This is a genomic window from Arcobacter sp. (genome assembly GCF_050300555.1).
Taxonomy (GTDB): domain Bacteria; phylum Campylobacterota; class Campylobacteria; order Campylobacterales; family Arcobacteraceae; genus Arcobacter.
Window position 1 is genome coordinate 1 of the sequence record NZ_JBNKXY010000003.1, and the last position, 57,671, is coordinate 57,671.

At 28.3% G+C, this 57,671-nt stretch carries 56 protein-coding genes and 5 tRNA genes (1 of these 61 running past the window's edge); 33 read left to right on the forward strand and 28 right to left on the reverse strand.

Annotation, left to right across the window (positions count from 1 at the left end):
- Positions 1-388, forward strand: a 388-nt coding sequence (locus tag ACQY5W_RS02855; RefSeq protein WP_428023436.1) for a transposase, incomplete at its 5' end; no start/stop codon positions are given.
- Positions 389-630: 242 nt separating this feature from the next.
- Here ACQY5W_RS02855 and ACQY5W_RS02860 read toward each other — a convergent pair.
- Positions 631-3,435 (reverse strand): NB-ARC domain-containing protein, encoded by a 2,805-nt coding sequence (locus ACQY5W_RS02860; RefSeq protein ID WP_428023437.1) that lies wholly within the window; start codon positions 3,433-3,435, stop codon positions 631-633.
- Positions 3,436-3,581: 146 nt separating this feature from the next.
- On the opposite strand from ACQY5W_RS02860, the gene recQ reads away from it, so the two are divergent.
- From recQ to ACQY5W_RS02875, 3 genes are read left to right on the forward strand one after another with little or no spacing between them, the layout of a single operon-like run.
- Positions 3,582-5,684, forward strand: a complete 2,103-nt coding sequence (gene recQ, locus ACQY5W_RS02865) for a DNA helicase RecQ (RefSeq protein WP_428023438.1) — start codon at positions 3,582-3,584, stop codon at positions 5,682-5,684.
- A gap of 2 nt (positions 5,685-5,686) precedes the next feature.
- A complete protein-coding gene (locus ACQY5W_RS02870; protein WP_428023439.1) occupies positions 5,687-6,550 on the forward strand; it encodes a thymidylate synthase in 864 nt (287 codons plus the stop codon).
- Positions 6,547-7,050 (forward strand): dihydrofolate reductase, encoded by a 504-nt coding sequence (locus tag ACQY5W_RS02875; protein ID WP_428023440.1) that lies wholly within the window; start codon positions 6,547-6,549, stop codon positions 7,048-7,050. The genes ACQY5W_RS02870 and ACQY5W_RS02875 overlap by 4 nt, the downstream gene beginning before the upstream one ends.
- A gap of 27 nt (positions 7,051-7,077) precedes the next feature.
- On the opposite strand, the gene ACQY5W_RS02880 is transcribed toward ACQY5W_RS02875, so the two are convergent.
- Genes ACQY5W_RS02880 through ACQY5W_RS02890 form a run of 3 tightly spaced genes read right to left on the reverse strand, consistent with a single transcriptional unit; the run spans position 7,078 to position 9,298 of the window.
- The gene (locus ACQY5W_RS02880; protein ID WP_428023441.1) at positions 7,078-7,869 is read right to left on the reverse strand and encodes a PhzF family phenazine biosynthesis protein; all 792 of its coding nucleotides are present in this window, start codon (positions 7,867-7,869) and stop codon (positions 7,078-7,080) included.
- Between the two features lie 36 nt (positions 7,870-7,905).
- Positions 7,906-8,112 carry a tautomerase family protein gene (locus ACQY5W_RS02885; RefSeq protein ID WP_428023442.1) on the reverse strand — a complete coding sequence of 69 codons (207 nt, stop codon included), beginning with the start codon at positions 8,110-8,112 and terminating at the stop codon, positions 7,906-7,908.
- Position 8,113: 1 nt separating this feature from the next.
- The gene (locus ACQY5W_RS02890) at positions 8,114-9,298 is read right to left on the reverse strand and encodes a YbfB/YjiJ family MFS transporter (protein WP_428023443.1); all 1,185 of its coding nucleotides are present in this window, start codon (positions 9,296-9,298) and stop codon (positions 8,114-8,116) included.
- 92 nt (positions 9,299-9,390) lie between these two features.
- On the opposite strand from ACQY5W_RS02890, the gene ACQY5W_RS02895 reads away from it, so the two are divergent.
- Positions 9,391-10,218, forward strand: coding sequence for a LysR family transcriptional regulator (locus ACQY5W_RS02895; RefSeq protein WP_428023444.1), 828 nt, complete (start codon positions 9,391-9,393; stop codon positions 10,216-10,218).
- Positions 10,219-10,238: 20 nt separating this feature from the next.
- On the opposite strand, the gene ACQY5W_RS02900 is transcribed toward ACQY5W_RS02895, so the two are convergent.
- Positions 10,239-11,351, reverse strand: a complete 1,113-nt coding sequence (locus ACQY5W_RS02900; protein WP_428023445.1) for a glycosyltransferase — start codon at positions 11,349-11,351, stop codon at positions 10,239-10,241.
- Positions 11,352-11,488: 137 nt separating this feature from the next.
- On the opposite strand from ACQY5W_RS02900, the gene ACQY5W_RS02905 reads away from it, so the two are divergent.
- Together ACQY5W_RS02905 and ACQY5W_RS02910 are read left to right on the forward strand one after the other, a co-directional pair.
- Positions 11,489-11,863 (forward strand): acyl-CoA thioesterase, encoded by a 375-nt coding sequence (locus ACQY5W_RS02905; protein ID WP_428023446.1) that lies wholly within the window; start codon positions 11,489-11,491, stop codon positions 11,861-11,863.
- Positions 11,864-12,219: 356 nt separating this feature from the next.
- Positions 12,220-12,531 (forward strand): hypothetical protein, encoded by a 312-nt coding sequence (locus ACQY5W_RS02910; protein ID WP_428023447.1) that lies wholly within the window; start codon positions 12,220-12,222, stop codon positions 12,529-12,531.
- On the opposite strand, the gene ACQY5W_RS02915 is transcribed toward ACQY5W_RS02910, so the two are convergent.
- From ACQY5W_RS02915 to ACQY5W_RS02970, 12 genes are all read right to left on the reverse strand, one after another.
- Positions 12,532-14,640 carry a helix-hairpin-helix domain-containing protein gene (locus tag ACQY5W_RS02915; protein ID WP_428023448.1) on the reverse strand — a complete coding sequence of 703 codons (2,109 nt, stop codon included), beginning with the start codon at positions 14,638-14,640 and terminating at the stop codon, positions 12,532-12,534. It abuts the gene before it with no gap.
- Positions 14,633-15,367, reverse strand: coding sequence for a phytanoyl-CoA dioxygenase family protein (locus tag ACQY5W_RS02920; protein WP_428023449.1), 735 nt, complete (start codon positions 15,365-15,367; stop codon positions 14,633-14,635). The genes ACQY5W_RS02915 and ACQY5W_RS02920 overlap by 8 nt, the downstream gene beginning before the upstream one ends.
- Before the next feature lie 9 nt (positions 15,368-15,376).
- Entirely contained in the window at positions 15,377-16,249 is an 873-nt protein-coding gene (gene sucD / locus ACQY5W_RS02925) for a succinate--CoA ligase subunit alpha (protein ID WP_428023450.1), read from the reverse strand.
- A complete protein-coding gene (sucC, locus tag ACQY5W_RS02930; RefSeq protein ID WP_428023451.1) occupies positions 16,249-17,421 on the reverse strand; it encodes an ADP-forming succinate--CoA ligase subunit beta in 1,173 nt (390 codons plus the stop codon). The genes sucD and sucC overlap by 1 nt, the downstream gene beginning before the upstream one ends.
- 100 nt (positions 17,422-17,521) lie before the next feature.
- Complete coding sequence (locus tag ACQY5W_RS02935; protein WP_428023452.1) at positions 17,522-19,441, reverse strand: sensor histidine kinase; 1,920 nt, start codon at positions 19,439-19,441, stop codon at positions 17,522-17,524.
- Positions 19,442-19,519: 78 nt separating this feature from the next.
- Positions 19,520-19,608: transfer RNA gene (locus ACQY5W_RS02940), tRNA-Ser, on the reverse strand.
- Positions 19,609-19,641: 33 nt separating this feature from the next.
- Positions 19,642-19,718 (reverse strand) — tRNA-Thr (locus ACQY5W_RS02945).
- Between the two features lie 12 nt (positions 19,719-19,730).
- Positions 19,731-19,807: transfer RNA gene (locus tag ACQY5W_RS02950), tRNA-Met, on the reverse strand.
- Between the two features lie 17 nt (positions 19,808-19,824).
- Positions 19,825-19,901: transfer RNA gene (locus ACQY5W_RS02955), tRNA-Met, on the reverse strand.
- A gap of 18 nt (positions 19,902-19,919) precedes the next feature.
- Positions 19,920-19,995 (reverse strand) — tRNA-Lys (locus ACQY5W_RS02960).
- Between the two features lie 40 nt (positions 19,996-20,035).
- The gene (locus ACQY5W_RS02965; protein ID WP_428023453.1) at positions 20,036-20,542 is read right to left on the reverse strand and encodes a CinA family protein; all 507 of its coding nucleotides are present in this window, start codon (positions 20,540-20,542) and stop codon (positions 20,036-20,038) included.
- Positions 20,543-20,616: 74 nt separating this feature from the next.
- Entirely contained in the window at positions 20,617-21,969 is a 1,353-nt protein-coding gene (locus tag ACQY5W_RS02970; RefSeq protein ID WP_428023610.1) for an FAD-dependent oxidoreductase, read from the reverse strand.
- A 330-nt stretch (positions 21,970-22,299) separates the two neighbouring features.
- Between ACQY5W_RS02970 and ileS the strand changes: the two genes are divergently transcribed.
- From ileS to ACQY5W_RS02990, 4 genes are all read left to right on the forward strand, one after another.
- The gene (ileS, locus tag ACQY5W_RS02975; protein WP_428023454.1) at positions 22,300-25,026 is read left to right on the forward strand and encodes an isoleucine--tRNA ligase; all 2,727 of its coding nucleotides are present in this window, start codon (positions 22,300-22,302) and stop codon (positions 25,024-25,026) included.
- 123 nt (positions 25,027-25,149) lie between these two features.
- Positions 25,150-25,428: a NifU family protein gene (locus ACQY5W_RS02980; protein WP_428023455.1), complete on the forward strand. Its 279-nt coding sequence runs from the start codon at positions 25,150-25,152 to the stop codon at positions 25,426-25,428.
- Entirely contained in the window at positions 25,428-26,024 is a 597-nt protein-coding gene (locus ACQY5W_RS02985) for a hypothetical protein (protein WP_428023456.1), read from the forward strand. The genes ACQY5W_RS02980 and ACQY5W_RS02985 overlap by 1 nt, the downstream gene beginning before the upstream one ends.
- The gene (locus tag ACQY5W_RS02990) at positions 26,002-27,279 is read left to right on the forward strand and encodes a UDP-N-acetylmuramoyl-L-alanyl-D-glutamate--2,6-diaminopimelate ligase (RefSeq protein WP_428023457.1); all 1,278 of its coding nucleotides are present in this window, start codon (positions 26,002-26,004) and stop codon (positions 27,277-27,279) included. The genes ACQY5W_RS02985 and ACQY5W_RS02990 overlap by 23 nt, the downstream gene beginning before the upstream one ends.
- Here the strand turns inward: ACQY5W_RS02990 and ACQY5W_RS02995 are convergent.
- Genes ACQY5W_RS02995 through ACQY5W_RS03015 form a run of 5 tightly spaced genes read right to left on the reverse strand, consistent with a single transcriptional unit; the run spans position 27,270 to position 31,203 of the window.
- Positions 27,270-28,076, reverse strand: coding sequence for a hypothetical protein (locus ACQY5W_RS02995; protein WP_428023458.1), 807 nt, complete (start codon positions 28,074-28,076; stop codon positions 27,270-27,272). The genes ACQY5W_RS02990 and ACQY5W_RS02995 overlap by 10 nt on opposite strands.
- Positions 28,077-28,131: 55 nt before the next feature.
- Positions 28,132-29,037, reverse strand: a complete 906-nt coding sequence (locus ACQY5W_RS03000) for a VWA domain-containing protein (protein ID WP_428023459.1) — start codon at positions 29,035-29,037, stop codon at positions 28,132-28,134.
- Positions 29,030-29,413, reverse strand: coding sequence for a hypothetical protein (locus ACQY5W_RS03005; protein WP_428023460.1), 384 nt, complete (start codon positions 29,411-29,413; stop codon positions 29,030-29,032). The genes ACQY5W_RS03000 and ACQY5W_RS03005 overlap by 8 nt, the downstream gene beginning before the upstream one ends.
- Positions 29,410-30,246, reverse strand: coding sequence for a DUF58 domain-containing protein (locus tag ACQY5W_RS03010; RefSeq protein ID WP_428023461.1), 837 nt, complete (start codon positions 30,244-30,246; stop codon positions 29,410-29,412). Before ACQY5W_RS03010 ends, ACQY5W_RS03005 begins: the two co-directional genes overlap by 4 nt.
- Positions 30,247-30,249: 3 nt before the next feature.
- Positions 30,250-31,203: an AAA family ATPase gene (locus tag ACQY5W_RS03015; protein WP_428023462.1), complete on the reverse strand. Its 954-nt coding sequence runs from the start codon at positions 31,201-31,203 to the stop codon at positions 30,250-30,252.
- Between the two features lie 281 nt (positions 31,204-31,484).
- Between ACQY5W_RS03015 and rpsB the strand changes: the two genes are divergently transcribed.
- From rpsB to gmk, 5 genes are all read left to right on the forward strand, one after another.
- Positions 31,485-32,279: a 30S ribosomal protein S2 gene (gene rpsB, locus ACQY5W_RS03020; protein ID WP_428023463.1), complete on the forward strand. Its 795-nt coding sequence runs from the start codon at positions 31,485-31,487 to the stop codon at positions 32,277-32,279.
- A 1-nt stretch (position 32,280) separates the two neighbouring features.
- Positions 32,281-33,330: a translation elongation factor Ts gene (gene tsf, locus ACQY5W_RS03025; protein WP_428023464.1), complete on the forward strand. Its 1,050-nt coding sequence runs from the start codon at positions 32,281-32,283 to the stop codon at positions 33,328-33,330.
- Positions 33,331-33,394: 64 nt separating this feature from the next.
- Positions 33,395-34,048: an ABC transporter ATP-binding protein gene (locus ACQY5W_RS03030; protein ID WP_428023465.1), complete on the forward strand. Its 654-nt coding sequence runs from the start codon at positions 33,395-33,397 to the stop codon at positions 34,046-34,048.
- Entirely contained in the window at positions 34,045-34,836 is a 792-nt protein-coding gene (locus ACQY5W_RS03035; RefSeq protein WP_428023466.1) for a hypothetical protein, read from the forward strand. The genes ACQY5W_RS03030 and ACQY5W_RS03035 overlap by 4 nt, the downstream gene beginning before the upstream one ends.
- 3 nt (positions 34,837-34,839) lie before the next feature.
- A complete protein-coding gene (gmk, locus tag ACQY5W_RS03040) occupies positions 34,840-35,460 on the forward strand; it encodes a guanylate kinase (protein WP_428023467.1) in 621 nt (206 codons plus the stop codon).
- Here the strand turns inward: gmk and ACQY5W_RS03045 are convergent.
- Positions 35,457-37,076 (reverse strand): EAL domain-containing response regulator, encoded by a 1,620-nt coding sequence (locus ACQY5W_RS03045; protein ID WP_428023468.1) that lies wholly within the window; start codon positions 37,074-37,076, stop codon positions 35,457-35,459. The two genes, gmk and ACQY5W_RS03045, sit on opposite strands and share 4 nt — an antisense overlap.
- A 78-nt stretch (positions 37,077-37,154) precedes the next feature.
- On the opposite strand from ACQY5W_RS03045, the gene ACQY5W_RS03050 reads away from it, so the two are divergent.
- Together ACQY5W_RS03050 and ccoS are read left to right on the forward strand one after the other, a co-directional pair.
- Positions 37,155-39,593 (forward strand): heavy metal translocating P-type ATPase, encoded by a 2,439-nt coding sequence (locus tag ACQY5W_RS03050; RefSeq protein ID WP_428023469.1) that lies wholly within the window; start codon positions 37,155-37,157, stop codon positions 39,591-39,593.
- On the forward strand, positions 39,594-39,818 hold the full coding sequence (gene ccoS / locus ACQY5W_RS03055; protein WP_428023470.1) for a cbb3-type cytochrome oxidase assembly protein CcoS: 225 nt from the start codon (positions 39,594-39,596) through the stop codon (positions 39,816-39,818).
- A gap of 29 nt (positions 39,819-39,847) precedes the next feature.
- On the opposite strand, the gene ACQY5W_RS03060 is transcribed toward ccoS, so the two are convergent.
- Positions 39,848-40,126 carry a c-type cytochrome gene (locus ACQY5W_RS03060; protein WP_428023471.1) on the reverse strand — a complete coding sequence of 93 codons (279 nt, stop codon included), beginning with the start codon at positions 40,124-40,126 and terminating at the stop codon, positions 39,848-39,850.
- A 144-nt stretch (positions 40,127-40,270) separates the two neighbouring features.
- Here ACQY5W_RS03060 and ACQY5W_RS03065 point away from each other — a divergent pair, with 144 nt between their 5' ends.
- From ACQY5W_RS03065 to ACQY5W_RS03115, 11 genes are all read left to right on the forward strand, one after another.
- Positions 40,271-40,870, forward strand: coding sequence for an ATP-binding cassette domain-containing protein (locus tag ACQY5W_RS03065; RefSeq protein ID WP_428023472.1), 600 nt, complete (start codon positions 40,271-40,273; stop codon positions 40,868-40,870).
- Positions 40,863-41,792 carry a ferrochelatase gene (gene hemH, locus ACQY5W_RS03070; RefSeq protein ID WP_428023473.1) on the forward strand — a complete coding sequence of 310 codons (930 nt, stop codon included), beginning with the start codon at positions 40,863-40,865 and terminating at the stop codon, positions 41,790-41,792. Before ACQY5W_RS03065 ends, hemH begins: the two co-directional genes overlap by 8 nt.
- A gap of 12 nt (positions 41,793-41,804) precedes the next feature.
- Positions 41,805-42,350 carry an AmmeMemoRadiSam system protein A gene (amrA, locus tag ACQY5W_RS03075; RefSeq protein WP_428023474.1) on the forward strand — a complete coding sequence of 182 codons (546 nt, stop codon included), beginning with the start codon at positions 41,805-41,807 and terminating at the stop codon, positions 42,348-42,350.
- Positions 42,347-43,144, forward strand: a complete 798-nt coding sequence (gene amrB, locus ACQY5W_RS03080) for an AmmeMemoRadiSam system protein B (protein ID WP_428023475.1) — start codon at positions 42,347-42,349, stop codon at positions 43,142-43,144. The genes amrA and amrB overlap by 4 nt, the downstream gene beginning before the upstream one ends.
- A complete protein-coding gene (locus tag ACQY5W_RS03085) occupies positions 43,134-43,838 on the forward strand; it encodes a YdcF family protein (protein ID WP_428023476.1) in 705 nt (234 codons plus the stop codon). The genes amrB and ACQY5W_RS03085 overlap by 11 nt, the downstream gene beginning before the upstream one ends.
- A gap of 50 nt (positions 43,839-43,888) precedes the next feature.
- A complete protein-coding gene (locus ACQY5W_RS03090; RefSeq protein ID WP_428023477.1) occupies positions 43,889-44,728 on the forward strand; it encodes a CvfB family protein in 840 nt (279 codons plus the stop codon).
- 54 nt (positions 44,729-44,782) lie between these two features.
- Entirely contained in the window at positions 44,783-45,286 is a 504-nt protein-coding gene (tpx, locus tag ACQY5W_RS03095) for a thiol peroxidase (RefSeq protein WP_428023478.1), read from the forward strand.
- Between the two features lie 177 nt (positions 45,287-45,463).
- On the forward strand, positions 45,464-46,402 hold the full coding sequence (msrP, locus tag ACQY5W_RS03100) for a protein-methionine-sulfoxide reductase catalytic subunit MsrP (protein WP_428023479.1): 939 nt from the start codon (positions 45,464-45,466) through the stop codon (positions 46,400-46,402).
- Positions 46,402-46,953: a sulfite oxidase heme-binding subunit YedZ gene (locus tag ACQY5W_RS03105; protein WP_428023480.1), complete on the forward strand. Its 552-nt coding sequence runs from the start codon at positions 46,402-46,404 to the stop codon at positions 46,951-46,953. Before msrP ends, ACQY5W_RS03105 begins: the two co-directional genes overlap by 1 nt.
- A gap of 112 nt (positions 46,954-47,065) precedes the next feature.
- Positions 47,066-47,752, forward strand: coding sequence for a hypothetical protein (locus tag ACQY5W_RS03110; RefSeq protein WP_428023481.1), 687 nt, complete (start codon positions 47,066-47,068; stop codon positions 47,750-47,752).
- Positions 47,753-47,761: 9 nt separating this feature from the next.
- Positions 47,762-48,451: a hypothetical protein gene (locus ACQY5W_RS03115; protein WP_428023482.1), complete on the forward strand. Its 690-nt coding sequence runs from the start codon at positions 47,762-47,764 to the stop codon at positions 48,449-48,451.
- A 24-nt stretch (positions 48,452-48,475) separates the two neighbouring features.
- On the opposite strand, the gene ACQY5W_RS03120 is transcribed toward ACQY5W_RS03115, so the two are convergent.
- Together ACQY5W_RS03120 and ACQY5W_RS03125 are read right to left on the reverse strand one after the other, a co-directional pair.
- Positions 48,476-50,137 (reverse strand): GMC family oxidoreductase, encoded by a 1,662-nt coding sequence (locus ACQY5W_RS03120; protein ID WP_428023483.1) that lies wholly within the window; start codon positions 50,135-50,137, stop codon positions 48,476-48,478.
- On the reverse strand, positions 50,115-50,609 hold the full coding sequence (locus ACQY5W_RS03125) for a hypothetical protein (RefSeq protein WP_428023484.1): 495 nt from the start codon (positions 50,607-50,609) through the stop codon (positions 50,115-50,117). Before ACQY5W_RS03125 ends, ACQY5W_RS03120 begins: the two co-directional genes overlap by 23 nt.
- 120 nt (positions 50,610-50,729) lie before the next feature.
- Here ACQY5W_RS03125 and ACQY5W_RS03130 point away from each other — a divergent pair, with 120 nt between their 5' ends.
- On the forward strand, positions 50,730-52,769 hold the full coding sequence (locus tag ACQY5W_RS03130) for an ATP-dependent helicase (RefSeq protein ID WP_428023485.1): 2,040 nt from the start codon (positions 50,730-50,732) through the stop codon (positions 52,767-52,769).
- Here ACQY5W_RS03130 and ACQY5W_RS03135 read toward each other — a convergent pair.
- Complete coding sequence (locus tag ACQY5W_RS03135; RefSeq protein WP_428023486.1) at positions 52,766-53,842, reverse strand: GGDEF domain-containing protein; 1,077 nt, start codon at positions 53,840-53,842, stop codon at positions 52,766-52,768. The genes ACQY5W_RS03130 and ACQY5W_RS03135 overlap by 4 nt on opposite strands.
- 126 nt (positions 53,843-53,968) lie before the next feature.
- Between ACQY5W_RS03135 and ACQY5W_RS03140 the strand changes: the two genes are divergently transcribed.
- Genes ACQY5W_RS03140 through ACQY5W_RS03150 form a run of 3 tightly spaced genes read left to right on the forward strand, consistent with a single transcriptional unit; the run spans position 53,969 to position 57,146 of the window.
- Entirely contained in the window at positions 53,969-56,617 is a 2,649-nt protein-coding gene (locus ACQY5W_RS03140) for a valine--tRNA ligase (protein WP_428023487.1), read from the forward strand.
- Between the two features lie 9 nt (positions 56,618-56,626).
- Entirely contained in the window at positions 56,627-56,932 is a 306-nt protein-coding gene (locus ACQY5W_RS03145) for an NIPSNAP family protein (RefSeq protein ID WP_428023488.1), read from the forward strand.
- Positions 56,933-56,945: 13 nt separating this feature from the next.
- On the forward strand, positions 56,946-57,146 hold the full coding sequence (locus ACQY5W_RS03150) for a DUF1737 domain-containing protein (RefSeq protein WP_428023489.1): 201 nt from the start codon (positions 56,946-56,948) through the stop codon (positions 57,144-57,146).
- Positions 57,147-57,181: 35 nt separating this feature from the next.
- On the opposite strand, the gene metA is transcribed toward ACQY5W_RS03150, so the two are convergent.
- Positions 57,182-57,671: the 3' portion of a homoserine O-acetyltransferase MetA gene (metA, locus tag ACQY5W_RS03155; protein ID WP_428023490.1), read on the reverse strand. It continues 419 nt past the right edge of the window; only the last 490 of its 909 coding nucleotides appear in the window; its start codon lies beyond the right edge, outside the window; it ends in the stop codon at positions 57,182-57,184.

The following is a 57,671-nucleotide window of genomic DNA, read 5'->3' on the forward strand; positions in this document are numbered from 1 at the left end:
ACAAACAATAAAAAGAGTTGGAGAAAAAATAGCAATAGAATTATTGTTGCATTTTATTAAATATTCTGATGCTAATAAAAAACAAATTGTTTCATTGGCAGGACTAGAACCAGTTCATAGAGAGTCAGGAAGTTCATATAAAACAAAATCAAGAATATCAAAGAGTGGTTCTGTAAGTTGCCGTTCAGCATTGTTTATGGCAGTATTCTCATATAAACAATTAAATTTACAATTTGTAGAGTTTTACGAAAGATTAGAGAAACAAGGTAAACCAACTAATGTAATAAAAGTGGCTTTAATGAGAAAGTTATTAGTTGTAGCTCATTCATTGTACAAAAATAACGAAATTTATGATGAGTCAAAATATAGTAATGAAAATACTATATAATTATATCTTTTATGACTTTTTAAGGTGGCAACTGTTTGAATAAAAAAGAGTGATAAACTCACTCTTTTTTATGAGTTCCGCAAGCTAGAAATTAAAAATAATAAGTGAGGGAAGTCGAAGACCTTTGAAGCCGTTGGTGGTTTTGCTTACTTTGTCCATACAAAGTAAGAAGAGCGGAGAGGTTTACCTCTTCAAGAAAATATTATTAAATAAGCATCCTATCCTCAGAGATTCTCAAATTATTAGTTTAAAAAAGTTATTGAGTATGCAAATTTTTTTCCATCAGGTTGTAGAGACTCTTTAAAATTAACTTTTTTTTCTTCTAACATGTATAAATCTTTTTCTTCATAAAAACTTTTGATATGTTTTCTAAGAAAAGTATATTTATTCCCCCTATCACATATAATTACACCAAATCCTTTTTCTATATTAAAAAATTCTACAATTCCTTTTTTTAAGTCTTCTTCCAATACTGTTCTTTTTAATGAATTGATTTCATATTTGAATTTTTCATCTATATTTAACGATTCAGCCTCTTGAATATATTCAAGTATTTCTTCTTTCTTTCCTTTAGATTTTGTATGCATATATCGAGCTAAAGTTAAGAAACAATATACTGCTATTCTTTTAGTTTCTCCTTTTCGGTCTTGTTCTATAGGAATATATTTTGAAGCTTCAAGTAAATATTTTTTTCCTATTTCAAAATTATGTGTTTTAAGTAATATGTCTCCTGCTTCTTTTTGAATTTTCTTTTCCAAAATTTGATTTTTAATATCATAACTGATATTAGGATTAGCATTAGCTTTTTTTATAGTTTCTAGTGATTTAAGTAGAATTCTTTTTCCATTTGGAATATCTCGTGCATCAAAAAATTTTTCTGCCCATCTTTTATAATTGTCTGATTGATAATATAGTGAAATATTTATATGCTTATAATTAACATATTGACTTTCTAAATTTAATGAAATTTCAAATTTTTTATTTGCTTCTTCATATTCTCCTTTGAAAGAAAGAGTTCTACCTAGTTCATTATATAATGATGGGAATTCAGGATTTAGTAACTCAACTTTTTTTAAATGTTTAATTGCATCATCTATTCTATTTTCTTTTCTTAGAAATACACCATATGCAAAATGATTTCTATAGTTATTGTCATCTAAATGGCAAGCTTTAAGATAATATTTTTCAGCTTTTTCTCTATGTCCTCTTGTATATTCAAATCTAGCATATTCAACATAGGCATATGAAAAGTTTGGTGAAATTGATAATGCTGATTCAAAAGATATTGTAGCTTGTTTATCATCTCTAACTTTTAAATAGTTTTTTGCAATTTTGATATGGTTGAATGCAATCTTATCTTCTTCTGTTTCTATACCAAACATAGACAAAGTATGATGGAATTCAGATTGAGATTTCTCTGCATTTTCTATTTGAAAACTTAATTCTTTGTATTTTGTTTCTATTTCTAGTCTTAATACTTTTTCACTATCTAATTTATTTTGAATAAATCCTCTTGTTAATAACAGCATTTGATAATGTGTATTTGTAGTTCCTTTTTCTTCTTTTACATCTTGATAAATAAAAGATGTAATAATTAATTCTTTTAAGGAATCATCTACTGTTTCTAATGATAGACTTGTTAAGTGATGAATCAAATGTCTTGAGATGCCTTTATTACCAAATATAACCATACTATATAAACATTTTTTTGAAGATTTGTGTAATAAATTAAAAATATCATTAAATACAAATTGAGAAATTTCACTATCACCTTTATAAATTTCATTAAATGCTTTGTTAATATCCATACCAATACAAACTTTCCCAATAGACCACTTAATTAATAAAGGATAAGAACTTACACTTTTTACATATTTTTCAATTGTTTTTTGTTGTAATTTCTGTAAATCTTGCCTATTCCTTTCTTTACTGATAATTCTAAATAATGTTACTGCATCAGACAATAAGAAATCAGGAAGAGGATATCTTCTCTCTATTTCTCCTAATCCTTTTCTACTTGTTATAAGTACTTGTGAAGGACGAGGAACATCTTTTATAAAATCGATAATTTCTTCTTCTGATATAGTTTCAAGATTATCAATTATAAGCAAAATTCTATTTGTTTCAAAGATTTTATATATAGCATCTCTATATTGTATTTCATTAAAAAAATTTTCTTTAAATAATAAAAATTTTCCATTATCTAATACTTTTAAAATATCCTGTAAAATAGTAAAATAGTCTGATATCCCACTTTCAATAGTAACAATTCCATTATCTGAAGTGAGTTGATTTTCTTTTGCACTAAACCATACAATACTTGAATATGGATTAATATTTTCAGATAAAATACTATAGGCTGTTTTTAAAGCTAACGCGGTTTTTCCTAGTCCTCCTGCACCAGTAATACTTATAATTCTATCTTGACTTGTGTATAGAAGTTTTTTAATTTTTTGAATTTCATTTCTACGACCAACAAACCCACCATCTAAATCATAATCTTCTACTGGTAAATTATTTGTACATTTATTTATTCCATTAATAAAGTTTGGTATTTCAAAATCACATTTATAACTACCTCTTTGAATATATTCAATTAATTTTGTAGATTCCTTTCCTTTACAAAGGATAGTTATTAATTCTAATAATATTTCGAAATCATATTTTGTATAATTTGATTTTGCATGAGCTATTTTCCTTCTATGTTCATTTATTTCATCCATAATTGATATAAATTTTTCTTTTTCTAAGTCTTTACCAAAAAAATCTTCACTAAGTGTATATATATTTCGTTGTATAATTATTTCTTTAAGGCACCAAAGATATAATTCATCAAAGAAAACTTCAATATTATCATCACTATTTTCTTTAGCTTCTTCCTTCATTACCTCAATTACGCCATTAGGAATATTGTCTCGCCAGTTTTTTAATCCATATATTGGCAAAAATATTTTATTAATTAGAAAATCTCTAATCATTGGTTCAAAATTATTTATTAATATGTCATATCCATATTTTCTTATTTTCTTAGTATTATTATCATACATTACATAACTTTCAAATAGTGATTTTTAAGTAGTATATAATATAAAAATAAAATTGTTTATAAAATAGTTCATTTAAGGTATATATTAAATATTATTCATTTTATTGTTAAATACACTCCTAACTCAAACTATGCTACCATCACAAAATGAATAATAAACAAAAAATACTAAAAGATATTTTCGGACATGAGCACTTTCGAAGTTTCCAAGAGGAAGTAGTAGATAGTATCATTAGTAAACAAGATGTATTGACTATCTTACCAACTGGTGGTGGTAAATCACTTTGTTATCAACTCCCAACACTCCTTATGAATGGAACGACAGTCGTAATCTCTCCACTAATTGCACTTATGCAAGACCAAATAAAAGCACTCAATGATTTGGATATAAAAGCTGATATGATAAGTTCATCACAATCAAATGATGAAAATAGTTTTACCATGCAAAAGCTTTTAAGGGGTGAGTTGAAGTTTATCTATGTGGCACCTGAGCGATTTACTTCCAATGAGTTTGTGGGAGTGTTACAACGAATCAATATCAACTATTTTGTTATCGATGAAGCCCATTGTGTATCTGCTTGGGGACATGAGTTTAGAGCTGAATATCGAAACCTTGATAAACTTAAAAGATTTTTCCCTGATACTCCAATCGCAGCTTTTACTGCAACTGCTACAAAGAAAGTAGAAGCTGATATTGCTTCAAGTTTGAAGTTACAAAATGCTAAACATTTTAGAGCAAAAACTCTTAGGGATAATCTTGATATAAAAGTTGAACCTCGTATATCAAACGGTAAAAAACAGATACTGAGTTTCCTAAAAGCACATAAAGGCTTATGTGGGATTATCTATACTTTTACCCGAAAAGAAGCTGAAAGTATGGCACAGTTTTTATGTGAAAGTGGCTATACCGCTATGGCTTATCATGCAGGATTAAGTCCAAGTGTTAAAGATGAAGTTTATGATGCTTTTGTTTATGAAAAGATTGATATTGTTGTGGCAACCATTGCTTTTGGTATGGGGATAGATAAATCAAATATACGATTTGTCATACATATAAGTTTGCCTAAAACACTTGAAAACTATTATCAAGAGATTGGTCGAGCAGGGCGAGATGGGGATATGTCTTATGTATATTTGCTCTACTCTAAAAGTGATGAAGTAAAAAGAAAAATACAAATAGAAGAAGCTATAGATACAGGATATAAACAAACAGGACTTGATAAACTTGAAGCCATGTATCGCTATTGTGTATCAAATAATTGTCGGCATAAAATTATCGCAAACTATTTTGAAGATGAGTGTGAAGATTGTAAAACCTTATGTGATAACTGTACAAAGGGTGATATTGAGCAAGTTGATGTAAGTATTGATGCCCAAAAGTTTTTAAGTGCTGTATATAGAACTGGTCAAAGGTTTGGAACAAATCATATCATCGATATATTAAGGGGCTCAAAAAATCAAAAGCTTTTGGAATGTGGACATGATAAGCTTAGTGTTTATGGATTGGGAACTGAGAAAAGTAAAAATGAGTGGATGGCTATTGCTGATAAATTAATTGACATGGAAGCTTTGAGTTTAGGTGAATTTAGAGCTTTAAAGATAAGTAATCTAGGTATGCAAATACTTAAAGGAAATGAAAAACTTTTAATTGATAGTGATAAACTTGGAATTGCTCAAAAGCTAGAAGAGGAAGTTACAGAACTTAGCTTTGATGAAGAGTTGTATGAGAAATTTAGAACTTTAAGAAGAGAGATTGCTTTGGAGCATGAGGTACCAGCTTATGTTATATTTGGAGATAAGACTCTAAAAGAGTTGGCTTCAAAACTTCCAATTACAAAAGAAGATATGCTTGATATAAATGGAGTAGGGCTTGTAAAGTTTGAGAAGTATGGGGAGATATTTTTAGATTTGTGTAAAAGTATAAAAGAAGAGTTTAGTGAAAAGTTAGAAAATAAAGCACCTCTTAAAAAACTTACAAAAACTTATTTGGAAACTTTTGAGTTAATACAAGAGGGTAAAACGCTAGAAGAGATCTCTCAAATCCGTGATTTAGGGATAACTTCTATTCTTAGCCATCTCTCACTTTTATTTGAATATAATAAAATTTCAAAAGAGAAAAAAGAAGAACTTTTAAAACCCCTTGAGATTTCACAAGAGATAAAATCTTGGATAGAAGAGGGGTTGAAGCTTGATAGTTTAAAAGAACTCAGAAAACAGTTATATTTGTATGAGTATTTAAATAAGGAATAAGAGTGAAGCAATATTTAGATTTATTACAGCATATTTTAGACAATGGTGTTAAAAAAGAAGATAGAACAGGAACAGGAACTATGTCTGTTTTTGGTTATCAAATGAGATTTGATTTGAGTGAAGGGTTTCCATTAGTTACTACAAAAAAGACATTCTTAAAAGGTATTATAAGTGAGCTTTTGTGGTTTATAGAAGGTAGTACAGATGAAAGAAGACTTGCCGAGATTCATTATGGTGATGTGGCTTCTAATTTAGTGGGTAAAAATACTGTATGGACTGCAAATGCAGATGCCCAAGGAAAAGCCTTAGGATATACAAATACAGATACAGTAAAAGAACTTGGACCTGTTTATGGAGCTCAATGGCGTTCTTGGATGGGACATGATGGAAAAGCTATTGACCAATTAGCTGATTTAATAAATCAAATCAAAACTAATCCAGACTCTAGAAGAATGATTTTATCAGCATGGAATGTAGGTGAAATAGAAAAAATGGCATTGCCACCTTGTCATACATTTTTCCAGTTTTATGTGGCAAATGGAAAATTATCTTGTCAGTTATATCAAAGAAGTGCGGATGTATTTTTAGGAGTTCCTTTTAACATAGCCTCTTATGCACTTTTAACTATGATGATTGCACAAGTTTGTGATTTAGAAGTGGGGGATTTTGTACATACATTTGGAGATGCACATATCTATTCAAATCATATGGAACAAGTGAATTTACAACTAACAAGAACACCACATAAAAAACCAACTATGAAAATTAATCCAAATATAAAAGATATCAATGATTTTAAAATGGAAGATTTTGAATTGGTTGATTATATATGTGATGAACCAATAAAAGGAGAAATGGCTGTATGATAGTATCAATGATAGTAGCCTATGGAAAAAACTGGGAAATAGGTTTAAACAATCAAATGCTTTGGCATATTTCTGAAGATTTTAAAAAGTTTAAAGCTATAACTTCAGGGCATCATCTTTTGATGGGAAGAAAAACTTTTGAAAGTATTGGTAAACCTCTTCCAAATAGAACTTCATTGGTTTTATCTAAAGGTGGCTTTGAACATGAAGGTGTACATACTTTTGATGAGGTTCAAGAAGCTTTTAATTTTGCACGACAAAATGGAGAAGAAGAACTTTTTATAATTGGTGGTGCAAATATCTATAAAACACTTTTTCCTTATGTTGATAAAATGTATTTAAGTGAAGTTGATTTTGAAGGTGTTGCTGATGCTTTTTTAGAGTCAATAGATTTTTCTACTTGGGATTTAGCTGAACAAATAGATTATGATGCAATAATTGAAGATGGAGTTACTAAAACTCCTGCTTGGAAATTTAAGGTTTGGGTTAAAAAAGATTAATCTTTTTTTATTTGAAAAAATCTTTATTTAAATAAAGATTTTTCCCTTTAGATAAAGTACAGCATCTCCTGAAACTAATACTTTATCTTCTTTTATACTACATTCTAATATACCACCTCTAGTGGAAGCTTGATATGCTATAAGATTTTGTTTTGATAATTTATCTGCCCAATATGGTGCAAGACATGAGTGAATAGATCCTGTTACAGGATCCTCAATTCCGCCATTTGATGGCCAGAAATATCTTGATATAAAATCATATTCTTTTCCTTTTGCAGTTACTACCACATCATAAGGGGCAAGTTTTTTTAACTCTTGTGTATTATAAGATATTGATTTTACTTCATCTTCACTATTTAGAATTATTACATATGCTTGTCTATTTATTAGGACTTTTTCAGGCTTTATTGAAAGACCTTTTGTTAGTGCCTCTGGTATTTTATCTACTGGCTTTGGAGCTTGATTTGGAAAGCTCATTTGTATTTTTTTATTATCTAATTGTATTACTGAAATTGAGCCAACTTTTTGTGTTAAAAATATTATTTCCTCTTTACAATCAAAATAGTTAAATAATACAAATGATGACGCTAAAGTAGCATGACCACAAAAATCTACCTCACTTAAAGGTGAAAACCATCGTATCTCATAACTATTCTTTTTGATTTCTTTTATGAAAGCTGTTTCTGAAAGATTGTTTTCAAATGCAATTTTTTGCATAAGATCAATTTCTATCCACTCTTTTAGAGGTACAACTGCAGCAGAATTACCTTTAAATTGTTTACTTGTAAAAGCATCTATAATAAAAATTTTTAATTGCATATAAACTCCATTTGTTTTAATATTGAGAATAAATAATTATTGTTTTTCTCTTATTTTTGAAACAGTTTTTCCACCAATAGCATAGTTATCCATAGAAACTTCCTCTATAATAACAACAGCACTAGATGCTCCTCTTCCAAAAATATCAGCAAAAAGTTCAGTGATACCTTTTGCTAATCTCTCTTTTTGCTCTTTTGTAGCTCCACCATCTTCGTGGGTCATCTTTACATTTATAACAGGCATTTTAGTCCTTTACTATTTTTAAAATTTTTGAGATAAGAAGTAAAACTACTCCACTAGAAACTATAAATGCTGTAAGAAATAAAGCATAATCATAGTTTCCAAATTTTTCAATTAAAGCAACACTATAAAGTGGTGCTAAAACTTGTCCAACCCCATAGGCAGTTGTTAAAGCTCCCATAAGAATCACAGGATTAGAACCTGCAAGTTTTCCACCCAAACTCATAAAAAGCGCAACAAGTCCTATAAAAGTACCTCCATAAAGCACTCCTGATAATAAGTTTAGATACATATTATTTGTAAGAACAGAGATTAAGATACCAACAACTTGAAGTGACATAGAGATAATGATAATATTTACACTTCCAAATTTATGGGCTAAATTCATCCAAATAATGCAAGATGGAATACCTGCAAGTCCAACTATTGTCCAAGTAAGGTTTCCATATCCTTCTAAACCTTCAAGTGAGTTGATAATATCTGGTATAAAAGTTGATTGTACAACCATACCAACACCTTCACAAAAATAAGCTAAAATAAGTAATATAACAAAAGGTGTAAATAGTTTTATATCAAAGTGATGTTTTACAACATTTGTATTTACCTTTTTACCAAAAGATAATACATAAATAGGATAAATAGAAGCAACAGCTGCAAAGATAGTAAGTACTAGCCAAGCATCTTCCCAAGTACCATCAAAACTAAATACTCCTCTTACAATTAGGTCACTAACAAGTATAGAAAAACCAATACCAGAAAAATGTATTCCCATGGCTTTTGTTTTATTATCTATTTTTAGCTTACTCATCACAATAGCTGAACCAACAACTAAAGCCATAGCTGCTCCAAATCCTGCAATTACTCTTGATATTAGCCATAAAATTTCATTATGAGTTGTAGCTAAAACAAATGTTGTAGCAATAGAAATAACCATCCCAAGTCTAAAAAACTTTACTTTTGTATAAACATCTTTTATAAATACTGCAAAAATAGAACCAGCTAAGTACCCCATATAATTAACAGAAGCTAAAATACCTGCAAAACTAACAGTTAAATAGTTTTCTAACATTGGAGGTAAAAGAGAAGTGAAAACAAATCTAGCAACCCCAACTCCAATGATAAGTGCAATAATTCCAGCTAAAATGATAGCTGAATTTGAGTTTTTATCTAGTAAATTTATATTTTTCAAAAGCTTATCCAAGTTTTTTTATGACATAATATCACTAAAGATGATGTTATGTCAAATATCTAATCATGATTTGTGATATAAGGAAAAGTGATATGGATTCAAATTTATTAAAAGTATTTGTTAATGTCGCAAATAAAAAATCTATCTCAAAAGCTGCAAATAGTTTAAAGTATGCCCAGTCAAATGTCACTTCAAGAATTAAACAGCTAGAAAAAAATTTGGGATGTAAATTATTTCATAGAGTTCCTTCTGGGGTTATTTTAACCCATGAAGGAGAAAGACTTTATCCCCATGCTGTAGAGATTATATCAAAAATAGAACTTGCAATTTTAGATATGAAAGATATGTTGAAACAAGAGCAATTAGTTGTTGCATCAACTGAATCAAATGCAGTTACACGAATCGTAAATTTTTTATTAAACTTACATAATGACTTTCCAAATACACAATTGGAACTTATCACAAATACAACAACAGAAATAAAAAAAATGATAATGGATTATAAGGTTGATATTGCTTTTATAAGTGGTGTTCCAAAGGAAGAAGAACTTATGGTATTAAACAGAATTGATGAAGAGTTGGTTTTAGTTGAACCATTTGATGAAATGGCTCCAAATGTTTTTTTGAGTTTTAAAAAGGGATGTGCATACAGTGGTTTTGCACAAGATTATATTTTTGAAATGACACAAATAGAACACAAAAAGTTGGAGTTTGGAAGTTATGAAACTATATTGGGATGTGTAAAAGCTGGGATGGGTAAGTCAATATTGCCAATGAGTATTGTGGAAAAATTAAGATTTGAAAATGAAGTTAAAATTTCCAAATTAAATAAAAATGCTTTGGATATGCCCACATGTTTGGTTTGTCGAAAAGATAATATTCCTAAAATTGTTGAGTATTTAAAGAGTGTAAAATTATAAAAATATGCAAAAGCATATTTTTATAAGATGTTTAATTGATGGGCTAAATCATCTGCGATTCGTTCATAGTTTCTTATATCTAAAAGTCTATGTTGTCCTTCAACTCCTACAAGAGCAACTTCTTCTTTAGAGAGTCTAATTATCTCTTCAAGTTTCGTTTTAATCGAGTCTTTATCAAAATCACATAACCAAGCTGTTTTATTATCATCAAAAATTGATAAGTTGTTATCATTTTTTGACATAATACAAGGAACAGCAGATGAGTAATAATCCATGATTTTAACAGGAGTTGAAGTATTAAATAGTGGAATATCAGGCAAAATAGATAAACCAATATCTGCTTTTGCAATAAGATCCAACAACTCATCTTTTGTTGTAGCATTATATATTTCAATATTTGCTTTTAAATTAGGGTACTTTTCCAATAAATTTTGAGCATATTCAGGGTCTTTTGTTGAAATCATTATTTTAAAGCTTCCACTTGCAAGTAGTGAAAAAGCATCTAATACTGTTTCAAATTCTCTTAATTTGTCCAATGTCCCTGCATAAAAAAATCTTTTTTCTTCACCTTCGTGTTGTATATTTTCATGTAAAACTTCAGGGTCAATTGCTGATGGGATTACAAAAGTTCTTGTTTTTACATCTTTTAAATAATTATCTCTCATTTTTCTAGTTGTTGGAAGAAAAATATCACAGTCATTGATTAAAGATGTTTCTTGATGAAGTTGAATTTTATTTGAAATGATATCAAAATAGCTTTTTTTGTTGTTTGCTTCATCCCTTTGAAGTTTGGCAATTCTTTTAGGGAAAGATAGTCTAAATGCAACTTTAAATCCATATGCACCTCTTCTTTTTAGCACCTCTTTTAAAATTTTAGTATCATTTCTTACAGCAACATACGTGTACTCTTTTAAATCAATACCGTTATTATTTAAAACTTCTAAAACACTTAATTTTTCAGAAACAGGTATAATGATTTTGTTGTTATCTTTTTTCTCAAATGAGGTTTTAAATTTAGAAAAGTAAATAATATCTATATTAAAATGTTTTGTTAAATATTTTTCAAATAAAGGGCCAATAAAACTGTTATCACTATATTCATTTTGATCAGTAATATATAAAAATTTTTGCATAGTTAACTCCTTTTTGCTATAGAGTATACTAATTTAGCATAGCATTAAAAAAGCATTTTGAAATACCACTGTTTTTTACTCATGGTTTAATCAAGATTTTATAAAAAATAGTTGAAAATAAGAAAAAAGGTTTTGATTTGGAATATACTACTCAAAGAATGGTAATGTACCCACACTTAAGTTCTGCTGGGATTTTAAGTGGAGGGATGGCTCTTTCATGGATTGATGCAGATGCTACTGTTTTTGCAGCAAATTTACTTGACACAAGTAGAATTGCCACAGCTAAAGTATCTGAAGTTGTTTTTAACAGTGCTGCTAATATTGGTGATATTCTTATTACTGGTTTAGAATTGGTACGTGTTGGTAAAACATCAATAACTGTAAAATGTGAACTTAGAAATAAAACTACAAATAAAGTAATTGTTCAAGTTGAAGAGGTGGTTTTAGTAACAATTGATTTCAATAAAAAACCAACGCCACATAAACTTTATTTAGAAAAAAAGGCTCAATAAGTTCTTTTTTATAAAGAAAAGAAACAAAAGAAAAGCGTTCACAGGTTCCAAAATAGCTAGAAAATAAAATAAAATCTTAAAATTTAATAACTCGATAACTCGCTAAAACAGTTTAAATTTATTAACAGATTTTATTTGATTTTTCTTAACGCTATTTTGAAAATACTCACAATTCATCTAGGCGAAAGTTTTTTACTTGCTTAAATATAACTTTTTTTAATTAAAGTTCTCTATATGATATAAAAATACCAAAAAATAATCTTTTTTGATAATTGGGTATTAATAAACGCAGAGTTATTTTTTATATAAATTTAAAATACATTATTGTAAAAGTTTATTAATAATAAGGAGTTAAAATGATTGCACGAGAATGGAAAGCAAAATTTCCTCACAAACATAAAGAGGGTTTTACTAAATATTTATATGAAACAGGAATAAAAGACACCTCTATAGTAAAAGGATATCTTGGTAGCCAAATTTTTACAAGAGATTTAGAAGAATCAGTAGAAATTACATTAATAACTTATTGGGATTGTATAGATTCAATAAAAGCTTTTTCTGGTGAAAATATTAACATTGCTAAACTATATCCTGAAGATGATAAATATGAGTTGAATCCTGATACTTTTGTATTGCATTATGAAGTAATTGAAAACAGTTGGAATTAGTTATTTTAAACTAAGTCCTACTTTATTTTTTTCTAAATCAATAGATATTACTTTTATCTTTTTTAGTTGTTGGTTTATGCTTAGTATTTCGCTTGGGTGAGAGATTCTTTTTTCGCTCATTTGTGAGATGTGTATCATACCATCATTTTTAAGTCCAATATCAACAAAAGCTCCAAAGTCTGTGATATTTCGTACAATTCCTGAAACATAAAATCCCTCTTTTAAGTCTTCAATACTTTTGATATCATCTGAAAATTCTATTTCATCAAATTCACTTCTTACATCATAACCTGGTTTTCGTAACTCATTTATAATATCTTCTAAAAGAAGTTTTGAAGTGTTTAACTCTTTTGCTATATTTACAATATCACTTGTTTTTATATCTTCAATTTTGTATTTTTTTTGTAAAGCATTTACTAAGCAATAGTTTTCTGGGTGAATTGCTGTGTTATCTAATATAGAATCTCCATCTTTTATTCTTAAAAATCCTACTCCTTGTTCATAAGCTTTTGAGCCTATTCCTTTTACATCAAGTAACTCTTTTTTTGATTTGAACTTTTTGATTTTTTCTCTGTGGGCTATAATATTTTTTGCCATGGTTTCACTAAAACCAGAGACAAAAGATAGAAGTTTATATGAAGCGGAGTTTATATCAACTCCTACTTTATTTACTAAGTCAATTGTTACATTTTCTAGTTTTGAAGCTAAATCTTTTTGATTTACATCGTGTTGATATTGTCCGATACCAAGTGATTTTGGGTCGATTTTAACTAAGGCTGCCATTGGGTCTCGAAGTCTTTGTGCAATAGAAATTGCACCTCTAATTGTAACATCAAGTTGGGGATACTCTTGAGCAGCTATTTTTGAAGCAGAATAAACACTTGCTCCTATTTCACTAACTACTGCAAATTTCACATCTAAAGAGTTCTCTTTTATAAAGTTTGATACAAAAGAGGCAGTTTCATTTGATGCAGTTCCATTTCCTATGGCTATTGAGTTTACATTGTATTTTTTTATTAAAGCTAATAAAGTTTTAGCAGAGTTTTCAAAATCTTCTTTAGGTTTTGTTGGATAAATTACAGCACTATCTAAAAAAAGTCCATCATCACTTATAACTGCCACTTTACAACCAGTTCTAAAACCTGGGTCTATTCCTAAAATTGTTTGATTTACAAGTGGAGGAGTAAGAAGTAGTTCTTTTAGATTTTTACCAAAAAGATTTATGGCTTCATATGAAGCTTTTTCTTTTAGGATTGTTATGGCTTCTCTTTTTAAACTTGGAAGAAGAAGTCTTTTAAGTCCATCTTTGTAGGCGTCAAAGACAAGTTCACTTGAACTATTTGCCCAAGTTGGGATTTTGTATTTTTTTATATTTTCACAAATAAAATCTTCATCAACTTCTATTTTAAAAGTTAGTTCTTTTTCATTTGTGGCTCTATTTATAGCTAAAAATCTATATGATTTTATATATTTTATTTTTTCATTTACATCTGATAAATTTTTATATAGACCATTATTATCAAATGTTTTTGTAGGTTTTGTTTGTATAGTTCCATAATTTAGAATACTATTTCTAACGATTTCTTTAGACTTAAAATCATCTGCATATCTTTGAGAAATAATATCTTTTGCTCCATTTAGCGCATCAGTTATAGTTGAGATTTCTTTATTTAAAAAAGCTTTTGCTTTCTCTTCACACTCTTTTTTAGAGTATTTTAAAGAGTGTATAAAGTTTGCTAGAGGTTCTAACCCATTTTCTATAGCAATTGTAGTTCTAGATGATTTTTTATCTTTAAAAGGGGTATATATATCTTCTAAAGCTTGAAGTGTTGTGGCACTATTTATATTTGATTGGATTTTTTCATCTAAGAAGTTTTTTTCTTGTAGAAGATTTAAAATCTCCTCTTTTCTTTTTAAAAGTTTTAATGAGTAGTTATAAATCTCTTCAAAAACTCTTAGCTCTTCATCACTTGCATTTGAAGTTTGCTCTTTTCTATATCTTGCTATAAAAGGAATAGTACAACCCTCATCAAGAAGTTGTAAAATATTTTGAATAACACTTTTAGAAAAAGAAGTCTTCTTTTCTAAAAGTGTTATTAGGTTATCCAAGAACTACCTCTGCTACGTCACTTCTTGTATTTTTTAGAGGTTTATTGCTAGATGCTCTTGTTGTATAAACAAAAGAGATTTTTGGTTTGTCTGTTATATTTTTACCTGCATGGTGCAGAGTTTTACAATGAAATAGAACTATATCACCTCTTTTTAGGTTTGTATGAACTCTATTTTTGATTATCTCTATATTTTTTGGGTGTTCATCTAAGAAGTTTGATTTTTCATCAAATTGGTCTTTATCCAATGATAGTTTGTGACTTCCTGGAATAAATTCTAAAAGACCATTTTCTATAAATTCATCATCAAGACTTAACCAAATAGAGATTAGGTCGTTGTTTTCAAAATGCCAATATCTTCTATCTTGGTGCCATGAAGTTCTTGATGAGTCCTTTGGCATTTTTGTCATTATAGAGTTATGATGAGCCAAAGTTAAAACTACCTCTTCACCAAATAGTTGTTGAAGCATTGGTAGGGTCTCTTTGTATGTCATCCACTGTTTAAACACATCTTCTCTTTGGTAAACTTGTCTTAGACGTCTTACTGTATTTGTTTCATCATTTGCTTCAAGATATTCAGATTCTGTCTCTATTGGTTTAATCTTATTTTCTAAATGATATTTTGCTTTTTCTAGGATTTTTTCACATAAATCATGTGGTGCAAAATCTTTAATAACCAAAAAACCATTTTGGTTAAATTGTTCGATTTGTTCTTGTGTTAATTTCATTTATTCTTCTTATTTAGGATGAACTTCTTTTAATGCTGCACCAATAGCAGTAATTGTTCTAACTGTTCTAACACCAGCTCTCTCTAAGGCTAAGTATTTCTCTTCAGCAGTTCCTTTACTTCCATCAATAATTGCCCCAGCATGTCCCATTCTTTTACCCTTAGGAGCTGTTACTCCTGCGATATAAGAAACAACTGGTTTAGTAATATGTGATTTTATGTATTCTGCTGCTGCTTCTTCTTTTGCTCCACCAATTTCACCAATCATTACGATTGCTTTTGTATCCGGATCTTCTTCAAACATTTTTAAAATATCTATAAAATCACTTCCTGGAACTGGATCTCCACCAATACCCACACAAGTACTTTGACCAAAACCAGCAAGAGTTGATTGATTTACAGCTTCATATGTAAGTGTTCCAGAACGAGATACAATACCAACACTTCCAGCCATGTGAATATTTTCAGGCATAATTCCCATTTTACATTGATCAGGAGTTATAATTCCTGGACAATTTGGACCAATTAGTCTTGACCCATTTAAATCAATAGCCGCTTTTACATCAAGCATATCAAGTGTAGGAATACCCTCTGTTATACAAACAATAGTCTCTATTCCATTTTCACTAGCTTCGATAATGGCATCTTTACAAAAAGGAGCTGGAACATAGATAATAGAGGCATTTGCTCCTGTTAATCTTTTTGCACACTCAACAGTGTTATAAATAGGAAGATCTAGATGTCTTTGTCCTCGTTTCCCAGGTACTACTCCTGAAACTACATTTGTACCATAGGCAATAGCTCTTTGTGTATGGAAACTTGCTTGTGCTCCTGTTAAACCTTGAACCAATACTTTTGTATTTTTATCAATTAAAATAGCCATTATTTAGCTCCTTTATTTGATAGTTCAATAATTTTTTGTGCAGCTTTGTCTAAATCTGCCTCTTCATAAACAGTAACAGTTGAATTTTTTATCAATTCAAGTCCTTCTTTTGCATTTGTTCCTTCAAGTCTTACTACTATTGGGATGTTTATATTCATCTTTTGGGCAGCACCAATAATACCAGCTGCAATGATGTCACATCTAACTATTCCACCAAAAATATTTACTAAAATACCATTTACTTTTTCATCAGAAAGAATAATTTCAAAGGCTTCTATAACTCTTTTTTCATTTACACTTCCACCCACATCAAGGAAGTTTGCTGGCTCTCCTCCATGGGTTTTGATTAAGTCCATAGTTGCCATTGCTAAACCTGCACCATTTACCATACAAGCGATATTCCCATCTAAGCTTACATAGTTTAGGTCAAGTTTTTCTGCTTTTAATTCTCTCTCATCTTCTTGCGAAGCATCTCTTATTTCATTTAGTTTTGGTTGTCTATAAAGTGCAGAATTATCAACAACAACTTTACCATCTAAGCAGATTAGTTGATTATCTTTTGTTACAACTAAAGGATTTATTTCAACTAAAGATAAATCTTTTTGTTCAAACATTTTATAAATATTTTGCATCAAAGATATCATTTGAGCGCTTAGATTTTTATCAAAACCTAGGTCATCACAGATTTGTCTACATTGTGCAGGCATAATTCCCACAACTGGATTAATGGGGTTTCGTAGGATTTTATGAGGAAATTTTTCTGCAACTTCTTCTATATCCATACCACCTTCACTTGATGTAATTATCATAATTCTTTGGGTTGTTCTATCTACGATAAATGCTAAGTATATCTCATCTTTTATATCGCAAGGCTCTTCAATATAAATAGAGTTTACTGGTTGACCTTGTGCATTTGTTTGATAAGTTACTAAATTACTTCCAAGTAATCTTCTTACTTCATCGTTAGCTTCTTGTTTTGAATTAACTAAAACAACTCCACCAGCTTTTCCTCTTCCACCAGCATGTACTTGTGCTTTGATTACCCATTTATCTTTTCCAACACTTCTTAGGATTTCATCAAGTTGTGAAGGATGAGTTAAAAGTTTCCCTTTAGTAGTTGGGATATCATATTTTCTGTACAAATTTTTGGCTTGATATTCATGTAAATTCATAATTTCTCCGAATTTTACTCACAGTAAATTTCATTAGTTTTAATTTCACATTTATATCCAAATTGAGATAGAAAGTCGCTTAATAATAAAATAGTAAAAACTATGAAATTGTAAGAGGTAGGGTGATTTTAAATAGGGCACCTTTATACTCTTTTGAATCGTAAGTATAAATAGTGTTATCACAAGAAATTGTACCTTTCATATGATTTTTAATAATCTCTTCACTCATATAAAGACCGATACCTGTTCCTTGGTTTTTATGTTTTGTTGTAAAATATGGTTCAAAAATTCTATTAATGATATTATTAGGTATGCCTCCTGCATTATCTTTTATTTCAATTACTAAGTTTTCTTTATTTATTTTAGTTGAAATAAAAATAAATCTTTTGATATTGGTATCTTTTTTTATTAGTTCATCTTTTGCGTTGTTTAATAGATTTATTAAAACTTGGATTAGTTCATTGTGATAATTTGTAATTTCTACATCCTCAATATTTTCAATAATTTGAATATCAAGGTTTTTATATTGAGCAAATACAAGTGAAATAGCTTTATTTAAGGGACTTTTGATATAAAATGTAGATTTTTCTTTATTTACTTTAAAAAAGTTTCTAAAGTCATCTATTGTTGCAGACAAATACTGTACTGATGTATTTATTTCCCCTAGGGACTTTACTAGAAAATCATCTTCCAACATATCAAGCTCTTTTTGAAGTTTTAATCCTGTAGCTGTAGTGGAAATAGTAGATAAAGGTTGTCTCCATTGGTGTGCAATATTTCCAATCATTTCACCCATTGCAGCCATTTTTGCTTGATATGCTAATAGTTTTTGTTGTTTGTTATTTGTTTCAATATGATTATTTATGTCTTTTCTATATTTTTTAAATATATTTTGTAAGATTCTAGAAAAATATATTGAAAGAAGAAGTAAAATAAATATTAATAATAGTTCGATTTGAATTGTTTTTAATAGACGTTCTTCAAATTCTTGGTCTAAATCTATTTTTCTACTTTGTATTGATTTTTCCATATCATCTTGATAAAAACCAGTTCCAATTACCCACGACCACTCATTTATTCCTTTTACATAAGCAGTTTTATAAACAGCTTGTTCTACTCCTGGTTTTTTATTTTGTGTATAAGAATAATAACCCTCACCATTTTTTGATATTTCAATTAGTTTATTTATAACTTTTTCAATATCTTGAGTATCATTATTTACAATAGCGCTTTTCCCTATGTATTCTTCTCTTATATGGCTAAGATATATGGAATCGTAATTTATTATAAAAATATATCCATCATTTCCATATCTCATATTACGAATAGTGTTTAGAATTTTATTTTGAACTCCTTTTTCAAAGTCTTCAATATATTCTCCTGTTCCTATGAACCAATCAAAAGGTTCAAATTTTTTAACAAAACCAATTTTCTTTTTTTGAATATCTGGGTTTGTAGGATTGAACCAGTACCATTGTAAAAAACTACTATCAACTTTTTTCAAAATTTGAATCATCTCTTGAACTATTAGGGTACCTTTTGAATCTTTATGATTCCAAAAGTTTTTACCTTCTAGTTCTTTATTGTGTGGTAGAAGATAATTAATACCTTTCTTATCATAAATAAAATAATAGCCTCTTCCATCATTAAATCTTATATTTCTAAGTGCATCAATAATTAATTTTTTTACTACTTTTGGATTTTTGTCTTTGTTCTCTTCATAAATTGTTTTGGCAATGGCATTGGCATTTTCTATAGCTAGTTTTAAAGAGTCCTTTAACGCTTTTTCAGTAGATTTTTTTTCATTTTGTATAAATTTATACACTTCTTCTACTCTATTTTTTATTATTTCTTTATTTTTTTGTAAGTACTCATTTTGGATTTTTATTTTTTCTTTTTTAAAAGTGTTATTTTTTTCAATAAATTGAATTGTAAAAATTATAATAGAAATTAGTAGTATAAAAATTGAAGGGACATATTTTATTATTTTTAAGATTTTTTTTTCGTTTTCAAATATCATTTCTGCTCTTTATATGGTTGGAGATTATATCAAAAATTTTATAAATGTAAAAGAAATTATATTTTTGATTAAAAATAGTGGCAGAGAGCAAGGGATTCGAACCCTCGGAGGCGTGAACCTCGCCGGTTTTCAAAACCGGTCCATTCGACCAACTCTGGCAACTCTCTATATTTTGTTATAAGTTTGTAATTTGTATTTAATGGAGCTGGTGAAGGGAGTTGAACCCCCGACCTGCTGATTACAAATCAGCTGCTCTAGCCAACTGAGCTACACCAGCGTGTGTTAGAAATGGTGTCAAGAGAGAGACTTGAACTCTCGACCTCCGGCTTATGAGACCAGCGCTCTAGCCAGCTGAGCTACCTTGACACTATGGCTAAATTTTTTGGTTGCGGAAGCAGGATTTGAACCTACGACCTTCGGGTTATGAGCCCGACGAGCTACCGGGCTGCTCTATTCCGCGGTATGTAAATAATAGTAGTGGTGACCCGTAATGGATTCGAACCATTGGCCCCCTCATTAAAAGTGAGATGCTCTACCAGCTGAGCTAACGGGTCGTCTTAATCAAAATGGAGTGGAATTATAAGAAATTTTTTTTTATTTGTCAAGGGTTTTTTCAAAAAATTTCGAAATTTTTTTTAATGAACTTTTTGCTGCTTGAATTTGTATTTCTTCTCTTGTACCAAAAAACTGAAAAATATCTATTTCATTATTGCCTAAAGAGTCCATAACACCGATAACTACATGACCTACTGGTTTATTTTTTGAACCTCCTGTTGGTCCTGCTACTCCAGAGATTGCAATTGAATAATCAGCATCAAATTTCTTTAGAACTCCACTTAACATTTCCTTAACCGTTTCTTTTGATACAGCTCCAAAATTTTCTAAAGTTTCATTTGATACATTTAATTCTTGATTTTTTATTTTATTTGAGTAAGAGACTATACTTCCATTAAAAATATTTGATGAACCAGATATCTTTGTTATTAAAGAAGCAACTAATCCTCCTGTACAAGATTCAGCACAAGTTATAGTTTTATTGTGTTTATATAATAAATTTTGCATATTTATCATATCTTCATCATTAAATATGTCATTAAACATGTTATTCCTTTTTATGGATAAAAAAAAAGAGCATGAGAGAACTCATACTCTTTTAATATACATTAATAATGTTGTTATTCAGTTAAATCTGCTAAGAATTGTTTTTCATCAAATTCTAAGCCTAAGAAATCAACAACATATCTTAAGTCTCTCTCTGCATTACCTAAACAAGATGTTGCCCCTGGACTTGGAGTCATATTAAATATAATTCCATTACCTGGGTTAATTGAAGCTTCACCAAGCATAAGTTTCTTTTCTGTTTTATTTAATACTTGAGGTCTAACTCCTCCAAATCCTTTTGCATATTCTATATCATCAGGAGTTAATGAAGGTACGATTTTTCTAGCATCTTTTACAAATAAACCTTTATTGATACCAGGAATTTCAAATAAGAAGTTTTTGAATACATAGTTTCTAATTTCACTATCTTTAATTAAATCCCAGAATATTTTTAGGATATTCCCATCAAAATTTAGAGTTTTTAAACATTGTAAGAATGTTTTTAAACCTTTATATCTTTCTAAAACAAGTAAAGATAAAGCAGTTGGTCCAAATCTTGTTTTTCCATCACATAAAATATCAGGATCACCATGAAGTGCAGCAAATGGAAGTTTTGGATTTTGTACCATATAAACTTTTCCATTTAAGTATTTATTATTTGTAATATAGAAGCTTCCAGCCATTGATAATGACCCCATATCTTTACCATATCCCATTTTATGAGCTAAATAAAGTGAATGTGCTCCAGCATTTACTACAACAAAATTAGCAGTATAAACTGAACCATTTATTGTAGATACTTTAAATTTATCACCAATTTTTTCAATAAATTCTACTTCTGAATTATAATAGATATCTGTAATTTTTTCAGGATCAGCTTTTTGTCCAGCTTTTGCTAACTCTTCAGTCATAGCTCCAAAGTCAACAGTTGTATATTCATTTTTTGCACCCATTGCAATAATTGGTTCAGGTCTCTCAACTTTTTTCTCTTTGTCTGCATATACTAATAAAGGCTCTAACTCTTTTAGTTTTTCTTTGTCCCAAAGTTCTAAATATGGGAAAAGTTCTTTAAATTCGTTATATCTATTTTTAATAAATTCAACTTCTTTATCACCAACACCTAATGCCATTTTTTGGTGTTTAAACATAACTTTGTCTTGTAAATTATACTGAAGACAAAATTTTTCAATCATTTTTGCTGTTCTTTTAGTGATTTTTGCTTTATCTAATGTATAGTTAGTTTCAATATCACCTACGTGGATAGTTTGAGAGTTACTAGTACCTTTTGAGTTAAGGGTTGCTAAATTCTCATATTTTTCAAGCATACAAATACTTTTAATATTTGTATATTTTGCAAATTCGTAAAAAAGTGCAGCACCTGAAATACCACCACCTACAACTAAAATGTCATAATGCTTATTATTCATCATCAAATTCCCCATAGTAAAATATAGCAAAATCATAGCATAGTTAATAATAAGATTATCTATAAAATTAAGCAAATTTAATCTTATTGTAAAAAATATTCTATTTAGTAACATTATCATATATAACAACTTGTCTATATTGTGTACATTAGAAACAAAAAGAGTATAAAATGCTTAAATATTTAGTCAAATTGTACAAAAAATGTACATTGATATTTTTTTAAATTTTGTTAAAAATTAATTTAATTTGATACATTTTTAGATGATAACTTTAGATTAAATTATCTTTAGATATAATCACCCAATTTTAAGAATAAGGTAATTATAGATATGGATTACAAAGAGAGTATATTACTTCCAAAAACAGATTTTCCAATGAGAGGAAATCTTCCTCAAAATGAACCAATAAAATATAAAAAATGGGATCAAGAAAAAGTTTATGACAGAATGAAGCAAAATAGAAAAAATGCTGATTCTTTTACTTTACATGATGGACCTCCATATGCAAATGGGAATATTCACATTGGTCATGCTTTAAACAAAGTATTAAAAGATATTATTGTTAAATATCATTATTTTGATGGTAAATCTGTTAGATACGTTCCAGGATGGGATTGTCATGGTTTACCAATTGAGCAAAAAGTTGAAGAGAAAATTGGTGGTGAGAAGAAAAAGCTTCTTCCTAAATCAAAAATTAGAGAGTTATGCCGAGAACATGCTAGTAAATTTATTAATATCCAAAGGGAAGAGTTTAAACAACTTGGGGTAATTGGTGATTGGGATAAACCTTATTTAACTATGGATTTCAAATTTGAAGCAAATATCTATAGGGAACTTTGTGCCATAGCAAAACAAGGATTACTTGTGCAAAGAAGTAAACCTGTTTATTGGTCATGGGCTGCTCAAACAGCATTAGCAGAAGCAGAAGTGGAATATGAAGATAAAATTTCTCCTTCAATTTATGTCGCTTTTAAACATGAAAAACTTGATGCAAGTGTAGTTATTTGGACAACTACACCATGGACTTTACCTGCAAACACTGGTATTTCATTAAATGGTGAAGAAGAGTATGTATTAACAAGTGATAAATTTATTGTTGCAAAAAAATTATATAACTCATTAATTGAATCAGAAGTAATAAAAGGTGAAGTTGTTGATACAATCAATCCAAATGATTTAGAAAATACATTTGCTATAAATCCATTAAATGGCAGACAATCAAAGATTGTTTTAGGTGAACATGTAATGATGGATAGTGGAACAGGGGCAGTTCATACAGCTCCTGGACATGGTGAAGATGACTATAAAGTAGGTCTTAAATATGACCTTGATGTTATTATGCCAGTTGATGCTTATGGTAAGTATGACGAAACAATTGTAAGAGAAAAACTATTTAAAGATACAGATAAATATTTAGGTGTTAATGTATTTAGTGCAAATGAGTCAATTTTAGAAGAATTGGGTGATGCCTTACTAAAAAGAGTTGATATAAAACACTCTTATCCACACTGTTGGAGAACACATAAACCAATTATTTTTAGAGCAACTAAACAATGGTTTATTTCTATTGATGATAAGTATGGAAAAGAGAATAAAACATTAAGAGAAAATGCACTAAATGTTGTTGAAAATCTTAAATTTTACCCTGAGTGGGGAAGAAATAGACTTAAAGCGATGCTTGATGGAAGACCTGATTGGTGTATCTCTAGACAAAGAGATTGGGGTGTTCCAATTGCATTTTTTGTGAGTAAAAAAACAGGTGAAATAATTTTTGATGAAAAGGTATTAAATTATACAGCAATGATTTTTGAACAAAAAGGTTGTGATGCTTGGTATGATTTAGAAATTTCTGAATTATTATATCCAGGAAGTGGACTTAATCCTGAAGATTTAGAGAAAACTATGGATATTTTAGATGTTTGGTTTGATTCTGGTTCTACACAAAATGCTGTTTTAAGAAGTAGAAATTATGATGCAGGAACTTTCCCAGCTGATATGTATTTAGAAGGGAGTGACCAACATAGAGGTTGGTTCCAATCTTCACTTTTAACTACACTTGCTTCTAGTGAGTGTGCACCTTATAAATCTATTTTAACGCATGGTTTCACCGTAGATGAAAAGGGTGAAAAAATGTCTAAATCAAAAGGTAATGTTGTTGCTCCTGATAAAGTTTTAAAAGAGTATGGAAGCGAAATTTTAAGACTTTGGGTTGCTATGAGTGATTATCAAAGTGATTTAAAGATTTCTGATAATATTTTAAAACAAATGGGTGAACAATATAGAAAAATAAGAAATACTGCAAGATTTTTATTGGCAAATATTAATGACTTAGAATCTTTAGTTGATGTAAAAGATTTTGGTATTTTAGATAAATGGATTTTAAATAAAGCAAAAAAAGTTTTTGATGAAATTGATGCAGCATTTAGAATTTATGAATTTTCAAAAGGTTTAAATAAATTAAATAACTTTTTAGTTGTTGATTTATCAGGTATATATTTAGATATTTGTAAAGATAGATTATATTGTGATGGTAAAAATGATATTCATAGAACTGGTGCACAAACTGCTATGGCTTTAATTGCTAAAAAACTTTTAGTAATCTTAGCACCAATATTGACATATACTGTTGACGAGTTATTAGAATATTCACCAAAAATTTTAAAAGAAGATGTAAAAGATGTTTTTGATTTAGTTACATTTGATTTACCTGAAGTTGAAAGTAACCTTAATGAAGAAAATTTAATAAAAGTTAAAGAGAAGTTTTCTGAATCAGTTGATAAACTAAAAAAAGATAAAATAATAAAATCTACATTAGAATTAGATATCTATACAAATTCTAATGATGTTCTTTCATTACCAGCTATTGAAGCTGAAGATTGGTTCTTAGTTAGTGCTATTTTAAGTTCTAAACAAAATGAAGCAATAATTAGTTTTGAAATAGATGGAATAGTTTTTGAAGCATATAAAGCAAAAGATGCTAAATGTCCAAGATGTTGGAAATTTAAATCACAAAGTGAAGATAAACTTTGCTCAAGATGTGATGAAGTTTTAAGTTAGTATCTTATGTTTGAACAAGAAGTTACACTCTCTACAATTTTTATTACAATAGGAATAATTGTTGTATTAACTGCTATTGGAATATTTTTTGTAAAGAGTAAAAAATAATAAAAAAGGGTTTAAATGTTGCCATTTAGTGATGAGGATTTACTTCCTGTAGTTAAAAATATTATAGATAATAAAATAGCACCTATGCTTGCACAAGATGGTGGTGCTATGTCATTATTAAATATTATTAATGGGAAAGTTTATGTTCAACTTCAAGGTGCTTGTGTTGGTTGTAGTGCCAGTGGAAGTACATTGAAATATGTGGTTGAAAAAGAATTAAAAGCTGCAATTCATCCTGATTTGATTATAATTAATGTAGAAGCTGGGATGGAGAACCGACTAGAGGAACTATAATGATAAATGAAAAAAAATTATTAAATGATGCAAATAGCTATTTCTTAAATAAAGAATTTGATAAAGCTATGTTTATTTATGCTCAATTATCATCAGTTTTTAAATACAATAAAGAGTATCCGATCTATGCACTTTTTTGTGATATAGCCAATGAAGATGTAAATAAAGCTTTATCTTTGTTTGACTATTTTACAGTTGCAAAAGAGAAAGATATTGATGAGGCCATTGAGTACGTACATAATGTTGTAGATGCTTATGATGGTGATATTGATAAAATGATGGGATTATTAAAAGATTTAACAAACTCTACAGTTGATTCTTTGGATGCCATTAAATATGAAGATTTTAAAACATTGATTCAAACAAGGGGTTCTTTTAGAGTAGCCTTTGAAGATATTATGTTTTCTACAAAAGTTGCAATTGATTCAAAAGATGATTTTTTTGATTTTGTAACAAAGTTAATAGAAAATGATTTTAGTACAACAGCTTACTCTTACCTTGAAGGTTTTAATGAATATTTTGCTTACGATTCAAAAATCGAAGAGCTATATAAAAAATTAGAAGAAAAAAAACTTGCAACTACACATAAACAATAAAATATACACAGATAATTCTAAACAGGCAGATGGAAATTCTGCCTTTGTTTATTCAAAACAAAATGAGAAATTTATTGAAGATGCCAAAAAAAATGGTTGTAAAGAGTTTATAAAATCAGAAGATTTAAAAAAATATTGTGATTTTTCATCCATTAAAGTTATTGGAATAACTGGTACAAATGGTAAAACTACAACAGCTGCGGCGATATACTCAATTTTATTAGATTTGGGTTATAAAGTCGCTTTACAAGGTACAAGAGGATTTTTTATAAATGAAGAGAAAATTGAAGATTACTCTTTAACAACTCCTGTACAACTTGGGAATTTTGCACATGTTCAAAAAGCTATAGAAAATAATTGTAATTTTTTTGTTATGGAAGTGAGTTCCCATGCAATAGAACAAAAAAGAATTGAGGGTTTAGATTTTGAACTTAAAATTCTTACAAATATTACAAGAGATCATCTTGATTATCATAAAAGTATTGAAGAATATATAAATGTTAAAAATTCATTTTTTAGTGATGAGAGTAAAAAACTTATAAATAAAGATGATAAAAAAGTTAAGTTTAATCCAAAAAATTGTTTGACTTATGGGTTAGAACAACCATCTACATATAAAGTTCAAGCTTATTCATTTAAAGATGGTATGCACGTTGCATTACAGCATTTTGAAAAAGTTGAGAGTTTTACTTCTGTGATGATGGGCTTATTTAATGTATATAATTTAACGGCTGCTATTGCAGCTGTTCATATGACTACAGACAAATCTTTAAATGAAATTTGTGAAGCTGTAGAAAATTTTGCTGGAGTCTCTGGTAGAATGGAGACATTATCTTTAAATCCATATATTATAGTTGATTTTGCTCATACTCCTGACGGAATGAAAGAAGTTTTAGAAAGTTTTGCCCATATGGATATTATTGTAGTCTTTGGAGCAGGTGGGGACAGGGATAAAGAAAAACGACCACTTATGGGAAAAGTTGCACAAAATTATGCAAAACATATTATAGTAACGAGTGATAATCCAAGATTTGAAGATCCTGATTTGATTATTGAAGATATTCTAAGTGGTATCAGTGATAAATCAAAGGTAGAAGTTGAGATAAATAGAAAATTAGCAATTAAAAAAGCTATTGATTTATCTACTAAAAATAGTGTTATTTTAGTTTTAGGAAAAGGTGATGAAGAGTATCAAATCATTTATGACCAAAAGCTTCCTTTTAGTGACAAAGAGGTTATAAACTCTTATCTATAAGCTCTTATAGTAAAACCTCTTTTGTCAGCTGTATCAGCTATATAATTAACATAAGTGATTATGGCTTCATTACCAAGTTTATCTTTAACTTGCCATGATGCTTCTAAAACTCTTTTTCTAGATAATCCTTCAATTAAATAATCTTTTAATGCTTTTTTGTCGATATCTTTATTTTGAATACTTGTTATTATGTCGTTTATAAAAATTTTATCTTTTCCATCAATTACAGGAATAATCTGAAAAGAAGTAGCATCTTTATTTTCTTCTAAAAACTTATCAATTCTTTCTTTGCATGAAGGGTAAAATACATATGTACCTTCGGTTTCTCCATAACAACCTGTAGCATCATATTTTTTTGATCTATTTTTTTGTGCATCAACACGTATTTCATTTTTTTCTATATTAGCCAATTCAAATTTTTGATTTAGTACAGATAACTCTTCTTTTAGTTGTTTTACTATCAAATTTAATTCATCTTCTTTTGCTTGAACACTATTTTTAAGTTCATCTTTTGTTACATAATTTGTTTGTATATCTTTTGGTAAATCTTTAAATGTAAGTATTGCTTTGTTTTGAGTATCTTTTTTATCTTGTGTAATTAATAAATAAACAACCAATGCAATAAGGACTAAAATAATATATAAAAATTTAAAGCTACTATTACTTTTTTCAACTTCTGGTTTTATTTTTTTTGATGTTAACTTTTCTTTTGGTATAGCTTCTTCAATTGTGCTTGTTTCATTTAAACTCTCTTGAGAACTCTTTTTTAACAAATCAATTAATTCTTTTTTATTCATATATCTTCTTTATCAAGTTTTTTTTATTATAAGGTAAATTGATTTAAAATTCAACCTAATCTCTGTTTTTTAGGTAAATATAGAAAATTAAAAAAATTATTGACATAAAAAGTGGGTAAAAAAATAGATACTCTTTTAAAAGTAAGATATTATCATCTATATCTGATTTTTCTAATTTATTGATGGTATTGTAAACTTCAATTAAATCATCCTTAGAGTTCGCTAGAAATGATTTTGCATTTGTTTCTTGGGCAATTACATTAAGAATTTGCCTATTTGATTCACCAATTCCTATTGTATAAATTTTTATATTGTATTTTCTTGCAAGTTTATTGATAATTTGTAGAGGAATTTGACTTGCTGTATCTTCCCCATCTGTTAATAAAATTATAATATTTGATTTTGCTTTTTTATCTTTTAAGATATTTATTGAAGTTGCAAGGGAATCAAACATAGCTGTTTTTTCACCAACTATTCCTATATCTATATATTTGATTATCTCTTTTTGTGAATTTTTGTCAAAACTTAGTGGTGATGCTGTTAATACTGAAGTTCCAAAAACCACAAGACCAATATTGTCATTTACTCTTTTTTCTATGAAATCTTGAACTACATTATTTACTACATTCCATCTATTTTGTTCTTTATTACTTGAATTAAAACCTCTTTGTTTCATGGATCCACTGGTATCCAAATTTAAAATTATATTGATACCATCTTTTTTTAAGACTTGTTTATCTAAGATTTTTATAGGAGAAGAGAGTGCAATTAATGAAAAAATTATTGTTAAATATTTAAGTAAATAGATTAAGGTATTTGTATTTGATGTTACTTGATTAAATATTTTTAGATGAACAAAATAATAGGATTGATTTTTTGCTTTACAAAAAAAATCGCAAAATATAAAAAGAAAAATAAGGCATAAAAACCAAGGATATTCAAAAGTAAAATTATTAAACATCTATATTTTCCATAAAAAGTTCATATTTTTGAATTACATCATTTTCAAATTTTTTTACTTCTTTTTTATATTTGTACTCTTCTAACATACTTATTAATTCATCAGCCAATTTTAATTCTCTTTCATTGTGTGCGAGCATTTTTGTGTATTTAGTTATTTCATAGGCTGCTGTTTTTGTATTATTTAAATCAATATTTTTAAGTATTTCATAATACTGTTTTCTTGGATTTTTTCTATTTTTAAAAAATTTATAAATTAAATATATTAACAATGAAGTAATTATTATACAAACAGTAATTAAAAGTAAAAACATATAAAAAGAGACATCAGGTATGGTTTCTAACTCTTTTAAGCCATTTATTTTTAATTCATTCATCTATTCACCAAAGTTATAATTTTTGAAATAGGTTCTTCATGTGTATATATTTTTGTAAAATTTACATTGCACTTTTGTAAATGATAATAGAGTTCATGGTCATTTTTTTTGATAAATGCTTTATAATCTTTAATTGAAGATTTATTAATAACTCCTTCAAATTTGAAGCCATTATTTGTATCGATGAAACTATTATTTCCAAGTTCCTGTGGCTCTTCTTCAAATATATCTCTTACAATAATTACAAAAATTTCATGTTTTTTTGATAAAAGTTTTAAATCAAAATCTTTAACATCTATAAAATCACCAATTAAAAATAGTATAGATTTTTTCTTTATTATATTAAAAGTTTCATTGCATAAAAGTTTATAATCAATATCTTTACCTAGTGGATTATATTCATATATCTTTTCACTCATATTTGCAATAGTTGCTAATTTTTTACTTTTTTTAGTGAGAATTTCAAGCTTATCATTTATTATAAATGACGAAAAAGGATCCCCTTGTTTAATACTTGAATATGCCAAGATAGAACAAATCTCTGTTACTAACTCTTGTTTGATTTTTTTAGTTCCAAAAATCATACTTCCACTTAGCATAGGTAAAATATTTATATTGAGTTCTTTTTGTGCATGAAAAACTTTTACATAAGGTGTATTCATCTTTGCACTAATAGTCCAATCAATATTTTTAATATCTTCACCAAACTCATACTCTCTTAACTCTAAAAAATCATAACCTTCACCTTTAAGGTTTGAACTATTATTTCCAGAGATTTCAGTAAAGACTTGCTTTTTTGTTTTGATAAGAATCTTTTTTAAATTTTTGTTCATTTTTTATGGAATATCAACTTTTTGTAATACTTTTTGTAAAATATAGTCACTTGTAATATCCATAGCTTGAGCTTCATAGGATAAAACAATTCTATGACGAACAATATCTTTAAAAACTAATGCAATATCTATAGGTGTAACATGGTCATTACCTCTAAGGAAAGCTTTTGCTTTGCTTGCTTTAAACATGTCAATTGTAGCCCTTGGACTTGCACCAAATTGAATATAATCTTTTATCTCAATTAAACCATATTTTTCAGGTTCTCTTGTTGCAAAAATTAGATTTACTATATATTTTTCTAGTTCTTTATCTATATGTACATTTGTAACTGCTTTTTTTAGCTCATCCAAATCGGTTTTTGTAGCAACACATTTAGGCGTTTCAAAAGAGTTTAAAGTGACATTTTTTGCAATTTCATACTCTTGTTCTTTTGAATTATAATCAAGTAATATTTTAAACATAAATCTATCAAGTTGAGCTTCTGGTAACTCATAAGCACCTTGTGATTCTATTGGATTTTGAGTTGCAAGAACTAAAAATGGGGGTTCAAGTGTATAAGTCTCATCTGCAATTGTTACTTGTTTTTCTTGCATTACTTCTAAAAGAGCTGATTGTACTTTTGCAGGAGCTCTATTTATTTCATCTGCTAAAAGTAAGTTTGTAAAAATAGGTCCTTTTTTAATACTAAATTCTGCTGTTTTCATATTGAATATTTGAGCACCAATAATATCTGATGGAATTAAGTCAGGTGTAAATTGAACCCTTTTAAAATTTAGGCTTAAACATTTTGATAGTGCTTTTACTGCTGTTGTTTTTGCAAGTCCAGGAACACCTTCTAATAAAACATGTCCATCACACAAAAGAGCAATAAGCAAAGCTTCACACATATTTTCTTGCCCAATAATTGATTTTGATAATTCATTTTTTATTTCATTGATTTTTTCTAAATAATCCATATAAAGTTTCCTTTTTAAATCATTGGCTGATTTTAGCTAAATTCATTTAATAAAATATTAAAGTTTACTTAGATAAAATCACGGTTCTATTTTTATAGAAACCTCACATGTGTCAATCCTGGTCTGGGTTGTGCGAAAGCATTAAGGGGCACAGAGGCTAAACCCAATTAAGTTTACTTAATAAGAACAACTCGTTGTTCTCTTTAGGTTTTTGCTTCTTTTAGCAAAATTTACTTTTGTGCTAAAAAGAAGACATATAAATTAAAAACAAGGAAAAAACAATGGTTACAATGAAAGACCTATTAGAGTGTGGTGTACACTTCGGACACCAAACAAGAAGATGGAATCCAAAAATGAAAAAATACATTTTTGGTGTAAGAAAAAATATCTATATTATAGATTTACAAAAAACGTTAAGATACTTCAGATATACATATACTCTTATTAGAGATGCTGCTGCTGAAGGTCAAACTATGATGTTTGTTGGTACTAAAAAACAAGCTAGTCAAGCAGTTAAAGATGCTGCTATCTCTTGTGGTATGCCTTACGTTAACCATAGATGGTTAGGTGGGATGTTAACAAACTACGGAACAATTAAAAAATCAATTAGAAAATTAGAAATTATTAAAAAGATGAGAGAAGAAGGTCAATTAGATCTTTTAACTAAAAAAGAAGCTTTAATGCTTTCAAGAAAAGAAGAAAAATTAGAATTATATCTTGGTGGTATCAAAGATATGACTAAATTACCTGATATGATGTTCGTACTTGATGCAGTTAAAGAAAAAATTGCTATTCAAGAAGCAAGAAGATTAGGAATTACAGTTATTGCTCCTTTAGATACAAACTGTGACCCAGACGTTGTTGATTGGCCAATCCCAGGAAATGATGATGCGATTAGATCAATTCAATTATTTTGTACAGAAATGGCTGCTGCTATGAATGAAGGTAAAGCTGCATACGCAGAAGCAAATGGTGGTGAAGTTGAAACTGCACCTATATCAAGTGAAGAAGTAGCTGAAGTAGTTGCTGAAGCTGTTGCTGAAGGTGAAGAAATCGAATTTAGTGAGGAAGCGTAACATGGCTGGTGCAACTCCGAAATTAATTAAAGAATTAAGAGAAAAATCTGGTGCAGGAATGCTTGATTGTAAAAATGCTTTAAATGAGTGTAATGGTGACTTAGATGAAGCGATGAAATATTTAAGAGAATCTGGATTAGCAAAAGCTGCTAAAAAAGCTGGAAACTTAGCTGCAGAGGGATTAATTACAATTTTAGTAAATGATGATTCTACAAAAGCAACTATGACAGAAATCAATTCTCAAACTGACTTCGTAGCAAAAAATGATCAATTTATTGCATTAACAAATGAAGTTACTGCTCATGTACAAGCTGAAGGTTGTACTGAAAGAGAAGAACTATTAAAAACTACTATCAACGGTGTAAACTTTGAAGAGTATTTAAATAGTAAAATTGCAACTATTGGTGAAAATATCGTAACTAGAAAAATGGTTACTGTATCATCTGACAATGGAATTGTAAATGGGTATGTACACTTAGGAAAAGTTGGAGTTATTTTAGCTGCTACTTGTGCTGATGGTGCAAAAGAAAAAACAAAAGATTTATTAAAAAAAGTTGCAATGCACGCAGCATCAATGAAACCAAGTGTTATTTCTTATAAAGATTTAGATCCAGCTTTTATTGAATCAGAAAACAAAGCAATTATTGCTGATATTGAAAAAGAAAATGAAGAACTTGTAAGACTTGGTAAACCTTTAAAAAGAATTCCTGAGTTTGTTACAAGAGGTCAATTAACTGATGAAGCTTTAGCTAAAGCTGAAGCAGAAATGAAAGAAGAATTAAAAGCTTCTGGTAAACCTGAAAAAATCTGGGACAAAATTATTCCTGGACAAATTGCAAGATTTATTGAAGACAACACACAATTAGATAAAACTCATGCACTATTATCTCAAACATATGTTATGGATGATTCAATGACAGTTGAGCAAGCTATTAAAGCTTGTGATGAGTCAATCGAAATCGTTGAGTATGTTAGATTTGAACTTGGTGAAGGAATCGAGAAAAAAGAAGAAGATTTTGCTGCAGAAGTTGCTGCACAAATGGGTAAATAATCTAATTATTTAAAAAAATTATAAAAAGAGGTTTTTACCTCTTTTTATCTAAGACTGGAGAAAAATGAACGACCAGCCTATACTACAAGCAAAAAACATCTCTCATAAATTTGATTATGACCTTTTTAAAAATATAAATCTTACCTTACATAAAAAAGAATCAATTGCAATTATTGGAAAAAGTGGAAGTGGAAAATCAACTTTACTAAATATTATTTCATCACTTTTAAAGCCAGATGTTGGAGAAGTGATTTTTGATAATAAAAATATATATGCAATAAAGAAGAAAAATCTTTTAAACATAAGAAGAGAAGATTTTGGTATAATATTTCAAGCACATTATCTTTTTAGAGGTTTTACTGCTGATGAAAATCTAAAGATTGCTGAATTTTTAAGTAATCAAACTGTTGATAATAAGCTTTTAGAAGATTTAGGTATAAGCCATGTTTTACATCAAGGTATAGGTGAACTAAGTGGTGGTCAACAGCAAAGATTATCTATTGCTAGAGTTTTAACTAAAAAACCTAAAATAATTTTTGCTGATGAACCAACAGGTAATTTAGATAAAGATACTGCACATGATGTAATGAATACTTTATTTGAATATATAAAGTCTAATAATGCTGGATTAGTTCTTGTAACACATGAAGAAGATATTGCTTTTAGTTGTGACAAGGTTTATAAACTAGTTGATTTGGAACTACAGGAGATTAAGTGACTTTATTGTTGATTACAAAAACAAACATGATAGTCAAAATTTTTGATTTAATATGTACAAAACTTGATATGAAACTTTTTGTTCAAGATAATACTGATATTAGTAAAAATTATGATTTTATTGTTGTTGATCAAGATTTAGTTGATGATAGGTTTAATGTTATTAAACATCAAGCAACAAAAATAGGTGCAATATCAAATGAAGAATTACCCTTTGATAAATCAAGGGATTTTCTAATTTCAAGACCTTTTTTGCCCCATGATTTATTTACTATTTTAACTGAACAAATAGAAATCATAAAAGAAGAAGCAAAATTAGAAAAACAAAATAAATTCTCACACGTAGATGAAGATATTGATGATATATCAGAGTATATTGAAACTTTAGCTGATGATATTGCCTATGATATTGAAGATGAAACTGATGAGAGTATCATATCAATTGCTGCATTGAAAAGTGGTGGGATATTGGATAAAAGTGAGTTGGGAAAAATCAATTCAATTTTAAATGATGATAATTTACAATCAAAATTTCAAAAAGAGTTTGTAGATGATTCTGAAATGAGTGAAACTGATTGGAAAGACCTTTCTCAAATAATAGATGATGCTTTATGTGAAGTAAAAGAGTATGAGTTTGATTTTAATTATAATGAGCCATATGAGCTTATTTTAAATAGATACAATATTGATGAACTAAGACCACTATTAACAAAATGTAATCAATCAATTATTGATAGATTATCTCAAGGTGAGATTATAGATTTAAGATTATCTGTGAATAAAGGCTAAGAATTGTTAAGTGAAAAAAAAGGTGCGATATTAATTATATCAGGACCAAGTGGCTGTGGTAAATCAACCTTATTAAAAGAAGTTTACAAAGAAATAGGTGATGATTATTATTTCTCTATCTCTTCAACAACAAGAGAACCAAGAGTTGGTGAAAAAAATGGTGTTGATTATTTTTTTATTAAAAAAGAAGAATTTTTAGAAGATATTGAAGCAGGGCATTTTTTAGAGTGGGCAGAAGTTCATGGAAACTATTATGGTACCTCATTAAAACCAATAAAAGAAGCTCTAAGTGAAGGAAAACTTGTAATATTTGACATAGATGTACAAGGACATGATATAGCAAGAAAAAAACTAGATAGTATAATTACTTCTGTGTTTATTACAACTCCGACATTAAGTGAGTTAGAAAGAAGATTAAATAATAGAGCAACTGATAGTAAAGAGATAATTGAAAATAGAATTAAAAATGCAAAATATGAAATAAAATATTTTCAAAAGTATGATTATTTTATAGTAAATGATGACTTAGAAACTGCTAGCAAACAGCTAGTAAGCATAGCAAATATAACTAGAATCAAAAGTACAATTTTTGATTCTAATTTACCAGAGAGTTGGATAGATTAAATTTTATCTTTACTCTGTGGTTTACCAAAATAATAACCTTGGCAATAATCTATATCTAACTCTTTAATTTTTTCATAAATTTTTTCTGATGATACAAATTCAGCAACTGTTTTAAATCCAAATTTTCTAGAGAAATCTGCGATTGTTTCAACAATAATTTGTTGATTTTTTGAAGTATCAATATTTTTAATCAAAGAACCATCAATTTTAACAAAATCAATATTTAAGTTTGTAAGCATGTTAAAGTTTGAATACCCAGCACCAAAATCATCAACTCCAACACTACAACCCAAAGATTTAACTTTATCGATAAATGTAGTTACTGTATCAAAGTTATTTATCTCTTCAGATTCAAGTATTTCAAACTCTAAAAGATGAGTATATTTTTTGTTTTCTTCTAATGTATCATAGATTTTTTTAGTTGTTTTGTTATTAGTAATATCATCAAAAGAGATATTAACAGCAACTCTTTTACCTTGTTCTTTAATTAGTCCAATGGCTTCTAAAAGCATAATTTCTATGATATAAGAGTAAAGTTTAGCTTTTTTAGCAATATCTAAAAACTTAATAGGAGCAATAACTTCACCTTGTTCATTGATATATCTAATTAGTGCTTCATATTTGTAAATTTCTTGGGTTTGTGTATTAACAATAGGTTGATAGAAAGCAACAAAAAGTCCCTCTTTTAGACCTTTTTTAACTTCTTTTACCCATTTGATATTATCTTCAAAAGATTCTTGGATATTGAAAGAATTATCATAAACTAAGATTTGTTCAAATCTTTTTCTAGCATAGTTTATAACTCTTTCTGTATATTTATATGCAAGTTTATTATCTGCACAAGCAATACCAATAGTAACATTTAAATCAATTTCATTTTCTTCAATAAATATAGCATGTTCTTCAATATGATTTGCAAATTTTTCACAAAGTGTTTCAAAATCTTTGATATCCATTGTATAATTTTTTGCAACAACTGCAAATTTATCTGATTCGATTCTATAAATTCTATAATCATCAGATGCAAAAAATTGTTTAATAATCATAGAAAATTCTATAAGAAGTTTATTTCCATTATCTTCACCAAATAGGTCATTAATTGTTGAAAATTTATCAATATTAATCAATGCCATTAAATCTTGAGCAGTTAATTCTAAATCTTTTTTTAGTTTATTTCTATTTGGAAGTCTTGTAAGTTTATCTATATATAAATCTTTTAATTCATGGTAAAGCAGTGATTGACTCATCACTTGTAAAAGTTTTTTCATATCAATTGGTTTTAGAATATATTTATCGACACCAATATCAATAGCTTCTAAAAGATATTCTGTATTTGAAAATGCGGTAGCAACAATAATTGGAATATTTGGATTTATTTTTTTAATCTCTTTAATCATATCCAAACCATTCATTTGTGGCATATTTACATCTGTTATGATAAGGTCGATTTCTTCTTCATGCTTTTTAAATAATTCTAAGCCTTCAAGGCCATTTTCTGCTACAAATTGTTTGTTTGTAAAGCCTTTTAAAATGTTTAGAGTTATATCTCTTAGTGATTTTTCATCTTCGGCATATAGTATAGTAATATTTTTTAATATAGAAATATTATTAATCATTAATCTTAACTCCAAAAGTTATAAGATATAATACTATCATAATAAAAATTAAAAAAATAGAACTTTAGGAATATTTGGGTGTCAAAAGTAAAATGTAATCACTGTCATTTGGAGTTTGATGATAGTGTTATGATAAAAGAAGAAACTCTAAATTTTTGTTGTAAAGGATGTCAAGGAGTCTTTCATCTTTTACAAGATCAAAATCTCGATTCTTTTTATGACAAACTAGGAAATAAAACAATTCAACCTCCTCTTGTAGCAAGTAGTGATTTAAATAAATTTGATACTCAAAGTTTTGAAAAAATTTATATAACATTAAATCCTGAAGGTTATAAACAAGTTGATTTGATTATTGAAGGGATTCATTGTGCAGCTTGTATTTGGTTAAATGAAAAAGTATTATTTAATACAGATGGAATAATTGATGCAACAATTAATTTTACTAATAACAAGGCAAAAATTGTTTGGGATAGTGATAAAATAGCACTTTCTCAAATAATTGAAAAAATAAGAAGTATAGGCTACAACGCATATGCTTATAACTCTAAAATTGCAGATGAAAAAGCTTCTCGTGCTAAAAGAGACTATTTTATAAGAATGATGGTTGCAGTATTTGCAACTATGAATATTATGATGTTATCTGTAGCAAAATATACTGGGTTTTTTACTGGTATTACACCAGAAGTAAAACATCTTATTCATATAGGAGAGTTTATTTTATCAACACCTGTTTTATTTTACAGTGGCTGGATATTTTATAAGGGTGCATATTATGGACTAAAAAATCGTATTTTAAATATGGATTTTTTAGTAAGTTCTGGGGCAAGTTTTACTTACATATATTCTTTATTTATCCTTTTTGGTGCAAAAGGAGAGAGCTATTTTGATTCTGTAAGTATGATTATTACCTTCGTTTTAGTTGGGAAATATCTTGAAGTTCTTGGTAAAAAATCAGCCATTGACACCCTTGATACAATTAAGAGTCAAATTCCTCTGGAAACTACTATTATAAAAGATGGGAAAAGAGTAGAAGTAGCAGTTGAAGATATAAAAATTGGAGATATTGTTGAACTAAAAACTGGAGATAAAGCTTGTGTAGATGGAATTATTATAAGTGGAGAAAGTTCATTTGATGAGTCATCTATTTCGGGTGAATCAATACCCATATATAAAAAAGCTGATGATATAATTTTTTCTGGTACATTAAACCAAGACTCTTTAGTACAATATAGAGTTACTAAGACTTTTAAAGATTCAACTTTAAACTCTATAGTTACACTTTTAGAAGACTCTCTTGCTTCAAAACCAAAGATTGAGCATAAAGCAAATGAAATTTCAAAGGGCTTTTCAGTTGGTATTTTATCTTTATCAGTTTTGACTTTTTTTGTTTGGTATTATTTGGGAATAGATTTAGGATTTGATTATGATGGAGTTAATCACTTTGAAAAATCATTTATAGTAGCAATTTCAGTTATTGTTATAGCTTGTCCTTGTGCTTTAGCTCTTGCAACTCCAATTGCAAGTTTAATTGGAATTTCAGAGTTAGCAAAAAAAGGTTTACTTTTTAAAGAGGCAAAATTTATAGAAGAGTTAGCTCGGGCTACAAAGTTAGTTGTGGATAAAACAGGTACTGTAACAAATGGAAAATTATCAGTTGTAAAAGTTAAAATTATGGATGAAAATATCCATAAATTAAATTTATTATATTCATTGCTTGATAGTTCTTCCCATCCAATTAGTTTATCTGTAAAAGAGTATTTGGCAAAAAATTACAAAGATTTAGTTATAAAAAATCTAAGTGATATTAAAACTGTACAAGCAAAAGGTATGAGAGCTTTATATAAAAATATAGATGGTAAAGAGTTTGAAATACTTGGTGGAAATCAAAAACTTATGGAAGAGTTTGGAATAAGATATAAGTTTGATTCACAAAATTCTGTATATCTTTTTGCTATAAATAAAAGAGTTATTGCAACCTTTGAATTAAAAGATGAGATAAAAGAGTTTGCAAGTGAATTTGTTGCAAATAGTATAAATAATGGTATTGATGTAATTATGCTTACAGGTGATAATGAAAATGTAGCAAAACAGGTGGCAAAAAGAGTTGGAATAAAAACTGTTGTGGCAAATATAAATCCAATTCAAAAAGCTCAATATATAAATAAACTTAAAAGTGAAGGTCATACTGTAATTATGGCAGGTGATGGAGTTAATGATTCAGTTGCTCTTAGTAGTGCAAATGTTTCAGTTGCCATGGGAAATGGAGCAGATATTTCAATTGCTGTTTCTGATATAGTGTTGTTAAATAACTCATTAAAAAGTTTAAATGAGGCTTTTATAATTTCACGAAAAACATATAAATTTATAAAACAAAATTTATCAATATCTTTAATATATAATTTGGTTACAATACCACTAGCAATGGCAGGATTTGTAATACCACTTGTTGCAGCTTTATCTATGAGTTTAAGTTCTCTTTTAGTAGTTGCAAATTCACTTAGAATCAAAGGAAAATAGATGATTGAAGATACGCTTTTTATGATGTTGATTGTTGGACTAATTGTTTCATTCGCAATCTTAGGAATGTTTATTTGGGGTGCTAAAACAGGACAGTTTGATGATAGTCATAAGATGATGGATGGATTACTTTTTGATTCACAAGATGATTTAAATGACGCGATTAATAGGGAAAATAAAAAAGAGTCACAAAAAAAAGAAAAAAAAAGTAAGTCAAAGGAATGACTTACTTTAAAGAAGTTTTAACTAAATGATTATAATTTAGAGATTTGTTCTGCAATAGCTTTAATATCAGCATCAGAAAGTCTAGCAACTTGACCTTTCATAACACCTTTCATAGCTCCACCGTAAGAACCATCTTTATAACCTTTAAGAGCAGCTTCAACTTTTGCAGCATCCCAACCTTTTACAATTTGAGATTTACCTAAAGCAGCTTTCTCAAAGTTTGCACCATGGCAACCTACACATGCAGCAGTATTTGCAGCCATTAATGAAGCAGCAGCAACTAATGTACCTAAAACAATTTTTTTCATTTGTTCTCCTTATAATTTTGAAGCTCAATTTTACCTAGAAATCCTTTTTATTAGCTTATATAAATTAGTTATTTATCGTATAAATAACTTTATATAAAGTGTAGTTGTTATATAGTTTATTTATAATTTATATATGGGCATAAAATGGATAATGAAAGTTTTGTTCTTCAAATAAAAAATCTAAACTTCGGATATAAAAAAGATAATTTAATATATGAAAATTTTTCTTTAGAATTAAAAAAGTCTCAAATAAAAGCGATAGTTGGAGCTAGTGGAAGTGGTAAAAGTACACTTTTTGAGCTTATTACTAAAAATCTTAAACCACTAAAAGGGGAGATAAACTCTTCTAAAATTGCTTCTATTTATCAAGACCCATATAGCTCATTTCATCCTACTTATTCAATAATAGAGCAAATAAATGATGTAGTTTCAAATTTTGATAAAAGTGAATTGAATGAATTATTAAAAGAGTTAACTTTAGAGTATGATTTATTAGAGAAAAAACCACATGAACTAAGTGGAGGTCAACTTCAAAGATGTTCAATCCTTAGGGCATTGATGATGAAGCCAGAACTTTTGTTGGTAGATGAAGCAACTTCTGCATTGGATAATATTATTGCCCTTGATGTGATGAAGTTAATCTTGAAATTTTTACCTAATTATGGAATACTTTTAATAACCCATGACCTACACTTAGCATCTTGGTGTAGCGACGAAATTATAAAGTTGGATAATGATGAATGAAAATAAAAAAGCCTTAGTTCTTCTAAATATGGGTGGTCCCAGAGATAAAGATGAGCTAGAAATGTTCTTACGAAACATGTTTAATGATAAAAATATTATTACTGTAAAAAGTGATATTTTACGTTCTTTTATTGCTTCAATGATAGTTTTGACAAGAAAAAATTCTGCTTGGCTTAATTATGAAGCTATCGGTGGAAGTTCACCAATTAACAAATTAACTGAAGATTTAGTTGCAAAGTTAAATAGGACTTTTGATGATTTTGAAGTATTTCAAGTGATGAGGTATACTCCTCCATTTGCTCCTAAATGTGTACAACAACTAAAGCAAAAAGGTATAAAAGATGTAATTTTACTTCCCTTATATCCACAGTATTCTACAACAACTACAAAATCATCTGTTGAAGATTTCCTTGATATTGCCAAAGATGAGTTTAATATCAAAATAATAGACCCCTTTTATAGAAATCAAAAATTTAATAACAAAATTGTAAGTGATATAATAAATAGTGTTACAGATGCAAAATCATATAATCTTATTTTTTCAGCACATGGTTTGCCTCAAAAAATAGTTGATGCAGGTGATCCTTATGAAAAACAAATAAATGAGCATGTGGAAATTTTATCAAAAATTTTGGAATCAAAGGGAATAGAATTTGAATCAATTTCTTTAGCTTATCAATCAAAAGTTGGACCAATGAAATGGTTAACTCCATCTTTAGAAGATAGATTGAGTGAATTAAAAGATAAAAATGTTCTTATTTATCCAATTGCATTTATTATTGATAATTCTGAAACAAAGTTTGAACTTCATATTGAATACGAAGAGATTGCAAAAAAATTAGGTATAAAAGATTACAAGGTAGTTAGTTGTGTGAATGATAGTGATGAATTCATTGAAGTAATTAAAGATTTGATTAGTTAATAAGGGGTGATAATGTCTAACTCAATACTTTTAAAAATTGCAAAAGATGCTATAGAAGAGGAGCTTTTTAATAAATCAATTATAGATAGAGTTGATTTGGAATCAAATTTTGATTTTCTAAATGATCAAAGGGCATGTTTTGTAACACTAAAACTTGAAGATAGATTAAGAGGTTGTATAGGTTCTCTTTTGCCCCAGCGAAAGTTAATAGATGATGTGATAGAAAATGCACAAAATGCTGCATTTAGAGATTTTAGATTTCAACCCCTATCTAAAAAAGAGTTTGAAAAAGTAGAAATAGAGATTTCCCTTTTAACTATTCCTAAAATGATAATTTACGATTCAGTAGAGGAATTAAAAGAAAAAATAAGACCAAATATTGATGGAGTAATATTAAAACAAGAACAAAATAAGGCTACATTTTTACCTCAAGTTTGGGAAGAATTGCCAAGTTTTGATGAATTTTTTGAACATTTAAGTTTAAAAGCTGGGTTAGATATAGATTCACTTACTCATTTTCCTGAAATTTTTACTTATCAAGTAGAAAAGGTAAAATGACAAAAAACAAAATGAATTTTTCTGGAACATTTTATCCAGATGAAAAAAATGAGTTGTTGAAATATTTTGATTATTTTAAAACATCTGAAGAAAAAATAGAATTAGACATAAACCCTAGAGCAATAATTGTTCCCCATGCAGGGTATATTTATTCAGGCTCTGTTGCTAATATTGCTTACAATTTATCAAAAAATATAAATTCAAAACGAATAATAGTTGTTGGTCCTTCCCATAGATACTACTTAGATGGTGCATCAGTTTGTATGTTTGATTTTTATGAAACTCCACTTGGTGATTTACCTATTGATAAAGAGTTTGCTAGTAATTTAATCAAAAAATATAATTGGCTTAATTTTGATGAAAATGCACACATGGAACACTCTACTGAGACGCAAATGCCATTTATAAAAAATTATTTTGATAAAAAAGTTTTAGAGATAGTTTATGGAAAAATTGATTTTGATGAGTTATCTTTATTGATAAGTGAACTTTTAAAAGATAAAGATAACTTTGTAGTTATAAGTACAGATTTAAGCCATTTTCATTCTTTAGAAGAAGCAAATATATTAGATCAAAATTGTATAGATGCAATAAGAAAACAAGATATAAATTTATTGGATGAAAATTGTGAAGCTTGTGGAATAATTGGAATTATGGCATTAATTAATGCTTCAAAAAAGTTAAATTATAAAGTTGAGTTTTTAGATTATAAGACAAGTTATGATGTTACAAAAGATGATAAAAGTGTAGTTGGGTACAGCTCATTTATACTAGGAGAAGATATTGTTATTTAGTTTGAAAAAGTTTATTTCTATATTTCTTGAACCTTTTACTTTTGCTTTTTTATTACTTGTTTTAGTATTTATATTTTTGATTTTTAATAGCTACAAAAAAGCTAAATTTAGTCTGTTTTTTGGCTTGATATTTTTATTTTTGATAAGTAATTCTGTTGTATCAAATTTTTTATTATCATCTTTAGAAAACAAATATAAAAATCAAAACAATTTAGATATATCAAAGGCTGAATATATATTATTACTTGGTGGGGATTTTAAATCAAGAGCCTATGAAGTAATCAAATTAAATCAAAAGTTACCAAATGCCAAAATAATTACTTCTGGATATGAAGGAGATAAAAAAATTACTGATGCTTTATATGCCAAGCAGGAATTAATAAGTATGGGTATAGATGAAAATAGAATAATTATGCAAACAAAACCAAAAGATACTATTGAAGAGGCAGTTGCAATTAAAAAACTTATCAAAGATAAATCTTTTATTTTAGTAACAAGTGCTTATCATTTGCCAAGAGCAATGAAAATATTTAAAAAAGAGGGATTGAATCCTATTGCTGTACCAACAGATTTTGAAATAGAAGAGTTAAAGTCAAATCGTTATCTAAATGTAAAAGAGATAAAAAAAGTCCATCTAGCTATTCATGAATACTTGGGTATTCTTTGGTTGGAAATAAAAGAAATGTTAGATTAATACATTATTTAGCTATACTTTTAAAAACATAAATAAACGGAATAACTAAATTGAATGAAAAAATAGAATTAGGTGTTATAAATACCTTAAAAGTGAATAGATTAACAGAACCAGGAATATATTTAGAAGCATTAAATGAAGAGGTGGTTTTACTACCAAATGCTTATATTAGAAGTGATATGGAAATAGGTTCACTTGTAGATGTATTTATTTATACAGACTCTGAAGATAGGCTTGTGGCAACTACTTTAAAGCCATATGCGATGAAAAATGAATATGCTTGTTTAGAAGTTGTTGATATTGCAAAGTTTGGGGCATTTGTTGATGTTGGGTTACCAAAGGATTTATTAGTTCCGATTAATAGACAAACATCAACATATCATGTTGGAGCTAGAAAAGTATTAAGAGTTGTAGAAGATGAAAAAACACAAAGATTAATTGCTACAGAAAAATTTACTCAATATTTATCAAAAGATATAAAAAATCTACAAAAAAACGATGAAGCTAAAATTCTTGTTTATTCAAAAACTCCTTTAGGTTTTAAAGTTATAGTAAATAATTTATATGATGGTATGATTTTTCATACTGAAATTTTTGAAAATATAAGTGTTGGTGATGTAAAAAAAGCTTACATTAAAAATATTAGAGATGATGGAAAACTTGATTTATCACTGCAAAAAATTGGTCAAAAAAACTCAAGTGAAAATGATGAAAAAATTTTACAAATTTTAAAAGAAAATAGTGGTAAAATAGAATTTACATATAAAAGTGATGCGGATGATATTAAAAAAGTATTTGCTATGAGTAAAAAAGCTTTTAAATCAGCCCTTACAAAACTTATATCTGAAGAAAAAATTATTTTAGAGGATAGTTTTATAAAGTTGAATTAAGACAAATTTTATCCTATTTAAATATAATTTCATAAAATTTATAAAGGAACAAAAATGGCAACAACAAAGTTAAAAGGTAATCTAGTTAATTTAGCAGGAAACGATGTAAATGTTGGAGATAAAGCTCCAATAGTAAACGTAGTAGGACAAAATTTAGCAGATATTGAAGTAGGGAATAAAGCTCAACTTGTAATTGTTGTACCATCGTTAGATACTCCAGTATGTGCAGCTGAAACTAGAAAATTTAATGAAGAAGCAGCTCAAAGTGATATTGATGTAGTTGTTGTATCAATGGATTTACCTTTTGCAATGGGAAGATTTTGTACTACAGAGGGAATCGAAAATTTAAAAGTTGCATCTGATTTTAGAAATAAAGATTTTGCAAATGCGTATGGAGTATTAATTGCAGATGGTCCTTTGGCTGGGATTACATGTAGAGCAATTTTTGTAATAAATGCTAATGGAATTGTAACATATAAAGAGATTTGCGAAGATATAACATATGAACCAAATTATGAAGCTGCATTAAGTGCTGTTAATGCAGTAATCAACAACTAATCCTACTTTTTACTATTAAGAAAAATAATATACACTCTCTTGATTTTTTAAGAGAGTGTATGCTTTGGTATAAAATATATTTTAATACTTCTAAAAGAAAAATAGTAATTTTGTAAACTACACATATCCTTAACGTTTTTAAATTAAAATTGATTTAGAAAGTTTAAAGGATATGTTATGAAAATCAATGAAAATGAAATAACACCACAAGAATTATTTGAAAATAGAAGAAAGTTTATAAAACTTGGAGCTGCTTCTGTAGTTGCAACTTCATCTTTAATGGAACTTATGGCAAAAGAGAATCTTCCAATTTCAAATTTAACATATAAAAAAGATATCAATCCCAATAATTTAGAACTAAACACTTTTGAGCAAATAACTTCTTATAACAATTTTTATGAATTTACAACTTCAAAAACAGAAGTAAAATATATGGCACATACTTTAGTTACAAATCCTTGGACTATAGAAGTTGATGGTTCAGTTGAAAAACCTTTTACTATAGATATCCAAGATATAATCAAAAAGTACTCACTTGAAGAGAGAATTTATAGATTTAGATGTGTTGAAGCTTGGGCTATGGTTGTTCCTTGGATTGGTTTTGAACTTGGTAAATTTATAAAAGATTGTAAACCTTTAAGTGGTGCAAAATATGTTAGATTTGAAACAAAATATGATGATGATATGTTTCCTGACCAAGCAAGAGGAGTATTTGCAAGTATAAAAAACTATCCTTATGTAGAGGGACTTAGAATGGATGAAGCTATGAATCCTCTTACAATCTTAAGTGTAGGATTGTATGGTAAGACTTTAGAAAATCAAAATGGAGCACCACTTAGACTTGTTGTTCCTTGGAAATACGGATTTAAATCCATAAAATCTATTGCAAAAATAACATTTACTAAAGATGAGCCACTTAATACTTGGCAAGATATAGCTTCAAGAGAATATGGTTTTTATGCAAATGTAAATCCAAAAGTTGACCACCCAAGATGGAGTCAAAAAAGAGAGAGAGTTTTGGGTAAACTTTTCAAACAAAAAACTCTTATGTTCAATGGATATGAAAAAGAGGTTGCTCATATGTATAAAGATATGGATTTAAGAAAGTATTTTTAATGAAAAAAGTCATTTTTATATTATTATTTTTGCCATCATTGATTTTAGCTTATGAAATATTTTATTTACAAAATGTAACTGATCCTATAAAGTATATCTATACAGTAACTGGTGCAATAGCACTGGTTTTACTTTTTTTTACTACAACAATTTCACTTATTAGAAAAAAAATAAATCTTATGTCATATCGTAAGATGGTAGGTTTATTTGGCTTTTATTATGCTTTTTTACATCTTTTAAATTTTTTGATTTTAGATATGGAGTTAGATTTAGATTTTGCTTTTAGTGAGACTTTAGATAAACCTTTTATCTATCTTGGTATGATATCTTTTTTGATACTTTTATTTATGACAATTACATCTTTTGGAAAACTATTTAAACTCTATTTCAAATACCACAAAGTGATATATATAGTTTTAGCTTTGATAACTATACATTTTATCATGGCTCAAAAGTCTCTATCAGAAGCTCAAATGGCATATGTAGGGATTATACTAATCATAGCCTATTTTAAATTTAGACAAAGAGTGAAATTAAATCACACTTTTTGAAAATTAGTTTAAAATAGTATAAAAATTCCTAAAAAATAATTTAAATAAAATTATATAATTGCTTTTATCTTTAAATTGTCTTATTATATAAATTATGTAATAAGGATAAAAGATGGAAGTTACTACAGAAACTAAAACTAGCAGTTTAAATGCTTACGCTCAAACACATCAAAATTCAAATACAAATAAAACAGAAAATAGTACTCCAAAAACTATGGAAGATTTAGAGAAGAAGTATGGAGATAAGTTTGAAGATTACTTGCAAAAGTTTAATGAACTAACTAAAGATGATAATACAATTAGCAAAGAAGAAGGATATGAATTAAAATATAAAGAGTCTGTTGCATTAAAAGAAATAACAGAAATTAAAAATGCAAATGGAGGTAATTTTATTGATGAAGAAGTAATTTGGGGACTTGACCCTAGTTTACCTCCTGAATTAGCTGAACAACAAAATGATTTAATGAAAAAGATTGCACAAAATCCAGATGATGCAAGTTATGTTTGGATGCTTTTTGAAATTCCTAAACAATACAACCAATACATGAATGGAGAAAAACCAACGTCATTTTTTCAAGTAGATGATAATGGTAAATTTATGAGTGAATTAAAATCTACAAATAAAAAGTTTGATGCTCAAGAATTTGTAAATAAGATGATAGACGTATTTACAACTGAACTTTCAAAAGCAAAAACAAATGACCAAAAAGAGATATACCAAAGACTTGTTGATGGATATAATGATATGAAAGAGCAAATAGAAAATCCACCTTATAAAGAAACAGTAGTTTATGGATAAGGAAATAAAATGCAAGTAACAAATAACCAAGAAGTACAATCATATAACTATAAAAACATAAAACCTCAAGAAGTAAAAACAACTTCCTCAACTTTTGATTCGCTTTTAGAAGAACAAAAAGAGGTGCCTGATAAGAAAGAAGGATTAGTTTTAGCTAATATTGATAAGTATAATTTATATGAAGATTTATCTGACGATGAAAAAAAAAGATTTAGAGAAATATTGGCTGATGATACTGTTAGCCTTGAAGAGTTAGATACTTTATCGTATGAAGAAGCAAAAAGATTTTTTAGTCATATGTATCCTAAAGATATGGAAAGCATTATGAAATCGCCATTAGTAAAATATGGTGATGACAATAATCAAATATTTATGATGTCATCTTCAATTCACATGAGTAATGATGAAAATTTTAATAAAGCTATGTATAGAACATATAGAGAAATTAATACAGAAGAACAAAGAGATATCTTCCATTCTAGCATATATAATTTAAATACTGCATATATAAATGATGAACAGTATGAACAAGTAAAAAACATGTATGGAGAGAGTTTTATATATAATATGTTGAGCAATTTAGAAACTGAATATTCTCAAAATCAAGACTTAAGAACAAAAATGTTGCTTGATAGTTATACTCTTCTTCAAAAAAACTATAATGAAGTTTTAAATGAAAAGAAAGAGATATATGCTTAATAGTAAGTTTAAGCAAAGAGTGATTTAGATTAAACCACTCTTTTTTATATAATCAGCTACTCTAAATGAGTTGGCATAGATTGTCCAAGTGTATGGGACACTTCCACCTGTGGGCATAAAACTTCCATCTGTCACAAAAAGATTAGCTATATCGTGGCTTTGGCAGTATTTGTTTAGAACTGATTTTTTAGGGTCATCTCCAAATCTACAACCACCTGCTTGTAAGTTTGCAGAAGGAAGTGGTGAGATATCACTTTTTATATCTTTTGCTCCCATTTGTTTTAGCACATCTATTGCTTTTTGTGCTAAGAACTCTCCTACTTTTACATCTTGTGGATGGGCTCCGATTCTAATAGTTGCCACAGGAACTCCATACTTATCTTTGTAGTTTTCATCAATAGTTACAAAACAATCATCATTTGGCATCCAGTCTGTAAAAATCTCAAAATTTAGTATTCGTGATTTTGTAAAGTTTTTGTATAGTTTATCTTGTAACTCTTCTCCAAAAATGAGTTTTCCTTCTTTATTTGATGTGAGTTTTAGTGCTTTTCTTATGGGATTTGCATGGTCAAATAAGAAATCTATAGTTCCACCTTTGAACTCTTTTGTAAAATACCAATCTTGCAAACCTCTATTTACAAAAAGTCCAGTTTGAAAAAGTTTTTCTTCTTTTAAAATAGATTTATCAATAATAGCACTTCCAACTCCACCACCAGTAAAAAGCATATTTTTACCAACTTGACCAGAAGAGTTTGCTAAACCATTTGGAAAGTCACTATTTTTTGAATTTAGTAAAAGTCTTGAACTCTCCACTGCTTGAGCTGCTAGAACAAATAGTTTTGCCTCTACACTTTTTTGAGTTTTTTCTTTTGTGTAATAGAGAGCCTTTTGGATTTTTTTATCTTTATTTGTAAGAAGTTTAAAGACAAAGGCATTTGGTATTATTGTTATATTATTTGTTTCAAGTGCTGGTTGAATTAAGGCTGCTCTTGAACTTCCTTTTGCACCACTTGAACAAGCATATGAGCCACAAAAGTTTGAATAATAACAAGCATTTCTAGCATTTTTCTTTTCAGAGATAATGGCTCTAGGAACTTTATATGAAGTATAATTTAACTCTTTACAAGATTTATCTATAACTTCACTTATTGGATGTTCTTGTAGTCTTGGATAAGCATAGTTTTTGCTACTTCTTGGTTCTGCATGCGCATAGGAAGTATATTCCCCTGATACTCCAACAACCCTTTCAACTTTATCATAATATGGCTCTAACTCATCATAAGATATGGGCCAATCAACTACATTGGCACCTTTGTATTTACCATAAGTTGATTTTAGTTTAAAATCATTTGGTTTAAGTCTATGAAAATATCCACTCATAAAATTTGATGAACCACCTAAAAAGTTTCCATTCCAAAAGCTCCAGCCAGTTTCATAAGTAGGGAATTTGTACCATTCTCCATCGATTTTTTCTTCTATTACATGGTATTCATCTTTTAAATTTGGAGTAAAAATATCTCTTCGTGAATATGCCATCTCATCTTTTGAGAAATCTTTTTCACTATAAATATCACCTTTTTCTAGGATTAAAACTTTTTTTCCCTCTTTTGCTAGGGTATAAGCTATGGGACCAGCTCCAGCTCCACTTCCTATAATACATACATCATAAATCAATTTTAGCTCCATATTTTTTCTTTGGTCTTGGCATTCCTGCTTTATGTTTAAGTGCCATCCATCCTGATTGAAACTTGTTTCCTCCATATATTGGGTCACTTAGCATGGCTTCAATTCCATAATAAACTAAAATATTTAACCAAGAATTTCCATATTCACTCTCATTTGCTTGTTTTACAATTTCTAATTTATCACTTTTACTTGCTTTAAAAAACTCTGGAAATGTTTCAGCAAATATTTTTGCACCATTTAAAATAAGTTCTAAATCATCTTTATCAAAGGTTTGATGGTCAATATTTTGTTTTAGGTAAGATATACTTCCAAACTCTTTAGCACTTGGCATTTTCGAAGTTTTTGGAAAAAGTATATTTTGAACTTCTAAAATAGTTGTCCAGATTTTTTCATCAATATCTTTTGCCATCATATAACTATTTATTATGATTGGCGAAAGGCTGGTAAGTTTTATAAATGTTCTTCTTTTCATATATTTATCTTATAAAAATTTTGTAAATCTTTTGTGTAGTAATAATTGTATCTTTTTACTATTAAATAAAGCACTTTATGATACTATTCGCAAATGACAATAAAAAAGAACTTACACTAAATGCCATTATCAAATCTAAACGAAGAACAACTAGCCGCAGCTACCTGTAAACCAGGCTTTAACCTTATTATTGCAAGTGCAGGAACAGGAAAAACATCCACTATTGTTGGAAGAATAGCTTCTTTGATAAATAATGGAGTTAAACCTTCTGAAATTATACTTTTAACTTTTACAAATAAAGCAGCTCAAGAGATGGTTCAAAGGGTTTCAAACTTTTTTGGAAAAGAGATAGCTGGAGCTATTATGGCTGGAACTTTTCATAGTGTAAGTTATAAATTAATCAAACAATTACAAATAAATATAACACTAAAACAGCCAAATGAGTTAAAAACTCTTTTTAAATCTATTTATGAAAAAAGAGTTTTTTTTGAAAGGGATGATTCAACTTCTCCTTATGATGGTGGTTATTTATACGATATTTATTCACTATATTTAAATTCTAAAAATAATGAAGAGTTTGGTGATTGGATAGTTGAAAAAAATGCTGGACATGAGATTTATACAGATATTTATGAAGATGTAATTAAAGAGTTTCATCAATTAAAAAAAGAGTATGGTTATGCAAATTTTGATGATCTTTTAACAATCATGCTTGAGTTGTTAGAAACTAATAATTTTGATTTTAAAGAGATACTTGTGGATGAGTATCAAGATACTAATCCTTTGCAAGGAAAACTTTTAGAAGCTTTTAAACCAAAATCCCTTTTTTGTGTGGGAGATTATGACCAAAGTATATATGCTTTTAATGGTTCTGATATAGGTATTATTTCAACTTTTGCCGATAGATATGAAGGAGCAAAAGTTTTTACACTTAGAAAAAATTATCGCTCAACTAGACCAATATTGCAACTTGCTACAAAAGTTATTGAGCACAATGAGAGAGTTTATGATAAGAACCTTGAAGTTGTAAGACAAGAAGCAGAACATTCTCCAAAATTATTGACTTTTAGCGAACTTTTTGACCAGTACGAACATATATCAAAACTTATAAGTCAAAGTACAACTCCTCACAGTGAAATAGCAATAATATTTAGAAATAATTCAAGTGCTGATGGTATTGAAGCAAATTTAAGGGAGTATTCTATTCCAGCAAAAAGAAAAGGTGGAAAAAGTTTTTTTGAAGCTGCTGAGGTAAAATTTGTATTAGATATTATTACATTGATGAAAAATCATAATGATATGATGGCAGCAATTCATATTTTAGAGTATGGAAAAGGAATTGGAAAAGCCATAGCAAAAGATTTATTTGATGCTTTGATAAAATTAGGTAATGGAGATTTATTTCAAGGATTATTTCATCCTGATCCAAATATTAAAAATCCATATGAATCAACTAAAACAAAAAACGTGCAGTTAGGACTTTTTGATGATTTTGCAGAGTTAGGTTCAGTATCTAAATTTAAAGATTGTGGTTTTGATGAGAATTTTTTAGGAAATCCTATTTTAAAGCATCCAAAACTTTGTGTAGAAGGTGGAGAATTTTTATTTGAATTTTATTTGATTGTAAAAGATTTAAAAAGGGTAAAAAATCCTAGAACTGCAATAGATAATATTTTTAAATCAAATTTATATGACCACCTAATTGAGATGTTATCAACAAAAAGAGCTACAAGAAAAGATGGGCAAATAGACCCTTCTATGAAACAAACTTCAATAGTAAGAATTAACAGAAAAATTACACTCTTGAAATCTTTGTCATATCACTATAATGATATAGAAAAATTTATAAATGCAATGGTTTTAGGTGGAAATGAGATGAGTGAAGGTGAGGGTGTAAACCTACTTTCTGTACATGCTTCAAAAGGCTTAGAGTTTAAAGAGGTTTATGTAATTGATTTGATGAATGGAAGATTCCCAAATCAAAAACTTATTGCAAAAGGTGGAAGTATAGAAGAAGAAAGACGCCTTTTTTATGTAGCAGTAACTAGAGCAAAAGATATTTTGTACCTCTCTTATGCAAAATATGACAAAGTAAAAAAACTAAGTTTTGTTTATTCACAGTTTTTAAAAGAGGCTGGTTTAATAAAAGATGAGAGTTAAGGTAATCTACTTCTAACTCTATTTTTCCCTTTTCTTTTTGCATCATATAACATCAAGTCTGCATTTTTTATAATCTCATCTATTGAGTGAGTATTGATTGAGTCACTTACTCCAAAACTTGCAGTTATAAAAAGTTTTGAACTAGGTATATTAATTACAATTCGTTCAATTCTTTTTCTTATATTTTCAGCAATTTTAAATGCCTCTTCTAAATTAGTATGTGGTAAAGCAATAGCAAACTCTTCCCCTCCAAGTCTTCCAAAAATCTCATCTTTGTATAAAATCTCTTTTATTGAGTTAGCAAATACCTTTAAAATCTTATCACCAATTTCATGTCCATATGTATCATTAATGGATTTAAAATTATCAATATCAATCATTATTATACTTAGTATTCCTTTGCTTTTTTGAACTTTTTTGAATAAAGCGCTTGTATGTAAAAAGAAGCTTCTTCTATTTTTGATTTGAGTTAAATAGTCAGTATGAGCTAAATCATAAAGTTTTAAATTTACTTTTTCAAGCTCTTTTATTGTGTGATTATATTGATTTGTTCTATCAAATACTTTCTCTTCTAATTCTTCATTTACTTTATTAAGTTGTTTTTGGAAAGTGATACTTATTAGTATAGTTAAAGTAAGAATTATTATAACAATCAAAGAGAATATTTTTATACTATTTTTAGCCTCTTTTGTTAACTCTTGATAGGTTTTTGTTTGTATGTGAAACAAAAAATTGTTTTTGATATTTAAATAGTTGAGTTCATTTATAATAGTAAAATTTTCAATATATGTAAAAACTTCTGTTTTATTTTCAAAGTTAATAGAACAATCATCGAAAAATCTTAAACATTCATTTTTTATATTATTTTTACTTTCTTCTTTTATAGAAGAAAGATTTTTATACTCATTATCTAATAAATATAAAAAGTTTTCAATATTTTTATTATTTTGTTTGTTTTCAATTCTATTATAAGTAGTTATAGAAAAGTCATAACTAAAGTATAAAAAAACACTTGTAATAACAATTAAAAGTATAAAAAATGTTAATGATTTGTCTATAAATATTTTTTTCATATTATCCTAAAATCTAAAAGCAATTATTATATCACTAAAAAGTTTAAAATAACTTTTTTATATTATTAATCTTTTATATACCCAAAATTAGTTATAATCGCGTAATTTTAGATAACAGGATAATTTATGAGTGAAAAGTATGAACCCTCAATTGTAGAAGATAAATTTTATAAAATATGGGAAGAGAGAGGTTACTTTGAGATTGATGGTAACAAAAATATTCAAGAAGTTGGAAAAACTTTCTCAATAATGATGCCACCACCAAATGTAACAGGAAGTTTACATATTGGGCACGCTTTGACATTTACATTACAAGATATTATTACTAGATATAAAAGAATGGACGGCTTTAAAGCCTTATGGCAACCAGGAACTGACCATGCTGGAATTGCTACACAAAATGTTGTGGAAAAACAGCTTTTAGCAGAAGGTACAACAAAAGAAGAGATAGGACGTGAGAAGTTTCTTGAGAGAGCTTGGTTACAAAAAGAGACAAGTGGTGGAAATATAGTTCATCAAATGAGAAAATTAGGAGTAACTCCTGCTTGGAAACGTGAACGATTTACTATGGATGAAGGTTTACGAGAAGCAGTAAAAGAGGCTTTTGTATCTTTATATAATGAAGGACATATCACTCAAAATAACTATATGGTAAACTGGTGTACACATGATGGAGCCTTATCAGATATCGAAGTTGAACATGAAGAAATAAATGGTAAGTTTTATCATATGATTTATAAATTTGCAGATGGAAGTGGAGAAGTTCAAGTTGCAACTACTAGACCAGAAACGTATTTTGGAGATACGGCAATCATGGTTCATCCAGATGATAAAAGATATGCAAATATTGTAGGAAAAGAAGTTTTACTCCCTTTAACTAATAGAAAAATAAAAATTATTACAGACTCTCATGTGGATATGGAGTTTGGAACAGGTGTTGTAAAAGTTACTCCAGCACATGACCAAAATGACTATGAAGTTGGGAAAAGACACGACTTAGAGTTTATCAAAGTATTTGATGAAAAGGGTATTTTAAATGAATACTGTGGAGAGTTTGCAGGACTTGAGCGATTGGAAGCAAGAAAACCAATCGTTGAAAAACTTCAAGCTGAAGGATATATTGTAAAAATAGATGAGCATGTTCATCAAGTAGGGCACTGTTATAGATGTAAAAATATTGTTGAGCCATTTATTTCTCAACAATGGTTTTTAAGTTCTGATATGGCACAAGAGTCTATTAGAAAAACAAAAGAGACTACAAAACAAAGAGCAAAAGATGGTACTCACAATGGTACACTTTTTCATCCAGCACATTGGATAAATTCATACACTGCATGGATGGATGAATTAAGACCTTGGTGTATCTCTAGACAACTTTGGTGGGGACATAGAATTCCTGTATTTACTTGTGAAGATTGTGGACATCAATGGGCTGATAAAGCTGATGAGCCAGAGAAGTGTCCAAAATGTGGAGTTAAACATTATACCCAAGATCCAGATGTACTTGATACTTGGTTTTCATCTGCTTTATGGGCAATGTCACCTTTGGGTTGGGGAAATAATGGAAAACTAAAAGAGCTTTATAATGACAGTGACGAAGCTGATTTTTATCCAAACTCTTTACTAATCACTGGTTTTGATATTATGTTCTTTTGGGTAGCTAGAATGATGATGATGGGAGAACACTTTAAAAAAGAGTTACCATTTGAAGATATTTATATGCACGCCCTTGTACGTGATGAACATGGTGCAAAAATGTCAAAATCAAAGGGAAATGTAATCGACCCACTTGATATGGTAAATGAGCATTCGGCTGATATTATTAGATTTACTTTAGCATATCTTTGTGTTCAAGGTAGAGATATTAAATTAGGAGCTAAAAACTTAGAACAGTTTAGAAACTTTACAAATAAACTTTACAACGCATCAAACTTTTTACAACTAAACGTTGATACTTTCCCTGATTTAAAAGATATTGAGATTAAAACACCTCTTGGTATTTATATGCAAAGTAGATTAAGTGATGCAATTGATGAAGTTAGAAATACACTTGATACATATAAGTTCAATGAAGCTGCAAGTACACTTTATAAATTTGTATGGAATGAGTTTTGTGATTGGGGTATTGAGTACGCAAAAGCAAGTAAAGATTCTGTTGTAGAACTTGGGGCAATTTTCAAAGAAACACTTAAAATGGTATCTCCATTTATGCCATTTATCTCAGACTTTTTATATCACAAACTATCAGGAACATCATTAGAAGAGGGTGATTCATTGATGATTATGAACTTCCCTAAAGAAATAGCAAAAAATCAAGAGATGGAAGATATGTTTGCTATTATTGAAGAAGCAATTGTAGCTATTAGAAGAGCAAAAGTTATTATTGATATGGGTAATAGTAAAATTGCAAAAGCATATATCAAACTTGGAAAAAATATTGATAAAGAAGTGGCAAAACCATTTATTGAAAAACTAGCAAAAGTAGAAAATATAGAGTTTGTAGATGCTAAACAAGAAAATTCTATAACAGATGTTTCTGATAACTTAGAGGTTTATTTACCAACAGGTGAAATTGATATGACGCCAATTATCAATAAACTTTCTAAGCAAAAAGAAAAGTTAGAGAAAGAAATAGCAAAACTATCTGGAATGTTATCAAATGAAAGATTTGTAGCAAATGCACCTGCTAATGTTATAGAAGAAAATAGAGCTGGATTAGCAAGTGCTGAAGAGAAACTTGTGAAAGTAGAAGCTGAACTTAAGTCTTTAAACTAGGAATATATGATGATTACATGTTATTTGAATTATATAATTGATGCAAATAAAATAAAAGAGTTTGAACACTATGCAAAACTATGGATACCTTTAGTTAATAAGTTTGGTGGTACACATCATGGATATTTCCTTCCATCAGAGGGTAAAAATAATGTTGCCTTAGCTTTATTTACATTTCCAAGTTTAGCAAGCTATGAAAAGTATAGAAATGAATCTTTTAAAGACAAAGATTGCATTGCTGCATTTAAATATGCAGAAGAAACAAATTGTATTATTAGTTATGAAAGAAGTTTTTTTAGACCAGTTTTTGAATAAGGGAGGGATTTTAATGAAATTATATAGATTTATCACTCATCAAGATAATAGTGAATTTTGTATGAGAATAACAAAACTACTTAATAATGGTTGGAAATTACATGGAAATCCAACATTGACTTTTAATGGAAAAACACCAATAGCAGGTCAAGCATTGGTTAAAAAAGTAAAAGGTGAAAAGTTTTCAGATAATATTGATTTGAAAGAGTATTAAACCAATAAAGTAAAGAGATTTTTCTCTTTACTTTATTATTTCAACTCAAAAGGTGTTTCTTGGTAAACGTAATAGTTCAACCAGTTAGCAAAAAGTAAGTGAGCAGCAGAACGCCATTTTACTTTTGGTTCTTTTGTTGTATCGTTATTTTTAAAGTAGTTTTTTGGAATATCGATATCTAAGCCTTTTTCTACATCTCTAAAGTACTCTTTTTGCAAAGAATCAAAATCATACTCCACATGACCGCTCATAAATACATGTTTTCTATCCTTTGAAGCTACAAGGCAAACACCTGAATCCTCTGAATATAGAAGTAACTCTAAGTCAGCAACTTTATCAATATCTTCTTTTAGTACAGTTGTATATCTTGAGTGTGGAATATAAGCTTCATCATCAAAACCTCTTAAAAGTGGATTTGTTTTATTGAAAAGGTCATGTTCAAAAACACCAAATGTCTTTTTATCTTGTTCATATTTTGGTATTCCATGGTGATAATAAAGTCCTGCTTGTGACCCCCAACAAATA

Coding starts and splice junctions, on each gene's coding strand:
- ACQY5W_RS02860 (WP_428023437.1), bottom strand. CDS start 3,435: ATGTATGATAATAATACTAAGAAAATAAGAAAATATGGATATGACATA.
- recQ (WP_428023438.1), top strand. CDS start 3,582: ATGAATAATAAACAAAAAATACTAAAAGATATTTTCGGACATGAGCAC.
- ACQY5W_RS02875 (WP_428023440.1), top strand. CDS start 6,547: ATGATAGTATCAATGATAGTAGCCTATGGAAAAAACTGGGAAATAGGT.
- ACQY5W_RS02880 (WP_428023441.1), bottom strand. CDS start 7,869: ATGCAATTAAAAATTTTTATTATAGATGCTTTTACAAGTAAACAATTT.
- ACQY5W_RS02885 (WP_428023442.1), bottom strand. CDS start 8,112: ATGCCTGTTATAAATGTAAAGATGACCCACGAAGATGGTGGAGCTACA.
- ACQY5W_RS02895 (WP_428023444.1), top strand. CDS start 9,391: ATGGATTCAAATTTATTAAAAGTATTTGTTAATGTCGCAAATAAAAAA.
- ACQY5W_RS02900 (WP_428023445.1), bottom strand. CDS start 11,351: ATGCAAAAATTTTTATATATTACTGATCAAAATGAATATAGTGATAAC.
- ACQY5W_RS02910 (WP_428023447.1), top strand. CDS start 12,220: ATGATTGCACGAGAATGGAAAGCAAAATTTCCTCACAAACATAAAGAG.
- ACQY5W_RS02920 (WP_428023449.1), bottom strand. CDS start 15,367: ATGAAATTAACACAAGAACAAATCGAACAATTTAACCAAAATGGTTTT.
- sucD (WP_428023450.1), bottom strand. CDS start 16,249: ATGGCTATTTTAATTGATAAAAATACAAAAGTATTGGTTCAAGGTTTA.
- sucC (WP_428023451.1), bottom strand. CDS start 17,421: ATGAATTTACATGAATATCAAGCCAAAAATTTGTACAGAAAATATGAT.
- ACQY5W_RS02935 (WP_428023452.1), bottom strand. CDS start 19,441: ATGATATTTGAAAACGAAAAAAAAATCTTAAAAATAATAAAATATGTC.
- ACQY5W_RS02965 (WP_428023453.1), bottom strand. CDS start 20,542: ATGTTTAATGACATATTTAATGATGAAGATATGATAAATATGCAAAAT.
- ACQY5W_RS02970 (WP_428023610.1), bottom strand. CDS start 21,969: ATGAATAATAAGCATTATGACATTTTAGTTGTAGGTGGTGGTATTTCA.
- ileS (WP_428023454.1), top strand. CDS start 22,300: ATGGATTACAAAGAGAGTATATTACTTCCAAAAACAGATTTTCCAATG.
- ACQY5W_RS02980 (WP_428023455.1), top strand. CDS start 25,150: ATGTTGCCATTTAGTGATGAGGATTTACTTCCTGTAGTTAAAAATATT.
- ACQY5W_RS02985 (WP_428023456.1), top strand. CDS start 25,428: ATGATAAATGAAAAAAAATTATTAAATGATGCAAATAGCTATTTCTTA.
- ACQY5W_RS02995 (WP_428023458.1), bottom strand. CDS start 28,076: ATGAATAAAAAAGAATTAATTGATTTGTTAAAAAAGAGTTCTCAAGAG.
- ACQY5W_RS03000 (WP_428023459.1), bottom strand. CDS start 29,037: ATGTTTAATAATTTTACTTTTGAATATCCTTGGTTTTTATGCCTTATT.
- ACQY5W_RS03005 (WP_428023460.1), bottom strand. CDS start 29,413: ATGAATGAATTAAAAATAAATGGCTTAAAAGAGTTAGAAACCATACCT.
- ACQY5W_RS03010 (WP_428023461.1), bottom strand. CDS start 30,246: ATGAACAAAAATTTAAAAAAGATTCTTATCAAAACAAAAAAGCAAGTC.
- ACQY5W_RS03015 (WP_428023462.1), bottom strand. CDS start 31,203: ATGGATTATTTAGAAAAAATCAATGAAATAAAAAATGAATTATCAAAA.
- rpsB (WP_428023463.1), top strand. CDS start 31,485: ATGGTTACAATGAAAGACCTATTAGAGTGTGGTGTACACTTCGGACAC.
- tsf (WP_428023464.1), top strand. CDS start 32,281: ATGGCTGGTGCAACTCCGAAATTAATTAAAGAATTAAGAGAAAAATCT.
- ACQY5W_RS03030 (WP_428023465.1), top strand. CDS start 33,395: ATGAACGACCAGCCTATACTACAAGCAAAAAACATCTCTCATAAATTT.
- ACQY5W_RS03045 (WP_428023468.1), bottom strand. CDS start 37,076: ATGATTAATAATATTTCTATATTAAAAAATATTACTATACTATATGCC.
- ccoS (WP_428023470.1), top strand. CDS start 39,594: ATGATTGAAGATACGCTTTTTATGATGTTGATTGTTGGACTAATTGTT.
- ACQY5W_RS03060 (WP_428023471.1), bottom strand. CDS start 40,126: ATGAAAAAAATTGTTTTAGGTACATTAGTTGCTGCTGCTTCATTAATG.
- ACQY5W_RS03065 (WP_428023472.1), top strand. CDS start 40,271: ATGGATAATGAAAGTTTTGTTCTTCAAATAAAAAATCTAAACTTCGGA.
- hemH (WP_428023473.1), top strand. CDS start 40,863: ATGAATGAAAATAAAAAAGCCTTAGTTCTTCTAAATATGGGTGGTCCC.
- amrA (WP_428023474.1), top strand. CDS start 41,805: ATGTCTAACTCAATACTTTTAAAAATTGCAAAAGATGCTATAGAAGAG.
- amrB (WP_428023475.1), top strand. CDS start 42,347: ATGACAAAAAACAAAATGAATTTTTCTGGAACATTTTATCCAGATGAA.
- tpx (WP_428023478.1), top strand. CDS start 44,783: ATGGCAACAACAAAGTTAAAAGGTAATCTAGTTAATTTAGCAGGAAAC.
- msrP (WP_428023479.1), top strand. CDS start 45,464: ATGAAAATCAATGAAAATGAAATAACACCACAAGAATTATTTGAAAAT.
- ACQY5W_RS03105 (WP_428023480.1), top strand. CDS start 46,402: ATGAAAAAAGTCATTTTTATATTATTATTTTTGCCATCATTGATTTTA.
- ACQY5W_RS03110 (WP_428023481.1), top strand. CDS start 47,066: ATGGAAGTTACTACAGAAACTAAAACTAGCAGTTTAAATGCTTACGCT.
- ACQY5W_RS03115 (WP_428023482.1), top strand. CDS start 47,762: ATGCAAGTAACAAATAACCAAGAAGTACAATCATATAACTATAAAAAC.
- ACQY5W_RS03120 (WP_428023483.1), bottom strand. CDS start 50,137: ATGGAGCTAAAATTGATTTATGATGTATGTATTATAGGAAGTGGAGCT.
- ACQY5W_RS03125 (WP_428023484.1), bottom strand. CDS start 50,609: ATGAAAAGAAGAACATTTATAAAACTTACCAGCCTTTCGCCAATCATA.
- ACQY5W_RS03130 (WP_428023485.1), top strand. CDS start 50,730: ATGCCATTATCAAATCTAAACGAAGAACAACTAGCCGCAGCTACCTGT.
- ACQY5W_RS03135 (WP_428023486.1), bottom strand. CDS start 53,842: ATGAAAAAAATATTTATAGACAAATCATTAACATTTTTTATACTTTTA.
- ACQY5W_RS03140 (WP_428023487.1), top strand. CDS start 53,969: ATGAGTGAAAAGTATGAACCCTCAATTGTAGAAGATAAATTTTATAAA.
- ACQY5W_RS03145 (WP_428023488.1), top strand. CDS start 56,627: ATGATTACATGTTATTTGAATTATATAATTGATGCAAATAAAATAAAA.
- ACQY5W_RS03150 (WP_428023489.1), top strand. CDS start 56,946: ATGAAATTATATAGATTTATCACTCATCAAGATAATAGTGAATTTTGT.